This window comes from Gordonia sp. SGD-V-85, assembly GCF_001456905.1.
GTDB lineage: Bacteria > Actinomycetota > Actinomycetes > Mycobacteriales > Mycobacteriaceae > Gordonia > Gordonia hongkongensis.
The window spans coordinates 113,231-169,190 of the sequence record NZ_LNQO01000006.1 but is presented as its reverse complement, the minus strand read 5'-3'; the positions used below and the strand labels follow the sequence as shown (position 1 = coordinate 169,190).

Sequence of the window (55,960 nt, the reverse complement as noted above, 5' to 3'; positions counted from 1 at the left end):
GGTGTCGGCGTCGACGCGGACCGCGGTGATCGGCGGCGGGTCATCCGGATGGGGGGTCGCCGGCGGCTGCGGCGCTGTGGTCGCCGGAGCGGGGGCGGCCGGGACGGGGGTGGCGTCGGAGCGGGCGGGGGCGGACTGGCTTCCGGCCAGCACGGCGGTGACCTCGTACACCGGCGGCACCGGGTCGGGCCGACTGCCGTCGGAGAGTTCGGTCCCTGCGGTGCGGCCGAGCGTCCGGGTCGACCCGTCGAACCCGATGCGCACGACGCGGTAGGTCACCGACTCCGTCGCGGACGGATCCCAGGAGACGGTGATCGCACCACTCTCGGCGACGAACCGGACGTTGCGCGGCGGCTCCACGGTCAGCACCGTTGCCGCCGAGTTGAGGCCCTCGTGATCGGTGATCCGACGTCGCATCACGGCAGCGGCGGTGAGGCTCGCCGGGTTGCTCGCGGATGCCGACCGCGCGATCTCGCCCGCCTGGGCGACGATGTCTCGCGACGCCTCGAGGCGGGCCTGGAGCGACCCGCCCGAGTCGGGAAGACGGTCGATGTCCCGGGCTCGCCGGAACACGTCCTCCAGCAGTTCGAGCGCCGCGACGTGGCGCATCTCGTCCGCGAGGTCCCGAGCCCGGCGGGAGTCCGCCACCGCCTGCGCGATGACCCGTTCGACCTCGTCGGCGACCGCCGCGATCTGCCGGAGCGCAGCGGCATCGTCGCCGGCTCCGGCACGCGCATCGGCGATGGCCGCACGCGCCCGGACGGGCAGGCCGTCGCGCAGGGCAGCGCGGGCGGCGCGGAGATCGTTCTCCCACAGCCGCTTCGGCGGGGGGACCTCGACAGGCTCGGCCGGCGGCGTGGGTGGCTCGGCCGACGGCGGGGGTGACTCGGCCGACGGCGGGGGGCCGGCCGGTGGGCTCACGGCTGCTCCGAATTCGGCGGCGAGTCCGGCGATCACGGTGCGCGCATCGCGTGTGCCGAGTCCGCGGGTGCGGGCCTCGTCGAGCAGGAACTCATGGTCCTGCGCACCCAGTTCGTCCTCGACCAGGACCGCGGCCCGGACCCGTGGTCGGAGATGGTCGGTCACGGCGTCAACGACCGATTGCCGATACTCCTGCGCCAGCACGGGATCGGAGAGCAGGACGTCGTGGACGTGGACCAGCAGCTCGTCGAGGACCGCGCGGAAGCGGCCGGCGGCGAGCTCACGGGCTCGTTCGTTGAGCGCGACGGCCCGCGACTCGATGACGCCGCGATCGGCGGCGGCGTCGGTGTCGAGGTGTAGCAGGGTCAGGAGCGTCGGGGTGGGATCGCCGTCGCGGAGTCGGTCGAACTCGGCGAGCAGGTCGGCGATCTGACCGCGTTGCTGCGCCGACAAGGACACCCGCGGCGGCGCGGGTTCGGCCGACGCGGGCGGGGCGTCGTCGACGATGCGATGACGCCGCAGTCGGGTGTCGATCTCGGCCGGATCGAGGCCGCCCATGGCGCCGATCTCGTCGAGCCCGGCGCGCTTGGATCTCGGGATTCCGCCGTAGCGCTCGTTGAGCCGCGCGATCGCGTTGTCGAGGAGTTCGAATCGCTGCTGATCGCGCAGTTCGCGTCGGGTGCTCACCGCACGAGCCTCGGCGATCCGACCGGTCTTGTGCCGCAACGGCGCCGACCGCTCGTCGTGTTCGGCAACCAACCGGGCCACCAGGATGCGGTACTTCGGGTGGTCGCGTTGCTTCTGCCAGAAGGCCCACACCTCGTCGAGTCGGGCGGCCACCGCGGCGTCGTCGAGTCGCTCGGCCTCCTCGATCGGGAGGTCATACAGTTCGAACGAATCCGATTCGCTCGGGCCTCCGCGCTTCTCGACCGCGGCGAGCACACGTTTGCGATAGTCGTTGCCGACAAACGGTTCCATCAGGTCTCTCTCCTCCGGCGGAGGCCGTCAGTGGTCGCGGCGCCGGGAGCGGTGGACCTGATCGAGTTCGCGCTCGACCTCCGATTTCGACAGCGAGGCACCGGTTTTGGCCGACAATGTGAGCGGAATCTGCGCATCGACGTGGAAAGCGGTGACGTGCAGGACGCCGTCGAAGGCCATCTCGAAGGTCACCGACACCTCGCTGCCCTCGTCGTATCCGGGCGGGATGTCGGTGATCGCTCCTTCGATGAGGACCTTGGCGTCCTCCGGTCGCGGGGAGGCGGCCTGCCCCTGCTGTTCCAGCACGACCAGCTCGATGCGGGACTGGTCGCGTCGCATGGTCCCGAACGACCGTCGCACCCGGATCGGGAGCGTCGAATTCCGCTGGACCAGCCAGCTGGCCTCCAGTTCGCCGTTGTGGCCGTTGACCGCCAGCACCCCGAAACCGCGGGAGACCACTGTGTCCACGACGACCTCGAGCATGCGGCGGACACTGCTGACGGGCAGCGCGAACGCGTGGGCGACCCGGGTGCAGGACTCGTCGAGGTCGGCCGGTGCGACGCCGTCGAGACCGCGGTCCTCGCGCAGGCGTCCGCGGGTCGTGAGGTCGGCGCGGACGAGTCGTTCGATCTCCAGCTTCTCGCCGTAGATCGCTGCCCCGCGGGCGACAGCGAGGTCGGGGTCGTTCAGTTCCGGTGTCGTGCCCAGTGCGGCGGCGAGTTCCCGCGCGACCATCGGCATCCGCGACGAACCGCCGACCAGCAGGACACGGTCGACGGCTGACACGCCTCGGCGTTCGGCGGCGGCCAGGCATGACCGGGTGAGTTCGACGGTCCGGGCCAGCAGCGGACGGGTGAGTTCCTCGAGTTCGGCCCGGGTGAGCGTGATGACCGACCGGGCGCCGTCGTGGGCGACGATGACCGAGGTCGAATCCGACTCGGTCAGTTCGTGTTTGGCGCGCTCCGCGGCGAGGATGAGCGACTGCGAGCCGGCCGAGTCGTCGAGCGGGTCCTCGGCGTCGGGGTGTTCGGCGCAGAACGTGCGCGAGAGGTGCAGCGCCAACCGCTCGTCCCAGTCGGCACCGCCGAGCTGGTGATCGCCGTCGACGGCGAGCACGGTGATCCGGCGGTCGGCGAGTTCGATGACCGTCGCATCGAAGGTCCCGCCGCCGAGGTCGTAGACCAGGACCGTCTCGTCGGGTGTGCCCTTGGCCAGCGGGTCGGTCAGGCGGCTGAAGCCGTAGGACAGAGCGGCGGCGATCGGCTCGGACAGGACCCCCGCGACCTCGAGGCCGGCGTACGTGCCGGCCTGGATCGTCGCGCGCCGCTCCTCGTCGCCGAAATAGGCGGGCACCGTGATCACGGCGCGCTCGACCTGCTCGCCGGCGAACGCGGCGTCGGAGATCAGCGACTTGAGGATGAGTGCCGAGATCGCCGGCGCCGACCACGTCTGGCCGTGCGCGACGAAACGCCACTGGGCATCGCCCATCCGCCGCTTCACCAGGCTGCAGACGTTCTCCGGGTCGAGCCTGGCCTGCCGGCGGGCCCCCTCGCCGACGACGTGATCCGTCGGCGACGTCAGCAACACCGTCGACGGGGTGGTCGGTGCGCCGGTCAGTCCGACGATCACCTCCGGGCGGCCGTTGGCGTCGATCTTCGCCAGCGCCGAGTTGGTGGTTCCGAGGTCGATCCCGATTACGCCCACGACCGGGGATGCTAGCAGCGCAGACGGTCTCGCCGGTGCCGGACGATCGGCCGGTGGAGTTGATTACGCTGGCGGAATGACGTCTCCGGAGGGTGATGTGCCCGAGCGAATCGACGGGCTCGCGCAGTTGGGCGAGCAGGTGTCCGACCTCGCCCTCGTGGTTGCGCGGCAGACCAGGACGATCGAGCGGCTCGTCGACGCCGCCAGATCCCCGGCCGCCGCGGCCGGGGCGGACACCGCCCTGCTGGTCGACCTCTTCGCACTCCACACCGACGCGGCGACGTGTGCGGTCTCGGCGTCGGAGGCCGACCGGCCGGCGTTCGAGCTGCTGCGCGCCGGACTGGAACGCCTCATCGTCGGCCGCGGGGGAGCGGTCGTCGCACCGCCGGCCGGGACCGACTTCGATGCCCGCACCATGGAGGCGGTCGACGTCCATCCGACCGACGACACCTCCGCGGACCGCACCGTCGCCGAGCTGCTCCGTCCCGGGCTGGTCGTCGGCGAGCGCTCGGTCCGGCCGGCGGCAGTGGTGGTCTTCCGGAGCGGTCAGTCCTCGGGAGACAGTGTCCGCCAGAGGAACTCGTAGGCCAGGGCCGATTTGAACGCGGCCTGCTTGTTGTCCGCCGCGCCGCCGTGGCCGCCCTCGATGTTCTCGTAGTACTGCACGTCGTGACCGGTTTCCTCCAGGCGGGCAACGAGTTTGCGCGCGTGACCGGGGTGGACGCGATCGTCGCGGGTCGACGTCGTGACCAGGATGGGCGGGTATGTCGCGTCCGCGTCGACGTTCTGATAGGGCGAGAACGGCTTCATGAACTCCCACTGTTCGGGGTCGTCGGGGTCGCCGTACTCGGCCATCCACGACGCCCCGGCCAGCAGGAGGTGGTAGCGCTTCATGTCGATGAGCGGGACCTGGCAGACCAGAGCGCCGAACAGCTCGGGATAGCGCGTCAGCATCACTCCCATGAGCAACCCGCCGTTGGAACCGCCCTGGGCGCCCAGCTGTGACGCAGTGGTGAGTCCGGTGTCGACGAGGGCACGCGCGACGGCGGCGAAATCCTCGTACACCTTGTGCCGTCCCGCTTTCTGCGCCTGGGTGTGCCACGACGGGCCGTATTCGCCGCCGCCCCGGATGTTGGCGATGACGTAGATCCCGCCGCGCTCGATCCAGCTCTGCCCGGCGATCGCGAGATAGCTCGGGGTGAGGGCGTTCTCGAATCCGCCGTAGCCGTAGAGCAGCGTCGGTCCCTGGGACACGTCGCGCCGACGCACCACGAAGTACGGCACCTGCGTGCCGTCGTCGGACGTCGCGAAGTGCTGCTCGGCGGTCACCGCGTCGGAGTCGAAGAACGCGGGGCTGTGTTTGATGACCTCCGGAGCCCGGCCGCTCTGGCCGTGGAGCAGACTCGGCGGATCGGTGAACGACGTCGCCGACCAGAACACCTCGTCGCTCTCGTCGGGATCGGTGTCGAGGACCGAGACCGTGGCGAGGTCGGGCAGACCCGGCATGTCCACGGCCTGCCAGGTGCCGAGTTCGAGTACCTCGACCCGGGTGTGCACGTCATGCAGCTTCACGATGATGAGATGCGTACGCGTGTAGGCGTAGTCGACGAGGCTCGTGTGCGCATCGGGCGCGAAGAGCACGGCCGCGTCGCGGTCGCCCGCCCGGTAGGCCTCGTAGTCGAAGGCCAGCAGTGTGCCCGGTGCGTGCGCGGTGCCGTCGATCTCCCACTCCGATCGCGTGAGCACCAGCAGCCAGTTCATCCGGACCCCGGCGTGCGCGTCGGTGGGCACGTCGAGCAACTCGGGGCGGCCGTCGCGCAGTTCGTAGTCGAGTGAGTTGAAGAAGTCGGTGGCGCGACCGACGAAGTGGCGTTCGAATCCCGGTGTGCTGTCGTAGCTCGCCCGCACCGACACGTCCCCGGTCTCGCCCGCGAAGACCGTCACGGCATCCGACAGCGGGGTGCCGCGCGTCCAGCGCTTGACGATGCGGGGGTAGCCGGAGTCGGTCAGCGAGCTCAGCCCGTCCGGTTGCACGCCGAAATCCGTTCCGACGTAGACGGTGTCACGATCGATCCACCCGACGTCGGATTTGTTCTCCGCCAGCTCGAAGCCGTCGGCGACCCAGGTGCGCGACGGGATGTCGAACTCACGGACCACGGAGGCGTCGGCGCCGCCGCGCGAGAGGGAGATCAGCGCGCGCTCGTACTCGGGGCGCAGTACGGAGGCGCCGGCCCACACCCAGTTCTCGTCCTCGGCGCGTGCGAGTTCGTCGACGTCGATGAGGACATCCCAGTCGGGGGTGTCGGTCACGTAGGAGTCGTACGTCGTACGACGCCAGAGACCACGCGGGTTGGTCGCGTCGCGCCAGAAGTTGTACAGGTACTCCCCGCGGCGACGCGCGTAGGGGATGCGGTCGTCGGTGTCCAGGGCGGCAAGCGTTGCGGCCTCCAACTCGCGGAAGCGTTCCGACGACGTCAGCGCCGCCACCGTGGGCTCGTTGTGCGCGCGCACCCAGGACAGCGCGTCGTCGCCGGTGACGTCCTCCAGCCACAGGTACGGGTCGGTGTCGGACGTGGGGGCGTCGTAGCCGTGCTCGGTCATGGCGTCCAAACTACGCGGGCGGCCGTCGCGACCGTGCTCCGCGCAGGAGCGCTCACGGTGTCGGCCCCGGCAAAACGCCCACTACAGGTTGTCCGCGCGGGGTATCGTGACGCAGCGACGTCGAGGAGACCCCCATGGCCACTGCCCATTCCGTTCCCGCCCGCTGTCCCGGCCATGAACCCCCACGGACGTCGCGATGGGCCCGCCTCTCGATGGCCACCTGTTCCGTCGTCGCCGTGGTTGCGCTCGTCGCGGCTTGCGACAGCGGGTCGTCGGGCACCGGGGCGCCACCGTCTGCATCGGAGTCTCTGGAGAACCCGAATGCCGTCGCCGCCGAACCGCTGCCGGCCGATGCGGTCGACAAGGCGGTCGGGCAACTCGACGACCTGGTCAACTCGATGATGGAGTCGACCAAGATCCCGGGTGTGGCCGTGGCGGTCGTGTCCGGTGGGGAGACCAAGTACGCCAAGGGGTTCGGCGTCAAGGACATCACGACCGGTGAGGCCGTCGACCCGAACACCGTCTTCCAGCTGGCGTCGGTGTCGAAGTCGGTGGGATCGACGGTGGTCGCGGCCGCCGTCACCGACAAGACGGTGACGTGGGAGATGCCGATCGTGGAATCGCTGCCGTGGTTCGCGCTCGCCGAACCGTACGTCACGCGCACCGTGACCGTCGGCGACATGTACTCGCACCGATCCGGTCTGCCGGACCACGCGGGCGACAAACTGGAGGACATGGGGTACTCGCAGCAGGAGATCATGCAGCGCATGCGCTTCATGCCGCTCGACCCGTTCCGGATCAGCTACGCCTACACCAACTTCGGGGTGACGACCGGTGGCGAGGCGGTGGCGGTGAAGGCCGGGACGGACTGGGCGACGCTGTCGCAGGACCTCATCTACGGTCCGCTGGGCATGACCAGCACCAGCTCCCGCTACGTCGACTTCGAGCGCCGGGCCGACCGCGCGGTGGGGCACATCAAGGAAGACGACAAGTGGGTCAAGACCCCGATCCCGCGCGATCCCGATGCGCAGTCACCCGCCGGCGGTGTGAGCTCGAACGTCAACGACATGGCGACCTGGCTGAAGATGGTGCTGGCGCAGGGCAAGCACAACGGCCAGGAGGTCGTGGCCCCCGACGCGCTGCTCCCGGCCCTCTCACCGCAGATCGTGTCGAGCCCGCCCCAGACGCCGGACAATCGCGCCGGATCGTACGGCTACGGTTTCAACGTCGGGGTGACCGAGGACGCCCGGACGCAGTTCAACCATGCCGGCGCGTTCGCGTCGGGCGCCGGCACGGTGTTCTCGATCCTGCCGTCGGCCGACACCGCGATCGTCGTCCTGTCCAACGCCGCGCCCCTCGGTGCGGTGGACTCGATCGCCGCCGAGTTCATGGACCTCGTGCAGTTCGGCGAGATCCGCAACGACTGGCGCGACCTCTACGCCAAGGCGTATGCGCCCCTGAGCGTGCCGAGCGGCGAACTCGTCGGCAAGGAACCGCCGTCGAATCCCGCACCGTCGCAACCACTGCCGTCGTATGTGGGTACCTACGCCAACGCGGTGTACGGACCGGTGGAGGTCGTCGAACGCGACGGGAAGCTCGTCCTGGAGATGGGGCCGGGCGGCGTCCGTAAGCACGAACTCACTCACTGGGACGGCAACACCTTCACCTTCACCCTGCTCAACGAGAACGCCGAACCTGGCTCGATCTCGCAGGTCACGTTCGACGGCCCGCGTATGACGATCGAGTACTACGACGACGAGGAGAGCAACGGCGAGTTCATCCGGCGCTGACGGTCAGCGGCCCGTCCGGCCGTCGACGCCCTCGCGGATGATGTCGAGATGGCCGGCGTGACGGGCGGTCTCCTCGATCATGTGGGTCAACGCCCACCGCATCGACGGGGAGGAGCGACGTCCGCTCGCCCTGGGCGCCGCCTCGGCGAGATCGGTGTAGGCGTCGATGACCTCGCCCGCCTCGGACACCGCGCGGCGGTATGCCGCCTGCACCGATGCCACGGTCTCGTCGTCGGGGCAGGTGAACGTCGCCTGCCAGTCGTCCGCGTCCTCGCCCAGGAAGAAGAACCGTTCGACGAACGTCAGGTGGCGGACCACCCCCAACAGGCTGGTGCCCGACGGCACCGCGGCCGCACGGGCGTCGACCTCGGAGACGCCGTCGAGTTTGGCCACCGCGGAGGCGCGCAGATAGTCGAGGAAACCGACCAGCACCTCCTTCTCCGAACCGCCGGTCGCCGGTGGCGGGGTGTCCTTGCGACGGCGGGGAGGCATGGCCCCCACCCTAATGGTGGGCGGCCACCGGGTCGGGGACCTCGCCGGTCCGGACCGGGCATCGGGTGTGGGAGTAGATCGTCGGCATGCAGAGATTGCAGTGGACGCACTTCGACGTCGTCGACGGGTCGGCGGCGAGGCGCAGCGGTAGGTCGGGTTCACGCAGGAGCGCGCGCCCCATGGCCATGAAGTCGAAGCCCTCGGCGAGCGCGAGGTCCATCGAGGCGCGATCGGTGACGCCGCCCAGGAGGATGAGCGGCAGGTCGACGGCCTTGCGGAGTTCGCGCGCGAGAGGCAGCAGATAGGCGTCGTGATAGCGGTAGTGCTTGAGGAAGACCGGTGCGAAGGCCTTCAGTCCGTACTTCATGACACCGGAGAACGCATCGGCGAACTCTTTGCGGGGTGCCTCGCCGTGGAAGAGGTACATCGGGTTGAGCAGTGAACTTCCCGCGGTGGGTTCGATGGCGTCGAGGTGGCCGTCGGATTCCAGCAGCTGTGCCACCTGGCATGCCTCGTCGACGTTGAAGCCACTCAGCCTCGCCCGGCCCCGGGCGCGCGCCGCGGGGGAGCGCTCGAGGTCGACCCGGCCGACGCCGTCGAAGAGGTTGAGCTTCACCCAGATCGCAGTCTCGTCCCCGACCTCGTCGCGCACGCTCTCGACCACCTCACGGGCGAGGCGGGCGCGGTTGACGAGGCTCCCGCCGTAGGCGTCACGACGCCGGTTCAGCAGCGGGGACAGGAAGCTGGAGATGAGATAGTTGTGGCCGCAGTGGATCTCGAGTCCGTCGAAGCCGGAGTCCACCGCAAGCCGTGCGGCCCGGCGGAACGTGGTCCGCAGGTCGGCGATGTCGTCGACGCTGATCGCACGGGTCACCGACATCCCCATCGGCGCGGGTATCCGTGACGGTCCCAGGGAGGCGGCCCGGTTCGACGCCGAGTTCGCGACCGCGCCCGCGTGCCCCAGTTGGGCCGCCGCAAGTGCGCCCTCGGCGTGGATGGCGTCGGTGAGTCTCCGCAATCCGGGAACCGCCTCGGGGCGCATCCAGATCTGGTGGCGGTCGGTGCGGCCCTCAGGTGAGATCGCGCAGTAGGCGACCGTGCTCATGGCCACCCCGCCGGCGGCGACCTCGCGATGGAACTCGATGAGTTCGTCGGTCACCAGGGCGTCGGGCGTCATCCCCTCGAAGGTGGCGCATTTGATCAGGCGGTTCCGCAGGTGCAGCGGTCCCAGCCGGGCGGGGCTGAACGGTCCGGTGGTGGGGCTGTCCACAACGGTTCCTCTCACTCGTGTCTCACGTGGCGGGTGCGGTCAGTCCGGCGGTGACGAAGCCGGCCAGGGCCGTCACCGCGGCGGGGCTCGAGGTCTCGGTGCCCCCGAACCGCAGGAGGATCAACTGGAAGGCGAGTGCCCAGCGTCGGCGCGCCTCGCTCGCGGTCAGGCCGGGGACGGCCTCGGCGAGCATGTCGGCGAACGGATCGAGATCGAACCAGCGCGACGTCCAGCTCGCGGTGGGATGGGCGAACACAAACCGTGCGAGCAGCTGTAGGTGCAGATGTCCGGTCGGGTCGGACTGCAGGTCGACGAAGGGGGCCACCACAACGTCGACGACATGCGCGATCGGCGTACCGGCCGGGTCGAGGGAGGCCAGCGGGTCGGCCCACAGCGGACCCAGGCGAGACTCCAGGAGCGCGATGGTGAGGTCGTCCTTGGTGCCGAAGTGATAGTGCACCGCCGCCGGGTTCGCCTCGGCGGCCGCGCAGATCGCCCGGACGGACACCTTGTCGTATCCCTCGGCGAGAAAGAGACGTTCGGCGACGGCCAGCAGGGCGTCGCGGGTGGGCAGCGACGTCGAATCGCGGCGCTCACCGCGTCCGGCGCGCGTGGTCTGGGTCACACGTCGAGGAAAGCACAGTTCAGTCGATGTTTCAATCAATGATTGAATACGTAAGTTGCTACCGGCGAGTAGTGGGACACTCTGCGGCGACGGTCGGGCGCGACGTAGGCTGGCAGTCGTGGCTGAACACTTTCAAACAGTTGTATTGGGTGCAGGTCCAGGTGGGTACGTAGCCGCGATCCGGTCGGCTCAACTGGGCATGAAAACCGCCGTCATCGAGGAGAAGTACTGGGGCGGTGTGTGTCTGAACGTCGGATGTATCCCGTCCAAGGCTCTGCTGCGCAATGCGGAGCTCGCACACATCTTCAACCATCAGGCCAAGACCTTCGGCATGAGTGGGGACGTGTCCTTCGACTTCGGCGCGGCATTCGACCGCAGCCGCAAGGTCTCGGACGGCATCGTCAAGGGCGTCCACTACCTGATGAAGAAGAACAAGATCACCGAGATCGACGGTTACGGGGTGTTCACCGACGCCAAGACCATCAAGGTGGGCGATCGGGAGATCACGTTCGACAACGTCATCATCGACACCGGGTCGACCGTCAAGCTGCTCCCCGGCGTCGAACTGTCGGAGAACGTGGTCACCTACGAAGAGCAGATCCTGACCCGTGAGCTGCCCGAGTCCATCGTCATCGTCGGTGCGGGCGCCATCGGTATGGAGTTCGGTTACGTCATGGCCAACTACGGCGTCGACGTCACGATCGTCGAGTTCCTCGATCGCGTGCTCCCCAACGAGGACGCCGACTCCTCGAAGGCCCTCGCCAAGGAGTACAAGAAGCTCGGCATCAAGCTGCTGACCTCCACCCGGGTCCAGAAGGTGACCGACAACGGTGACAGCGTCACCGTCGCCTACACCGACGCCAAGGACAAAGAGGGTGAGCTCACCGTCGACAAGGTCCTGATGTCCGTCGGATTCGCCCCGCGCGTCGAGGGCTTCGGCCTCGACAAGACCGGTGTCCAGCTCACCGACCGCGGCGCCATCGCGATCGACGACTACATGCGCACCAACGTCGACGGCATCTACGCGATCGGCGACGTCACCGCCAAACTGCAGCTCGCGCACGTCGCCGAGGCACAGGGCGTGGTGGCCGCCGAGACCATCGCCGGCGTCGAGACCATGACCCTCGGTGACTACCGGTTCATGCCGCGCGCCACCTTCTGTCAGCCGCAGGTCGCATCGTTCGGCCTCACCGAGGCGCAGGCCAAGGACGAGGGTTACAACGTCAAGGCGACCACGTTCCCGTTCTCGGCCAACGGCAAGGCCCAGGGGCTCGGCGAGACCGCGGGCTTCGCCAAGCTCGTCACCAATGCCGACACCGACGAACTGCTCGGCGGACACCTGGTGGGCGACAACGTCTCCGAGATGCTCCCGGAGATGACGCTGGCCCACAAGTGGGATCTCACGGCCAAGGAGTTGGCGCGGAACGTGCACACGCACCCGACCATGTCGGAAGCACTGCAGGAGACGTTCCACGGCGCTCTCGGGCACATGATCAACCTGTAGACGTGTGAGTGCAGACGAGCGGGTCCGGGAGTGGACGCTCCCGTGGCCGCTCGATTTGCGGGCCACGGTCGGCCTGCACCGGCGCGGGGCGGGCGACCCGGCGTTCGTCTACGCCAGGGACGGTTCGGTCTGGCGGGCGGTGCACACCCCCGACGGACCGGGCACCCTGACGATCGCCGTGCGGTCCGGCGTCGTCGTCGGTCGCGCATGGGGTCCCGGCGCGGACTGGTTGCTCGACCAGATGCCGGATTTCCTCGGTGCGCGTGACGATCCCGACGCCCTCGTCCCCCGCGATCCCGTTGTGCGAGAACTGGTGCGCCGCGCCGAGGGCCTGCGACTCTCACGCACCGACCGGGTCTGGGAGGCGCTCGTCCCGGCGATCCTGGAACAGAAGGTCGTCGGCGCGGAGGCGTTCCGTGCCTGGCGATATCTGTTGCGCCGCTTCGGCTCTCCCGCGCCCGGACCGGTCCCGGAGACAATGCGTGTGCCGCCCGCCCGGCAGGATTGGGTGCGCATCCCGAGCTGGGAGTGGCACCGCAGCGGCATCGAACCGGTCCGCATGCGGACCATTCGCGGCGCCACCACCATCGACGTCGAACGTCATGCGCGGAAGCTCACCGTGCTCCGCGGTGTCGGCCAGTGGACCGAGGCCGAGACGCTGTCGCGGTCACTCGGCGACCCCGACGTGGTCAACGTCGGCGACTACCACATCCCGAAACTGGTGGGACTCACGTTGATCGGCGAGGCCGTCGACGACGCGGGCATGCTCGAACTACTCGAACCCTATGCGGGGCAACGGCAACGAATCATCAGGCTGGTCGCGCGGCGGGGCGTCCGGCCCGAACGGCGGGGGCCGCGGATGACGGTCCGCGACTACCGGGAGTTCTGAGGCGCCTCGGGCCGTCTACGACGCCGACTTGCGCGCCAGCACGAACTGCCCCTGGCCAGTGATCGTCTGCTCGACGTCGTCCAGGCCGGCGCGTCGGAGGCGTTCGACGATCTCGTGGTCGTCGAAGATCCGGTACCCGCTCGCCCCGGCGAGCGGCCGGACGCCCGGGAACGAGGTGAGCGGCGTCGTCACCGAGGTGAAGACCACGATCTCGCCACCTGGTGCGGTCACCCGCACCAGCTCGTCGACGACCGGTAGCGGGTCGGGGATCAGATAGAGCGCCGCCAGGCAGGTCACCACGTCGAAGGTGTTGTCGGCGAACGGCAATGCGTGGGCATCACCCCGCAGGAACGCGGCCCGCCCCACCGCGTTGGTCTGCGCGGCCCGCGCCAGCATCGGCGCGGAGAAGTCGATGCCGATGCAGCGACCGTCGCCGGTGAGTCCGTCGGCGATCTCGCGTGTGTAATTGCCGGGGCCGCAGGCGACATCGAGGACCAACCGGTCACCGGGGCGGGCGAGGTAGGCGCGTAGTGCGCGGTCGAAGTCGGCGGTGGAACGGCCACCGAGGCTGAAGAGCCGGGTGAAGGTCGGCCGCCACATGTGTTCGTAGATCTCGGCGAAGTACTCGTTGCGCATCAGTCGCTGCGCGATCGACTCCATCTCAGGACCGGGTGTCGCGCTGGACGCGCAGCGTGTGGATGGTGGTCGCGAGGCTGTCGTATTGACCGACGAGCAGGGTGAACCCGATGAGTTTGCGCTCGTCGAGGTGCCGGGACAGCGCCTGCCATGCGATGTCGGAGACGTCCTTGGTCTCGACGAGTTCGTCGACGGCCCGCAGGATCGCCCGTTCACGATCACCCCACCCGGCGTCGGGACCCGCCAGGATCCGGTCGAACTCGTCGGCGGTGATCCCGGCGCGTCGTCCGAGGCGCCGGTGATGGTCGAGTTCGTAGTCGCAATGTCGCAGGTGGGCCACCCGGATGATCACCATCTCGGAGTCCTTGCGCGACAACACGCCGAATGGCATGAGGCGACTGCTGAAGTGGAGCCAGCCGCGGAACAACCCCTTCGCGCGCCCGAGGGTGGAGAAGATGTGCGCGTCGTCGACACCCATGACGCGTGCAGCCCCCCGCGCGAAGACGAAATTGACCGGCCCGAGCTCCCGGAAACCACCCGGTGCAACGCGAGGTGTGCCCATGGGCCCACGGTAGACTACGCGGACTATGACGCACACCACACGGACGTTCACCAGTGTCGACGAACTGAAGGCCGCGATCGGCGAGGACCTCGGCTCGGGCGAGTGGCTCGAGATCACCCAGGAACGAGTCGACGCCTTCGCCGATGCGACCGGCGATCACCAGTGGATTCACGTCGACCCCGAGCGTGCGAAGTCCGGTCCGTTCGGGACGACCATCGCCCACGGGTACCTGACGGTGTCGCTGCTGCCGATGATCGCGGGGAAGATCTTCACCGTCGAGGGCCCCAAGCTGGTCCTGAACTACGGCATGAACAAGCTGCGCTTCCCGAATCCGGTGAAGGTCGGCGCCCGCATCCGCTCGAACGCGGTGATCACCTCGATCGAGGAGACCCCCAAGGGCGTGAACATGGTCGTCACCAACACCGTCGAGATCGAGGGCGAGGCGAAGCCCGCGTGCGTCGCCGAGAACCTTCGCGTCCTCGTCTTCTGACCAGGGCGGCTCCTCGACGCTCAGCGGCGGCACTCGTCGACGGCCGGTTCGCCGCGTAGCCGGCGGTCGAGCCAGTCGAGGGCGACGGGGAAGCCGAGCAGCGCCGCGCTGACGTGTTCACCGAAAACCTCGCGGTAGGCCATGACCGCACCGAGGGCGCACTGTTCGCGGTAGAGGGCGCGGGCGCCGGCCGCGGGTATCCACCACTCGTGGGTCCCGTGGTAGATCAGCAGCGGGATCACCGAGGCGCGGTCGGCCATCGCGGTCAGCCGATAGATCCGCTCGGCGGTCGGCGACCGGAACGGGTCGGGATCACTCGAGAGCAACTGCATCGGCAGGAAGGTGCCACCGGCCACCGCCTCGGGGATCACGCACACGTTCTTCAACGGCGACGACGCGAGCCAACGCGCGGGCCGGTTCGCGAGGGCCAGGATCTCCGGGCGCTCGCGCGCGATGCCGACGGTGGCCGCGTGGAACAGGCCGGTCGCGAGGTTCGCGTTCATGCTCCCGACCAGCATGCGGAAGTCGGCCGGGACGCCGCCGAGAGCCGCGCCGACGACACGGTCGGTGAGCTCGGGTGCGTACTCGCCCAGTAGTTTCGCCGCTCCGTGGGTGGCGATGGCACCGCCCGAGTATCCGGTCATGGCGATCCGACTGCGGCGCAACAACTCCGGGCGCGTGCGGAGGGCCGCGCGGACGGCGTCGAGGATCACGTGCCCGGCGAGTACCGGCTCCGCGTAGGCCATCCGGGGTCCCTGGTGGTCGGGCACGAGCACCGCATAGCCCTCTTGCAGCGCCAGCTGGGTCGTCGGCGGGATCAGGTCGGTGACGCCCGTCGCGATGGAAAACCCATGCGCGAGTGTGTGTCCCGGTGTGCAGGCGGCGCCGAGTGAGTCGATCGGCAGGTTGTTCACGAGCATCGGCGTCGGTGCTCTGGCCGTTCGACGCGGGACCAGCAGGGTCGCGGTGCCGAAGATCGGCGCCCCGACGGCATCGGTGCTGCGGAACTTGATCAGCGTCGCCGATCGGAGCGGTACCGTCACCACCGGCCCGGCGGCGGCGGTGACGTCGCGGGTGGCGATCACGTCTCCCGGCGGGCGTGAATCCAGGTCGGTCGGCCAGCGGTCGAACATCGGGTCACCCGTGGGGGACGGCAGAATCGCTTCGCGCAATTCGAGTGCGCGGTGGTCGAATCCGTCAGCCTGCGCACGAGGCGGGATCGTGCGAAGTCGAGGAATCGGCGGCGGCGGCACCGCGCGGTCGATGGCGCCTGCGACGGGCGGCGGCAGCGGCATCATGTTCGGCGGGTCCGCGGCCGATGGTCCGGCGGACAGCGAGCCGACGGCGGCCACCAGCAGCACGGCGACCACCAGCACGGTGGCCGCCCACACCGCCCGGCATCGAAGCGCGTGCCGGGTTCTCGTCATGGCGGTGCCTCCGCGTCGAAGAGCGCTTCGTCGGTGACCTTAGGACAGTCGACCCGGCGCGGACGCCCGTTGCGCATCGATGGTCGCCGCGCCGAGATGTAACCGTGATGTGCGGCGCGATAGGCGGTTTCGCGTGTCACCCGACCGGACTACATGGGTGCCGCCATGGATGGTCGCTCCCGCGTGGGCCGTCGTCACCGACTAGCATTGGCGGAGGTCATCGCGGTTCGAGTCGTCAGAGGTGCTGCCGGGGGCGGGCGACTCGACGATGGCCGAGGTGAGACGGGAGGTTGGCGATGCCGGCCAGGGGTGTTCTCCGACGATCGGTCCGACGCGCAGCGGTCGCGGTGACGGCGACGTGTGCCGCCGTGGCGCTCCTCGCGGTCCCGACCGGGACGAGTGGTTATGCCGACGCCGAGCCGCCCAATCTCACCGCGGTCCCGCCACAGTTGCCGGCGGACGTCGACGGCCTGATCCCGGCGCCGCCGGTCGAGAAGCTGTCGCGCATCCCGGAACGGTCCCGGATTCCCGGCGCCTCCCATGAACTGCAAGAACTGCGTGAGGCGATCATGCCGTCGCCCAGTGGCGACCGGTTCTTCGACCACTGGCCGGCCGGTCTGGCCGCGCGGACACCCGGTGAGGTCCTGACCACGCGGTCGGTGACCCGGGTGGCACAGCCCCTGGTCTTCGTCCCGCTGCGATCGGCGCGGCAGGTCAAGTTCCGGACGACCGACGCTAACGGTGCCCCGATGTTCGGCACGGCCACCCTGCTGGTGCCGGCCAAGGCCTGGACCGGGCGGGGAGACCGCCCCGTCCTGGTCAACAACTCGCCGATCGTCGCGCTGGGCACCAAGTGCACGACGGGCTTCACCTACGCGCACGGTTTCACCAACAACACGAACGAGACCGATCTCATCCCGCCGTTCACCCAGCTCGCGTTGGACCGGGGTTATGCGGTGCTCGTGCCCGACCACACCGGGCCCCGGATGGCCTACGCCGAGCCGTATGTCGCGGGCCACGTGATCCTCGACTCGTTGCGCGCGGCCGGCGCTCTCGACCCGGCGAACTTCGCCCGCGGACCGGTCGCCATGGTCGGCTACTCCGGCGGGGCGATCGCCACCCACGGCGCGGCCAAGCTGGCCGCGAAGTATGCGCCCGACATCGCCGGGCGGTTCGTGGGGGCGGCCATCGGCGGGGTGCCCGCCGACTACCGGACACTCGCCGGCGCCATGAACGCGAACCTCGCGTCCGGGGTCTTCCACGCCGCGATGCTCGGCGTCGCCCGAGAACGGCCCGAGGTCCTCCAGATGTCGAACCATCTGGCGAGATGGCTTGCGACGTCGGAGATCCGCAACATCTGCACCGATGACATGGGCAACCTCGGGATCGCTCACCTGCCGACGCAGCTCCTGTCGACCGACCCCGATCCGTTCCACTCCGCGATCGCCGAAGAGCTCTTCGAGGTCACGTCCATGTCGGATCTGAAGGCGTCGATGCCATTGCTGATCTACCACGGGCGCTACGAGTGGTGGGTTCCCGCAACCCAGGCACGGGCGCTCGCCGCCCAGCAGTGCGATCTCGGTGCGACGGTGACGTACCGGGAGTACGAGGCCGAACACGTGACGGCGGCTGCGGTCGGGTTCCCGGACACCGCGACCTGGCTCGACGAACGTCTGCGCGGAGTGCCCGCTCGGGACGAGTGTCGATGAGTTGTGCTGCGGCCCTTCGTGGCTCGTCGCTATCGCTCCTCGCACCTCAGGGAGCAGAGGGGGGTGGATCAGGGCGCGGCGGGGCGCGTTTCGGTGAGGCTCATGTACGGCGAGACGCTGCTGGTGTGTTCGTCGATGCGAAGTGACGCTCCGACCGCGGGGAACGCGCGCTGGGCGCAGTTGGTCCGCTCGCACACCCGGCAACCGGCGCCGATCGGGGTGACATGCGCCTGCGGTCCGATCTCCAGACCGTCGGAGTAGATCACCCGCGCGGCGTGGCGCAGTTCGCATCCCATGCCGATCGCGAAGGTCTTGCCGGGCTGTCCGTAGCGGGTGGCGCGGCGTTCGACGGTGCGCGCAACCCAGAAGTAGTTCCGGCCGTCGGGCATCTCGGCGATCTGGGTGATGATCTTGCCGGGGTAGGCGAATGTCTCGTAGACGTTCCACAGCGGACAGGTGCCGCCACTGGACGAGAAGTGGAAACCGGTGGCGGACTGACGTTTCGACATGTTCCCGGCTCGGTCCACGCGCACGAACGACCAGGGGATGCCCCGCAGGTTGGGCCGCTGCAGCGTCGAGAGGCGGTGGCAGATCGTCTCGTAGGAGACGGCGTAGAAGGCCGAGAGGCGTTCGATGTCGTACCGGAAATCCTCTGCGGCGCCGTGGAATTGGCTGTAGGGAAGGACGACTGCGGCGGCGAAGTAGTTCGCCAGACCGAGAAGTCCCAGCGCCCGGGCGTCCTCACCGCTGAAGTTCGCCTCGTCGACCAGTTTGTCCAGGAGGTCCTGGTACTCGAGATAGCAGAGCTCGCTGGCGAGTTTGAACGTCCGCTGACCTGCCGAGAGCGACGCGGAGAACTCCAGACGCCGGGCCTCGCGGTCGAACCGGTGCAGGGTGTAGTCCCCGAGGTCGACGCGGCGCACGATGCTGATGCCGTGGACGCTCTCGATGCGGTTCATGATCTCGCGCCGGATGTCGGCGGAGTGCATCCGCATCCGGGTCGTCATCTCCTCGGCGACGACATCGAGTTCGTGAATGTAGTTGCGGCGCTGGTAGAAATAGTCCCGCACCTCCTCGTGCGGCGCGCTGATGGTGCCCCGCATGCTGCGGTCGCCCCGCTCGTCGGTCGCCGCCGCGAGCTGATCGGTGGCGACCCGGTAGCGGCGGTGCAGGTTCACCATCGCCTGGGCCATCTCGGGATGCGACGCGACCATCGCGCTGAGCCCTTGGGCGTCGAGTGCGCCGGGGGAGGCCTCGAGGTCGTCGTCGAGCAGCGCCTCACGCAGCTCGGCGACCAGCCGGACATCGTCCTGGCTGTCGAAGAACCCGGCGTCGACGCCGAAGGCCTCGGTGATCTTGGACAGCACCGACGCGGTCAGCGGACGGGCATCGTGTTCGATCTGGTTCAGGTACGACGCCGAGATCGACAGGGTCTGCGCGAGGGCAACCTGCGACAGGCCGCGCTCGGAACGCAACTGGCGCAACCGCGAGCCCACGTAGGTCCTGCTCATCGTCCACCTCCCGGACAGGTGCTGCCGCGTCGCGCGTCGTTCCCAGGGTACGGTGACCGCGTGCTACCCCTCCTCGGCCGACGCCGCCCGCCGGTAGCGCTGGCCGCGTCGATCGTGGCAGTGGCGCTCGGCCTCGCGGGGTGCGCGGGCGACCCGGGGGAAACGACGGCTCCCCGCGGTCCCGCCGATCTCGTGCTGTCCGAAGCCCAGCTGCCGCCGGGGTACACCTCCGCCCCGCTGTCGGTGGTGGATCTCGTCGCCGGGAACCGGGCCGCCATCGACGCCTCCCGATCGGTGCGCGTCACGCCCGAGTACTGCCGGCCCACCTCCGACGCCGCGCTCAACGACCAGCTGACCGCCGACAACTCGGCGGTGCTGGCCGCCCGTGACGGAGCGACGGGCACCCTCGTCGAACTGGTCACCACCGCATCGCGCGACATCGACGCCGACCGGCTCACCACGACCGGCCGCTGCTCTCGGACCACGACGGAGATCACCACCGGCAACCTCGCGGGCAGTCGGGTGCTCACGGTGTACACCGAACTGCCCCAGCCGGAGATCGACGGCGGGTTGCTGCCAGGGGAGCAGATGCTGCTCACGCGATCCGACGTCACGACGACCCTGCCCGATGGCGGTGTCCGGCGGCAGATCGGGTTCGCCGGGTACGCCGTGCTCGACCGGCCGGCATCCGGGCCGGTGACGATGCAGCTGACGGTGTCGGGTGCGACCACCCGTGCGAGCGATCCGCCGGCCATCCCGGTGGAGCCGATCGAACCGTCGGTGTTCGCGGATCTCTTCGAGACCGCCGTCGAGCGCGTCACCACACCCTGACGGCCGCCGTCCGCTGTCCGCGGACCGTGCCGCACTGGTGTGATGGACATCACTTTCGGGTATCCGGCCGTCGAGGTCGGGGTCCGAGGGCCTCCGAGACCACGGATCGGCTCGACTACTCGTGAGTAGAAAATCCCAGTACGGACGTACTTTTTGGCGGAAGTAGACCCTGCGTTCACAGAACTATATTTGCAAACTTTGCAAACAGGTGGCGAAAAATAACCCATATTTACACGCTTCGAGGGTTGGACCTGCGGGTTTGTGTTGTGGCACCCTTGCTGCAGGCACCACCGATACCACGTCGACGGGTTCGCAAACCTCGGCCGAGACTGACGCCGATCGCGATCACACACCCCAGACGAGGACATCGGCTGTCTGTCAGCAGAGAGGTTCCGGCGGCGCGCCGGGCCGTCGCCCCGATCCGGTCCCCGGTCGGGACGAGCAGGACAACGAAAGCGAAGCAGCCAATGAGCAACGTCGGAAAGCCCCGTACCGCCGCGGAGATCCAGCAGGACTGGGACACCAACCCGCGCTGGAAGGGCATCAAGCGCGATTACACCGCCGAGCAGGTCGCCGAGCTCCAGGGCTCGGTCGTCGAGGAGCACACCCTCGCCCGCCGCGGCGCCGAGATCCTGTGGGACGGCGTGACCAAGGGTGACGGCAGCTACATCAACGCCCTGGGCGCTCTCACCGGTAACCAGGCCGTGCAGCAGGTCCGCGCCGGCCTGAAGGCCGTGTACCTCTCGGGTTGGCAGGTCGCCGGTGACGCGAACCTGTCCGGCCACACCTACCCCGACCAGTCGCTCTACCCGGCCAACTCGGTCCCGAGCGTCGTGCGTCGCATCAACAACGCGCTGCTGCGTGCCGACGAGATCGCCCGCGTCGAGGGTGACAACTCGGTCGACAACTGGGTCGTGCCGATCGTGGCCGACGGTGAGGCCGGCTTCGGCGGCGCCCTCAACGTCTACGAACTGCAGAAGGCCATGATCGCCGCGGGTGCCGCCGGTACCCACTGGGAAGATCAGCTCGCGTCGGAGAAGAAGTGCGGCCACCTCGGTGGCAAGGTGCTCATCCCCACCCAGCAGCACGTCCGCACCCTGAACTCGGCTCGTCTCGCCGCCGACGTCGCCGGTGTCCCCACCGTCGTGATCGCCCGCACCGATGCCGAGGCCGCGACGCTGATCACCTCCGACGTCGACGACCGCGACAAGCAGTTCGTCACCGGTGAGCGCACCGCCGAGGGCTACTACCACGTGAAGAACGGCATCGAGCCGTGTATTGAGCGTGCGAAGTCCTACGCGCCCTACGCCGACATGATCTGGATGGAGACCGGTACCCCGGATCTCGAGCTGGCCCGCAAGTTCGCCGAGGCCGTCAAGGCCGAGTACCCCGACCAGCTGCTGTCCTACAACTGCAGCCCGTCGTTCAACTGGAGCAAGCACCTCGACGACAGCACCATCGCGAAGTTCCAGAACGAGCTGGGCGCCATGGGCTTCACCTTCCAGTTCATCACGCTGGCCGGCTTCCACTCGCTGAACTACGGCATGTTCGACCTGGCCTACGGCTACGCCCGCGAGCAGATGTCGGCGTTCGTCGACCTGCAGAACCGCGAGTTCAAGGCTGCCGAGGAGCGCGGCTTCACCGCCGTCAAGCACCAGCGTGAGGTCGGCGCCGGCTACTTCGACAACATCGCCACCACCGTCGACCCCAACACCTCGACCGCTGCTCTCAAGGGCTCGACCGAGGAAGGCCAGTTCCACTAGGAACTCGCCACCGTCGTGATCTAGGCGAACCAGGCAGGCGGTCCGCGGCTTTCGCTGCGGGCCGCCTGTTGGCGTATCCCGGGCTCGGCGCGTGCCCGGAGGGTCACCCATGTTCTTGCGAAATCGGTTCTTGCCGAGGACGTTTCCACCCGAGGAGCCGACATGACAAACCAGAAGATCTCCCGCGTCGGCGTGGTGGGGGCAGGACAGATGGGCGCGGGGATCGCCGAGGTGTGCGCGCGGGCCCACGCCGACGTGCTCGTCTACGAGCACAGCCGAGAACTCGTCGTCGCCGGTCGCGCCCGGATTCTCCGGTCACTCGATCGCGGTGTGTCGAGCGGCAAACTGACCGAACGCGAACGCGACCAGGCGTCGATGCGACTCCGCTTCACCACTGACCTGGGCGACTTCGCCGATCGCCACCTCGTGTGCGAGGCCGTCGTCGAAGACGAGGCGGTCAAGACCGAGATCTTCGCCCAACTGGACAAGGTCGTGACCGACCCCGGGGCAGTCCTGGCGTCGAACACATCGTCCATCCCGATCATGAAGCTGGGCATGGCAACCCAGAACACCGCCCGCGTCATCGGCATGCACTTCTTCAACCCCGTACCGGTTCTCCCGCTGGTCGAACTCGTCACCACCCTGACGACCGCTCCGGAGATCGTCGAGCGCGCCGAGACCTTCGCCCACGACGTGTTGGGCAAGCAGGTGGTCCGGTCGGCCGATCGATCCGGATTCGTCGTGAACGCTTTGCTGATCCCGTATCTGCTCTCATCCATCAGGATGGTGGAGAGCGGTGTCGCGACCGTCGACGACATCGACAAGGCCATGGTCCTCGGGTGTGCGCACCCGATGGGTCCCCTCAAGCTGGCCGATCTGGTCGGACTCGACACGATCAAGGCCATCGCCGACCGGATGTACGAGGAGTTCAAGGAGCCGCTCTACGCACCGCCTCCGCTGCTCTTGCGCATGGTCGAGGCGGGGCGACTGGGCAAGAAGGCCGACCACGGCTTCTACCGGTACGCCTGATCGACGCCGGTCCGGCGGGCCCTCTGGGGTGACGTGTGTCACGAGTGTTAGCAAGATGCTTGCATTTGTTAGCACAGCGTGGATACTGGTTATCGGAAACACCAATACCGATGGCGCCGCGGTTCCCTTATCTCGCGCGGTGTGAGCCGAATCGAATTGGCTTGCAACACCGACCGTTTCGAGGCGGCAGGCGACGGATTGTTCCGACATGCGCCCGGCGAAGTCGCCGAGATCAACGAGACCGCATGTGCTGCAGCGCGATTGGTGACCCGACCGAAGGAGTCCACTGTGACCACCACCGAACGTAACTACGCCCCCCTCTATGCCGCCGTCGGCGCCGGCGACTACGCCTTCGCCCAGGTGACCGAGAAGCTGACCGAACTGCGTGAGCGCACCGAGGCTGCTGCCGAGACCGCCCAGTCGCGTCTCGAGGCCCGCTACGCCGAGACCAAGACCCTGATCACGGATCTGCCCGAGACCGCCCAGACGCGTTTCGACGAGGCCAAGACCCGCATCGGCTCGCTGTCCGAGGAGGTCCCGAGCGACCTCGACGAGCTGCGCGGCAAGCTGACCGCCGAGGAGCTCAAGCGCCTCGCCGACCCCTACGTCGAGAAGGCCTACGGCTTCTACACCTCGCTCGCCGAGCGCGGCGAGGCCACCCTCGAGCGCCTGCGCACCAAGCCGCTCGTCCAGGAGAACCTGTCGCGCGCCGAGAAGGTCTACAACGACGCCGTCGACCTGACCGAGGACGCCCTCGGCGTCGTGTCGACCCAGACCCGCCTCGTCGGTGATCGTGCGGCGAAGCTCGCCGGCCGTGCGAGCGAGCAGGTCGAGGACGTCGCCGTCGCGATCGAAGAGGCCGGCAGCAGCGTCAAGGAGCAGGCCGACGACGCGGCCAAGGAGATCGACGGCGCCGCAGGCACTGTCGAGGCCAAGGGCCGTGCCGCCAAGGCTTCGCCGGCCAAGAAGGTCGCCGAGGCCAAGGACACCCCGGTGCCGGCCGTGAAGAAGACCGCCGCCAAGAAGGCGCCGGCCAAGAAGGCCCCGGTCAAGAAGCCGACCACCGCGAAGTAACTCGCACACAGTCGCATTCGGCAACGCCCCCGCTTCCGGCGGGGGCGTTGTCGTGTGTGGGGGGCGCCTTCGACTCGGGACGAGGTCCCTGACCTGCGGTGGTGTTTCCGTCCCGCGGTGGTCTTTCCGTCCCGCTGATGAGATCTGATCAGCGGGAGGGAAATGGGACCGCGGGACTCAGCTCATCAACTCGAACTTCTCCAGCCATGGCCGGAGCAGGCCGATGAAGGACCCGTCCTCGAGCATCGACCAGGTCCAGCGCACGACGACGGGGCCCAGCGCGCGGATCTCGTCCTCGCGCAGCTTCTCCTGCAGCACGACGTCGGCCACCGTCATCCCTGATGGCCGAAGGCGGCCGTATTTGACCATGCCGTCGAACTCCCCGACGAGCTTCGCCCCCCAGTCGAAGTCGACACGGTAGACGCCGCTCCGCGCACAGTACTCGCGTTGCAGTCGTGGAGCAGGCAGGCCGGCCTCGATCATCTGCGCCCGACTCCACGATTCGCCGACGCTTTCGGCCGCCCCATCGGCCAGTGCCAGCGCACGCCGAGCCACTCGACCTCCGCGCCGACGACGAGAGGCGAGCATCCGGCCCATGAGCTCACGATCGGCGCCTGCTCGAAGTGCCTGGTCGAAGGCGGTGAGGGCCTGTGCGAAGTCGCCCCCGGCCGCTACATCGACAGCGGTTCGCTCGATTCTGGTGACGGGTATTCCGTCGACGACGGCGAGCTCGTCTGCCGTCAGGGCGGCGGCGTGAACGTGACGATGCGTCGCGATGAATCCGCCGGCCTTCTTGCCGTTGGTGACGTGAACGCGTTCGGTGGCGGGCTTCAGCAGCGGAATGCCGAGCACCGCGGCGGCCGAGACGTGACTCAGTGGCAACTGTGGTGCGCTCGCCGGCTGTGACGTGGCGATCGCGACAGACTTGAGGCGGTGCAACTCCTGGTCGCCTTCGTGCCCGGCGAAGTCGTCGGATGCCGGCACGTAGACGCCGGGGATGAGCCGGATCAGGTCCCCGGCGGATACCGCTGCAGCAAGCAGGTTGTCGGAGAAGGCCGCATCGAGTGCGGCGCCGCGACGGATCAGACCGTAGCGGTCCAGTGGGTAGCTGGTCATCTCTATTCGACGCAGCGGAGGGCGTCTCGGCTCCATCGGGTTTTCCCCAACCTTCCCGCGGTCCCGCTTCCGTCCCGCTGATGAGATCCGATCAGCGGGACGGAAACAGCACCGCTGGAGCGAGACTCCGCGACGGCGCCGGTCAGGGCGTCCGGATGGTGAGGACCGCGAGCGCGCCGTCGTCGCTGCGGTAGGTGTGCGCAACATCGGACAGCCAGTGCAGGGATTCGCCCGGCCCCGCCGCGCGTTCCTCGCCGGCGCGACCGGCCCGGAGATGGCCGCTGACGACATGTACGTGCTCGACGACGCCGGGCCCGTGCGCGGGCGACTCCCTGGTCCCGCCCGGGCTGACGCGCAACCAGAAGACCTCGGTGACCGAGCCGTCGTCGTGATGCTCGACGTGCAGCACCCGGGCGGCGAGGTGGGGGCCGGCGCCCTCGACTCCGGATTCCTCGCCCAGGAGGGCGGACAGCGGCACGCCGAGCGGACCGGCAATGGCGTACAGCGTGTCGAGGGTCGGATTTCGTTGTCCACCTTCGAGTTCGGACAACGAACCCTTGCCGATCCGCGCTTCCCGGGCGAGGCCTGACAAGCTCAGGCCCCGCTGCTTTCGGATGGCGGAGATCCGGGCCCCGACCGCGCGTCGTCGATCCTCGCCGGGTGTCATCGTCCTCGTCTCGTTCGCGTCGCTGCCGACATCCACTGTTCTGTTTACGGAACGATACCGCTATGCTCGCGACATGACCAGTCCCGCGCCGCGGGCTCGCAGTGAGCCGATCATCGCCGGAGTCGTCACTTCCCTGGTCGGTTTCACCTCGTCGTTCGTCGTGGTGGTCACCGGCTTGCGGGCCGTGGGCGCCAGTCCGGCACAAGCCGCGTCGGGTCTGCTCGTGCTGACGATTCTGTTCGGACTCGGATCGATTGCGCTGTCGCTGCGCACCCGCCGACCGGTGACACTGGCGTGGTCGACCCCGGGCGCGGCACTCCTCGTGTCGGCGGGTGCGTCCTACGACGCCGGGTGGGCGGCGGCGGTCGGGGCGTTCCTGGTGGTGGGGTTGCTGATCCTCGCGACCGGACTGGTCCCCGCACTCGGCGAACTCATCGGCCGGATTCCGACGCCGATCGCCCAGGCCATGCTGGCCGGCGTGCTGCTCACCCTCTGCCTCGCGCCGATGACGTCGCTGGCCGCACAACCGTGGTCGACACTTCCGATCCTCGTCGTGTGGCTCCTCGCAATGCGGTGGCTGCCCCGGTGGGCGCTGCCACTGGCCTTGGTCACCGCGCTGGTCGTGATCGGGGTGAACCTCGCCGTCGACGGATACGACGGCTGGGAGGGTGAGACGTGGTGGCCGCAGTTGGTCTGGACGACACCGACTTTCGACGCGACGGCGATCGTCGGACTGGCGGTCCCGCTCTACATCGTCACCATGGCCTCGCAGAACGTTCCCGGGGTGGCCGTGCTCAAGTCCTTCGGCTATGAGACGCCCTGGCGTCCGGCGATGTTCGTGACCGGCACGGGAACCGTACTCGGAGCGCCGCTTGGCGGACACGCCATCAACCTCGCGGCTCTGTCCGCGGCACTGGCCGCGGGTCCGGAGGCGGGCGCCGACCGATCACGGCGATGGATCGCCGGTGTGGCGACGGGGTCGACGAGCCTCGTACTAGCGGTGCTGTCGGGTGCGCTGGTCGTCGTCACGGCGATCGCGCCGGACGGACTGCTCGAAGCCGTTGCGGGACTTGCGCTCCTGGCCACGTTCGTGGCCGCGATCATGGGGGCGTTCGAGAAGCCGGAGTTCCGCATTCCCGCGGCACTGGCGTTCGTGACCGCGGCCGCGGGCGTCACCTTCGGGGGGATCGGTGGCGCGTTCTGGGCGCTTGTCGTCGGGCTGGCGGCGCACGGGGTGCTCAGTCGGCGCCCGGTTCCTGCTCCCTGATCCGAAAGAACCGCATAACCCCTGGTCCCTGAGGTGCGAGGAGCGCAAGCGACGAGCCACGAAGGGCCTGGCGAGGCGAGTTGCGAAGACCCTTCGTGGCTCGCTTCGCTCGCACCTCAGGGACCAATAAGTGTGTGGCTCTTTCGGATCAGGGACCACTTGGTGTGCGGCTCTTTCGGATTGGGGAGCGGAAATTCAGTCCGCGGCGGCGAGTCGTCTCTTCTCGGCCTCGACGTCGAAATCGGCGGCAGGCCAGTCGAGGTCGAGGCGAGTGAGCGCGTCGATGAGTAGTTCGCACACCGCGAGGCGCGCGAACCACTTGCGGTTCGACGGGATGACGAACCACGGCGCGGAGTCACGATCGGTCAGGTCGAAGATGGCCTGATACGCCTCGAGGTAGTCATCCCAGTGGCCGCGTTCGTCGACATCGCCCGGGTTGTACTTCCAGTACTTGTCCGGTCTTTCGAGGCGCGCGGCGAGGCGGCTCTTCTGCTCGTCCTTCGACACCACGAGGCAACACTTGACGACGGTGGTCCCGCCGGCGACGAGTTCGGACTCGAACTGGTTGATCAGGTCGTAGCGTTTCTCCCACACCGACTGCGGGACGAGGTTGTGCACCCGGACGGGGAGGACGTCCTCGTAGTGCGACCGGTCGAAGATCCCGATCCGGCCCGCGGGCGGCAGGGCGCGGTGGATACGCCACAGGAAGTCGTGCTGCAACTCCTCTTTGGTGGGTTTGCCGAACCCTTTGATCGACAGACCCTGAGGGTCCATCATCCCGCCCACGTGGCGCACGATGCCGCCCTTGCCGGCGGTGTCCATGCCCTGCAGCACGAGCAGAACCGAGCGGTGGTCACCGGCCCGCCCGTTGGCGTACAACAACTCCTGGAGATCGGCGAGAACCTCGCCGCGCTGCGCGAGCAACTCCGTGCCGGAGGCCTTGTCGCCGTCGAAGCCCGGCGTCGTCTCCGGGTCGAACGACGCGATCGGCCCGATGGCCCCGACGCGCAGGGCATCGGCGGCGGGAGTGGTCCAACCAGCGGTCATGGGGTCCTCTCGGGGTCGGATGCGGGCGCCGGATCGGCCGGGGGTGGGAACAGCGGCCCGCCACCGAACGCCGTGCGGTGTGAATCCGGCGGCGTGCCATCGTTGTTCACGATCCCATAGGCGGAACCGAGTTCGGCGGTGACGAGCGTGCGGCCGCTGAGGTCGGACAGCCCGGGATCGCCCGCCAGCCGGGAGATGACCCGGCCGACGAACTCGGGGTCCTCCGCGCGGGCGAGCGAGAAACCGGCGAATTCGTCGACGCCCAGCGACAGCAACAGCTCGGTGCGGATCAGGCCGAGCCACAACGAGATCGAGCTGACGCCGGTGCCCCGCAGCTCCACCGCCATGTCCGCGGCCATCTTGTCCAGGGCGGTCTTGCTCATCCCGTACAGGACCGAGTGCAGATGACCGCGCGAGCCGAACGACGAGATGTTGACGATGAGACCGCGGCCGGCGTCGGTCATGAGCCGGGCCGCGTGCACCGAGGCCACGTAATGCGCTCGCAGTCCGACGCCGATCAGGGTGTCCCAGTCGTCGACCGGTCGCTTCCAGAACGGGTCGGAGAACCCGCCGAAACCCTTCGGCGCGGCCCACGCGTTGTTGACGAGAAGATCCAGACCGCCTGCGCCGGTGGCGATCTCGTCGAACACCGCGGCCACCGCGGCGTCGTCGGTGTGATCGCAGGGCAACGCGCGAGCGCCGTCGGGGCCGGTTCCCTGTCGCGACGTGACATACGTCGTCCACCCGTCGTCGATGAGCGCACGAGCGATGCCGTACCCGACGCCGCGACTGCCGCCGGTGACGAGAGCGACGCGCGTCATCAGGCGCCGGGGGTCCCGGAGGCGGGATCGGCGGGCAAGGGGTCGGCGGGTGGGGGATCGAAGAGCGCAGGCGGCGCCGCCAGGAACTTCTCCCGGGACCCGTTGACCTGCCAGACACCCACGACCGCGCTCCAGACCATCATGGTCAGATAATCCACGACTTCGTCGGCGCTGAGGGTGCGTTTGGTCATCCACCAGTCCACGACGTGCTGGATACCGCCCACGAGCGCGTGCGACCAGAGCTCGGCGCCGGTGGTGTCCGCGCCGCGTTCGGCCATCCGCAGCTGGATGTTCCCCATCACCAACTGGGTGACAAGTCGCACCGAATCGGCGGGCGCCGGGGACGAGGTGGGTGAACTGGCCAGGGCGAACCGGTACAGCTGCGGTTCGTCGTCGACGGCGTGCACGTACACCCCGATGATGGTGTGGGTGAGCGTGTACTCGTCGAGATCGTCGGCGATCGCCTCGGTCAGCCGCGGATAGATCGTCGTCTCGAAGAACCGCACCGTCGTCGCGACGCCGAGGTCGCTCTTGTCGGCGAAGTAGCGGTACAGGACGGTCTTGGAGACGCCGATGTGGGCGGCGATCTCGTCCATGCCGACGTCGGCGCCCAGTTCACGGACCGCGGCGATGACACCGTCGGTGAGTTCGGTGCGTCGGGCGAGCTTGTGCTTCTCCCACCGCTGTTTGCGACCGTCGGGTTTGGCGCCGGTCTCGGCGACCGACTCGGTGACCGTCGTCAGGACCTGTTCCAGCCCGCGCGTCACGTTGGCCGCGGCCGCCACTGCGGCGCGCGCGGCCGCGGCGGGATTCGGGCGGTTGGCCATCACGCAGCCAGCGTAGTCGCTCGATGGGTGACACTGGTTCCATGGCATCGACAGTCATCCCAGGAGTCGCCGGTCAGCACGACGGTCCGCCGGCCACGGCGTCCGCGCCCGGATTCGGCGGGAACAGCGCCGGCGACGAGGGCAGACGCAGGGACCTTCGCAAGATGAAAGCGGTGGCCACCGGCTTCCTGGTCTTCGCCGCGATCGTGTATCTGTTCACCCGCTACCTCGAGCATCGCGACGGCGCCGACGTCGCGGCCTGGGTCGGCTACGTCCGCGCGGCCTCCGAAGCCGGGATGGTCGGCGCGCTGGCCGACTGGTTCGCGGTGACCGCCCTGTTCCGCCACCCGCTGGGCATCCCGATCCCGCACACGGCCCTGATCCGCAAGAAGAAGGACGACATCGGCGAACAACTCGGCGGCTTCATCGAAGAGAACTTCATGACGCCCGATGTGGTGGTGTACCGAGCCGAGCAGCTGGATCTGCCCCGACGGTTGTCGACGTGGGTCGCCGACCCGCGCAACGCGCCGCGGGTGAGTGGCGAAGCAGCCCGCGCGATCAAGCTCGCCGCGGAGATGCTGCGCGACGAGGACGTCGAACAACTCATCCAGGCCGCTCTGAAGTGGGCGGCCGAACCCCAGTGGGCGCCGCCCACCGGCCGCATCCTCGAACAGCTGATCGCCGAGGATCGTCTCGAGCCGGTGTTCCAGCTGCTGTGTGACCGGGCTCATGAATGGGCGGTCGGCAGCCAGGATCTGATCGATCGGGTCGTGGACCGGGACGGACCCCAGTGGACGCCTAAGTTCGTCAACAGTCTGGTGGGGGACCGGATCTATCGCGAGCTCGTCGACTTCACCTACAAGGTGCGAGTGGATCCCGATCACGAATTGCGGCGTGCCATGCACGAATTCGTGGAGAAGTTCGCCGATGATCTGCAGCACGACCCCGAGATGATCGCCAAGTTCGAGGCTCTCAAGCTCGAACTGGTCGGGCGCGACGAGGTGACCGGTGCCGCGTCGACGGCGTGGCAGACCGGCAAGGCCGTCATCGAGGAGATGCTGTCGGACCCGAACAGCACGCTGCGGAACACGTTGTCGGACTCCATCATCCAACTCGCGGAACGTGTCCGCGACGACCGGCCGCTGCAGGAGAAGATGAACGGCTGGGTGGCGCGGGTCGCGCACCACGTCGCCGCGAACTACTCACAGGAGATCATCTCGGTCATCACCGAGACCGTGCGCGGCTGGGATGCCGATGACACGAGTCGCAAGATCGAACTACAGGTCGGCCGCGACCTGCAGTTCATCCGGATCAACGGCACCGTCGTCGGCGCACTCGCCGGGCTCGTCATCTACTCCACCTCGGTGCTGATCTTCTCCTGACGCATCGTCCGCGGCGTCGAACCGGGAGTTTGCTGTGTGCTTGCACGGGCTAGCACTGGTGTTGATACTGGGAGAACGGGCCGAAAGTCGGACACATCGCCGAACGTCGGGCCCCACCATGAGAACGGAGCGCTGATGCAGTCCGAGAAGGATGAAGCGTCCCAGGACGCGGACCACGCCTCGGTCGCCGACTGCGCCGCACCGGGTGAAAGCTCTACTGCTGACCGCGTTTCCGGCGTCGAGGTGGCCGGTGACGACCCGGATTCGACGACCCCCATCGCGGTGGAGGCGGTCGAGGCCGTCGCCAACGCGGCTCAGGACATCGGTGCGTTCATCCGGTCCCAGCGGGTCGCGGGCAAGGTCTCGCTGCGCCAGCTCGCCGAGCGGGCGGGCGTGAGCAACCCCTACCTGAGCCAGATCGAACGCGGCCTGCGGAAACCGTCGGCGGAAGTGCTCGCCCAGATCGCCAAGGGTCTCCGCGTGTCGGCCGAGGTCCTGTACGTGCGGGCGGGGATACTCGAAGAACGGCCCGCGAGCCCGGTCCGTGATGCTCTCATCGCAGATGACTCCATCAACGAACGTCAGAAGCAGATGTTGCTGGAGATCTACGAGTCGTTCCGGAAAGAGAACACGATCGAGTCGACCGGCAAGGAGTAGTTGATGAGCGAGAACCCGTTGACCACAGCCGTGGGGCAGGTGGCTGCCTTGCTCGCAGACGTGCGTGAGCGCGGCGAGGCCGCGAGCGAGCAAGCCCAATCGAAGCTCGTCGAGACCGTCGGGTCGACCCAGGCGAAGGTCGCCGACGCGCAATCCAAGATCGCCGAGACCGTCGAGAACACCCAGTCGAAGCTGGTCGAGACGGTCGGTTCGACACAGTCCAGGCTCGAGGCGCGGATCACCGGTTCGCGGGACGACGCCCAGGCCCGGATCGACGAGGCGCTCGCCACGGCACTGGCCATCTTCGAGGAGGCGAGGACCAAACTGTCGGCGCTGCCGGTCGAATTGCCCGCCGAGATCGAGGATCTGAAGGCGCGGTTCTCCCCGGAGGAACTGCGCAAGGTGGCCGAGGCGTACCTCGCGGTGGCCGCGGGACTGCTGACCGCGCTGGCGGAACGACGCGACGAGGCGGTGGAGAAGCTCAAGTCACAACCGCTCGTCGGCGAGAACCTGCCGAAGCTCGAGAAGGTGTACAACGACGCCGTCGGTCTCACCGAAGACGCGCTCGGAACGATCTCCGAGCAGACGCGGGCGGTCGGCGAACGTGCGCTGAAGCTGGCGAACCGGGCCGACGATGCGCCCCGCGACGAGAAGCCACGCATCGAGCCGCCGGTGAAGTCGGAAGGCGACATCGTTCCGCCGGCGAAGGCCGCGACGAAGGCGGCACCGGCGAAGAAGGCGGCACCCGCCGAGAAAGCCGCGGTCACGACGGCGCCGGCCAAGGAAGCGGCGAAGAAGGCATCGCCGGCGAAAGAAGTGGCGAAGAAGGCCCCGGCGACAAAGACTTCGGCGACCAAGGTCCCGGCCAAGAGTGCGCCGGCCAAGAAGACGCAGGCCAAGAGCGCTCCGGCGAAGAAGTCGGCGACGAAGAAGGCGGCGCCGGCCAAGGCGCCCGCCAAGAAGGCCGCCGCCGTCAAGGGCCCGGCCGAGCGGGCTGCCGCGAAGACCGCCGCCAAGAAGGCACCGGCCAAGAAGACCCCGGCGAAGAAGGCTCCGGCGAAGAAGGCTGCGACCACACAGACCGCGGCCAAGAAGACCCCGGCGAAAAAGGCCGCCGCGAAGCAGACCCCGGCCAAGAAGGCTGCTGCCGAGAAGGCCCCGGCGAAGAAGGCGTCACCCGGCGCCGAATGATCGTCGACGGGCCGGGTGACCGCACCGCGTCGTAGGGTGTCGCAGCAAACGGCACTCGCGCGACTACAGTGTTCGACGTGGACTTCTTCAGCGTAATGGCCTACGGCCAGAGTCTGATCATGCTGACGCTCACGGTGGTCGCGGGCATCGCCTCGACCGTCGCGCTCATCCACGCCGCCATCCAGCGGCCCGACGCCTTCCCGGCGGTGGATCGGCAGAGCAAGGTCATCTGGGTCTCGATCCTCGCCGCCGCGACCCTGTTCATCTGGTTCTTCGGTGCGGTGAACTTCCTGGGCATCATCGGAGTGGTCGCGATGCTCGTCTACCTCGTCGACGTACGCAAACGGGTCGACGACATCCAGGGCAAGTCCTGGTTCAGCAAAAGGGCCTGACGCATCGTGGCGGAGTATCGGATCAACGACCTGGCGGAGGCATCCGGGGTCAGCGTTCGCAACATCCGGGTCTATCAGGACCGCGGACTGTTGCCGCCGCCCACCATTCGCGGACGCGCCGGTTGGTATTCCGACCAGCACCTCGTCCGGCTGAACCTGATCTCGCGCATGCTCGAGCGCGGTTACACCTTCGCCACCATCAGTGAGCTGCTGCACGCGGCGCATCACGGCATGCGGGTGGAGCAGATCCTGCGCGGCACACCGAAGGGCGGCCGGTTCCGCAACTTCAAGCGCGCGGCGACGATCACCATCACCGAGTTGCGCAAGACGCTGAACGCCAGCGACCGGTCGATCGCGCTCAGCCAGAAGCTCGGACTGCTGGCGAAGGACGGCGCGCACTACGCGATTCGCAACCCGGAATTGCTCGAGGGGGCCGAGATCCTGGTCAAGAGCGGGGTCGACATCGATGTCCTGCTCGACCGGTGGGTCCGCGTCCAGGAAGACCTCGAAGATGTCGCCACCAGCTTCGTCTCGATCATCACCGACAAGTACTTCGACGAGAACCTCCCCGACCTGGGCGAGGCCGGCGTCAGCGAGATGGCCGACCTCATCCAGACGGTTCGGCCCATCGCCCACGAGATCGTCGAGACGACGTTCCGCAAGGCGCTCGACGAGCAGATCTCCAAGGCGATCGGGGAGGCGGCGACCTACTTCGACGCCGAGGTGCCCCCGCCGGTCCTGCCCGCCGGCGAGGAGTCGGAGCCGGCACAGGCGGACTATGAGACAACGGACGTTGGTACATTGAACCCCGAGACGGGGCGCTGAGCCGGATTCGGTGCCTTGCAGAGGACCAGTGAGGTCCTCGACAGGTGAGGAGTGCCGGATGAACACGAAGTCAGTGGCCAGTGCGGGCAGCGTTGCCACCGCGATCGGGGCGGGCGTGGTCGCGCTGGGAATCGGAACCGTCTTCGCGCGACTCGCGCGCGAGGCACTGCAGGCCGAATTCGCCGTCGACGACGGCCCGGACGATCTCCTCACCCGCCCGGACAACGCCCCGCAACGTCTCGAGGTCCCGACCGCGGACGGGGCCCGGCTCAATGTCGAGGTCTACGGTGACCCCGACGACCCCGGCGCCGACGACCCCGGCGACGTCATCGTGATGGTCCACGGCTGGACCTGCAACACCGCCTACTGGTACCCGCAGATCAACCACCTGGCCGCCTCCGAGGGCGGCTCCCGCCGGGTCGTCACCTACGACCAGCGCGGCCACGGTGGCAGTGAGCGCGGCAACCGCCGACCGACCGTCGCCATGCTCGGTGAGGACCTCGACGCGGTGCTCGAGGCGGCAGTGCCGGCCGGGCGCCGCGCGATCCTGGTGGGACACAGCATGGGCGGCATGACCATCATGTCGTGGGCGGCCCAATACCCCGACAAGGTCGGGTCGCTGGTGTCGTCGGTGGTGCTGGTCTCGACCGCCGCCAAGGCGGTCATGGACAACCACCTGCTGATCCCGGTCGATCTGCCGGCGTACGCCAAACCGTTCGCGCCGGCCGCCGCGAAGATGATCACCTCGGTCCCGGTTCCGATCCCGAAGACGTCCTACGGCGTCCGCTTCTCGCACTACATCGCCCTCGGGCCGCACGCCCGCCGGGCGCACGTCGAGTTCGTCGACGAGATGATCGGCTCGTGCCCGCCGCGCGCTCGGGCCGGATGGGGTTCGGCGATGGGGAAGCTCGATGTGACCGCCGGACTCGAGGCGTTGACGGTGCCGACCACCGTGGTCGTCGGCACCGAGGACCGGCTCACCCCGCAGGTACACGCCGAGCAGATCGCCGAGGTGTTGCGCCGCAACGGTTCGCTGCGAGAGATGGTCGTCTACGACGGCGTCGGACACATGTCGAGCATCGAGGCCGCCGAACGCTTCAACGCCCTGCTCGACGACGTCGTCGCCGAGAGTTCCCGGGAGACAGCGGATCTGAAGGACACCCAGGCGGTCTGACCGGTCTTTCCCGTCACAGACTGCAGTTGACCAGGACCGGCTCGGGCCGCAATGTCACCCCGAACGCCTCGTCGACGCCGTCGCGGACCTCGCGAGCCAGATCGAGGAGCTGGGCGGTGGTCGCGGCGCCCCGATTGGTCAGCGCCAGAGTGTGTTTCGTCGAGAGTCGGACCGCCGCGTCCGGGCCCGGGTGTCCACGGCGGAAGCCCGCCCGTTCGATCAGCCACCCGGCCGACAGTTTGATCGCCGCGTCGGTGTCATCGGTGCCCGCGCGATAGGTGGGGATCGCGACGTCGTCGCCGACGCGCGCCGCGATCCGGTCGAGCACCGCCGGGGCGTCATCGCCCGGCACGATCGGGTTGGTGAAGAACGAGCCGGCGCTCCAGGTGTCGAAGTCCGTCGCGTCGAGCACCATGCCCTTGCCCGCGCGCAGGTCGAGCACGGCTGCGCGCACCGTGGCGGCGTCGACCCGATCGTCCGGTTCGACCCCCACGCGGGTCGCGAGTTCGCGGTAGCGGATCGGCTGGCTCACGCGATCGTCGTTGAGCCAGAACGAGACCGCGACGACCACGAAGTCGTGCCGGTGCTTGAGATTGCTGGTCCGGTAGCCGAGACCGAGCTCGGTGGGGGAGACCCACCGCAGGTTGCCGGAGCGTCGATCGAGGACCTGAACCGATCGGAGGATGTCGGCCACCTCGACGCCGTAGGCCCCGACGTTCTGCACCGGGGTCGCCCCGGCCGCGCCGGGGATCCCGGAGAGGCACTCGAGTCCGCCGAAACCGGCGTCGACCGTCGCGGCGACCAGCTCGTCCCAGCCCACGCCAGCGTCGGCGACCACGTGCGGCCGTCCCGACTCACGGCCCGATCCGAACTCGAGGCGTCGGCTGCCGAGTACGACCGCCGTCCCGTCGAACCCGGCGTCGCCGATGACGAGGTTCGAACCGCCGCCGACGACGAGGACCGGCTCGGACCGTGCATCGAGGTCGAGGATGGTCTCCACGATGGTGCGGGTGTCTTCGCAGCGGATGATCTCGCGCGCGGGCCCACCCAGACGCAGGGTGGTCAGCTCGGCGAGGGGCGCGCTCAGCGGCGCCTGCGTGTCGGTCACGTCCTCAACGTTAACCGGCGGGCGGTAGCGTTCTCATCATGGCGAGCAAGCTGCAGCACACGGTGTCCTATCCCTTCTCCACCGCGCGTCTGTGGGCGATCTACACCACCGAGAAGTACTGGCACGACCTCGTCGAGCGCATGAACTCCGGGCACGGGCATGTCGAGAAGGTGACGATCACCGGCGACACGGTCACCGTCGAGATCCAGCAGGGCATTCCCGCCGACAAGCTGCCGTCCGCGGTCACCAAGGTCATGCCGGGCGACCTCCGAATCCCGCGCAAGAACACATACCGCCTGGTCGGCGACCGGATCGAGGGGGAGACACATGCCACGGTCGAGGGGGCGCCGGTGCCGGTCGACGTCACCGGCACCACCGTGACGTCGGGTGACCCGGCGACCACCGACAACCGCGCCGAGGTGTCGGTGAATCTCCCGCTGTTCGGCGGGAAGATAGAGAAGTCGGTGGTCAGCGAGCTGTCGGCGCTGCTCGACGCCGAGCGCGGACACACCGTCGAGTGGGAGACCGAGAATCCGCTGACGTAGCCTGGTCTGCATGGCACGACGGCTCAGCTACTCCGCTCGGTACACGCAGTCCGCGGAGAAGCTCTACCAGGCCCAGAGCATCAAGCAGTACTGGGACGACATGATGGCGGGCTTCCAGATGATCTCCCCGCATTGCGAGGTCGATTCCTTCGTCTCCGACGAGACGGGTATCCGGGTGGTCCTCAAGCAGACGATCGGGCGTGACCAGCTGCCCGCGCTCGCGCAGACGGTGATGAAGAAGGACATGGTCATCACCCGCGAGGAGACCCTGGGCCCGTTCGACCCGGACAACACGAAGGGCACCTACAACGCCTCGATCCCGGCGGGACCGGGCAGCCTCAACGGTTGGCAGGAACTCTTCCCCACCGAGAACGGTGGCTGCACGATCCGCCGGACCAGTGAGGCGAAGGTCTTCGTCCCGTTCGTCAACGGCAAGCTCGAGCAGATGATCCTGATCAACCTCGTCGACCTGTTCCGCGCCGAGGCCGAGTACGCCAAGGACTGGGTCGACAAGAACTTGTGATCCGAGCCGGCCGCCCGTCCGTCAGGTCCGAGCGCATCGAGCACAGACCGCAGGGCCGGGTCACCCGGGGCACGACGAACATCAACCGGCTCCGGCGGGTGGACAGGTGGATGGTCCACTCCCCGCGGGTGCATGCCGCCCTGGACGTGCCCCGGCCGCTGGTCGTCGACCTCGGCTACGGTGCGCGTCCGGACACGACCGTCGAGATGGCCGAACGGCTCCGCGCGGTCGCCCCGGATCTGGAGATGGTCGGTCTCGAGATCGACCCCGCCCGCGTGGTCGAGCCCCGCGCCGGCGTGCGGTTCGGGCTCGGCGGCTTCGAGCTGGGCGGCCTGCGACCCCGGGTGGTGCGCGCGTTCAACGTGCTGCGTCAGTACGACGAGAACGAGGTCGACGACGCGTGGGCCCGGATCCGTGGTGCACTCTCGCCGGGCGGAGTGATCGTCGAGGGGACGTGCGACGAGATCGGCCGACGGTGCAGCTGGGTGCTGCTAGACGTCGACGGGCCGGTGAGCATGACCCTCAGCTGGGCGCCGGAGCACTCGGACCGTCCGTCGGACCTGGCCGAGCGTCTGCCCAAGGCGCTGATCCATCGCAACGTGCCGGGCGAGCGGATCCACACCCTGCTGACCCTGGCCGATCAGTGCTGGGACATCGCCGCGCCGTTGGCGCCGTACGGCCCGCGCGCCCGATGGGTGCATGCACTGGGTCTGCTGCGCGACCGTGGGGTCGACTGCGAGATGCCGCGGCGCCGCCTGTCCGACAACGTGCTCACGGTTCCGTGGGAGACCGTCGCACCGGCTGGATAGTGTGGCCGTCATGCGTGTCGCGATGGCCCAGATCAGTTCGACCGACGACCCCACCGCCAACCTCGAGACGGTGCGTGCGGTCACCGCGGACGCGGCGTCGCGCGGCGCCGAGCTCGTCGTCTTCCCGGAGGCCACGATGTGCCGGTTCGGGGTGCCGCTGAAGCCGGTCGCCGAGGATCTCGACGGTCCGTGGGCGCGCGGGGTGTCCGAGGTCGCCGCGGCGTCAGGGGTCACGGTGGTGGCCGGGATGTTCACGCCTGCCGGCGACGGCCGGGTCCGCAACACCGTCGTCGTCGCACACCCGGACGGGACACGCCGCGGGTACCACAAGATCCATCTCTACGACGCCTTCGGATTCACCGAGTCGAAGAACGTGGCCGCGGGAGCGGAGCCGCTGACCTTCGCGGTCGGCGACGTCACCGTCGGCGTGGCCACCTGCTACGACATCCGATTCCCCGCATTGTTCACCCACCTCGCACGGAAGGGCGCCCAGGTGATCGTGGTACCCACGTCGTGGGGTTCCGGACCGGGCAAACTCCGTCAGTGGGAGGTGCTGGCCTCGGCCCGAGCGCTGGACTCGACGACCTTCGTCGTGGCCGTCGACCAGGCGTTTCCCACCGACGACGCGGCCGCGTCGTCGAGCGCGCCGACCGGAATCGGACACAGCCAAATCACAGACCCATTCGGTACGTTGGTCGCCGCGTATCCGGATAGCATCCGGGTGGACGTGCACGACCTCGACCTAGCACTGGTCGAGAAAGCCCGTACGCAACTGGCAGTCCTCGCCAACGAGCGCCCACTGCCGGTCGGCGGCGAGACGGACAACGACGTGACGCCGGCCCACACGCGGCTCCGCGAGTCAGACGACCCAGGACGGAACCCATGAGCGACAGCAACACGCCCCGCCCCGATTCCTCATCCGGGGACCCCGCCGACGCAACCGGCAAGCACGATCCGAACACGAACAACCCCGGCGACCCCGATCCCGCGACCGGTGAGCCGACCTCGACGGGCCAGGGCGGCGAATGGCGTCCGGTGTCCGGCACCGAACAGGGCGAGCCGCCCGCGACCGAGCAGTTCGCGACCGAACCGATCGTCCCGGGAGCGCAGGCCTACTCGGCCATCCCGCCGTCCGATGCCGACACCGGTGCCATCGGCGGCGCCAAGCCCCCCACCTCGCAGTTCGCGCCCGGCGAAGACCCGTACGGGCCCGGGACGACCGCCTCGGGACCGATTCCGCCGGGATCGCCCGACGGCACCGGCAGCGGGCCGGTCCTCACCTCCCCGCGCAAGAAGCGGAGCACCCGCAAGATCGTCGCCTTCAGCGTCGTCGGTGTGCTGCTCCTCGCGGTCATCGCCGCGGTCGGCAGCGAGCTGTACCTGCGCAACAAGGTCACCAACTGTCTCGAGGAATCCTTCAGCGGGCTGACCGGCGTGCCGACCGAGGTGTCGCTCAGCCGTAAGCCGATCCTCCTGCAGGGCAGCGGCGACATCCCGTTCGTACAGGTCGACACCGATGACAGCGCCGGGGGCGTCCGTCTGCACATGCGTGCCGACGGCATCTCGGGCACCGAGAACTCCACCGACATCCAGAGTCTCGACGGCACGGGTTTCATCCCCTACGAGCGGATCGTCGAACTCAGCAAGGAGCAGGCCGGGGCGTCCGGTCAGAGCACCGGCACTCCGACCGGGGGCGTCGGCGCGGTCGAGCAGATCACCGGCAATGCGGCCGATGGCACCTTCGAGGTGCAGGCAGCGTTCCCGGTCATGGTCTTCCAGGTGCCGGTGTCGGCGACCATCAAACCGGTGCTGAACGACGGGCGGGTCGACTTCGAGGTCGTGAAGGCCAGCGCCCTGGTCTTCGGCATCCCGCCGGATTTCGCGCAGCAGATCGTCGACCAGATCACGACGTCGTCGCTCGGCCCGTTCTTCGACGAGGTGCAGGTCGACTCGCTCGAGGTGACCGACAGCGGGCTCGAGTTCGCCATCAGCGGTTCGGACGTGCAGCTGACCAGTGAGATGACCGGCACGTCGTCGCAGAGCCAGTCGGGCGGTTGCTCGGTCTGACCGGGACTGGGACTCAGACCGCCGGCGGCGGGTCGACGGTCAGGAACCAGACCGTCGGTCCGTCGGTCAGCGTGAACTCTCCGTAGACCCGGCCGCCCCACTTCCGTGCGTACACGTCGACCATGTGGGCGTCGGCCGTGCTGGCGGTGACCGGCGACCCCGCGCCGAGGGCCTCCTGCAGGACGGGTTCGAGCATCGCCGCGAGAGTGCCGTTCCTTCGATGGGCCGGGTGGACGAGCGCGAACACGATGCTGTGCGCGGAATCGATCGCGAGCGCACGCGATTTCTCCTGGAGTTCACGGAATCGTGGAATCAAACCATCCAGGGCGGTCACGAAATGGCGTGTACGGTTCGCCAGTTCGTCGTCGACCGGTTGGGTCCGATGATCGGGGCCCGCCACCGCGATCAGTCCGGTCAATTCCCCGGTGGTGGCGAACAGGCCCCGCAGGCCCGGTAGGAGATCGGTGAAGAGGACGTCGCCATACCACCGGAACACTTCGGGCGGGGAGTTCTCGCCCAGGAGCCATCGATAGACCGGGACCTCCTGCATTCCCGCCGCGAGAAGGTCGAGCGCGGGCGGGCGGTCGGCGGCCGTCAACGACCGTGATCGAGTCCCGGTCGCGTGAATGCTGACCATTGTTCCATGCCACCATGAAATCCCCGCGAATGTTTCCGGTCGGGTGTATTCCGCGGTCGATGGCACGAGATTCATGTGTTGTTTAGAACGGCATTTGAGAACCCAAACCAAGAATTATTCATATCGCAGGACGATTCCGTGATCGGTCTGTAACGTCGCCCCCGAGTCGTGTGACCAGGTGAGACGCGCGACCGACACTCAGGCATCTCACCATCATCAGAGGAGACGGATATGGCAGGCATAGTCGAGGGCGGTCTCGCGGGTGCGATCGGAGGCGCGGTCGAGGCGATCATCGGCGGGCTCGGTGACGCGGGTTCGATCGGCGGCGGTTCGCTCGGTGGCAGCGATTCGGAGACCTGAATCGACCCGACTCACCACCGGTTCAGCAGTTGATGGCCCCGACGGCATCAATTGCTGAACTGTTTCTGGGCCGAGTCAGTATTTGACGCAGGCGTCCGGACGTTGCATTTTCGATGCATTACACGGGTGATCACATTCGATTTCCGATGATTTCAATTCGGGCAACGTTGCGCTTTCAGCAGGGAAAACGCTGTTTCCGTGGGTCCGATTGTTGCGATATGCGAAAGCTGGTTTCGCTGATAGGGGAGACATTCCCGAAATGAATATGTAACGTCGGCGTCGAGCCGACGCACGGGTGAGAGCGGACGGTGATCGACGAACAATCTCACCGATGACGAAGGGAGCAGATATGTCTGACGCAATCGAGGGTGGCATCTCCGGCGCTATCGAGGAGATCATCGGCAACCTGGTCACCGGTTCGCTCGGTGGCGAGGAAGAGACCCCCGCCGGCTGAGTGCCCAGACTTTGCAACCGCCCCGCGACGGAAGTCGCGGGGCGGTTCGCTGTGTGGGGCCCTCAGTTGAAGACGACGGTCTTACGTCCGTGGACGAGCACCCGGTCCTCGAGGTGCCACCGCAGGCCTCGGCTGAGCACCAGGGCCTCGATGTCGCGGCCCTGTCGGACCATGTCGGCGACCGAGTCGCTGTGGTCGACGCGGATGACGTCCTGTTCGATGATCGGACCGGCGTCGAGGTCGGCGGTGACGTAGTGGCAGGTGGCGCCGATCAGTTTCACACCGCGCGCGAAGGCCTGATGATAGGGCCGGGCGCCGATGAAGCTGGGCAGGAAGCTGTGGTGGATGTTGATGGCCCGCCCGGCCCACGCATCGCACAGCTGCGGCGGCAGGATCTGCATGAAGCGCGCGAGCACCACGGCGTCGGGGTCATAACCCTCGACGATCCGCCCCAGCTCGCCGAAGGCCTCGGCCTTGCGCTCGCTCGCGAACGGAACATGGTGGAACGGGATACCGAACCGAGTGGCCAGGTCTTCCAGTTCGCGGTGGTTGCCGACGACCGCCCGGATGGCCGCCGGCAGTTCTCCACGATGTGCACGTCCGAGCAGGTCGATGAGGCAGTGGGTCTCCTTGCTCACCAGGAGGACCACGGACTTCGTCTCTCGCGAATCGGTGAGGCGCCAATCCGTTTCGGGTCCGAGTTTGGCGGCCACCTCCGACGCGAAGCGCGCGCGCAGTTCGTCCGCGGTCGACGACACCGAATCCGCGCGGATGGCCTGGCGGGTGAAGAACCACCCGGTCTCCTCGTCGGAGTGATAGGCCGCCTCGGTGATCCAGCCCCCGACATCGGTGAGGAAGGTCGAGATCCGCGCCACGATGCCGGTGCGGTCGGGGCAGCCGAGCGTCAGCACGTAGCGGCGCTCGGTCTGGTCTGTCGGGATCGTCTGTGCGGGGGCCACGACAGTCAGTGTGCCAAGCTCGTCGGTGTGACGAACAAGGACCTGCGACGCGGCGACGTCGCCGCCATCATCGACCACACCTTGCTCAAACCCGAGGCGACCCGGGCCGACGCGGAGGCCACGGTCGCCGAGGCCGCACGACTCGGGGTGCTCGCCGTCTGCCTCTCGCCGTCGATGTTGCCGATCGACACCGGGGAACTGCGGACCTGTGTCGTGGCCGGGTTCCCGTCAGGGAAACACCACTCGCTGGTCAAGGCGGCCGAGGCGCGTCTGGCCGTCGACTCCGGGGCCGACGAGATCGACATGGTGATCGATGTGGGTGCGGCCGTCGACGGCCGGTTCGACGAGGTGTTCGCCGACGTCCTGACCGTCCGGGAGGCCGTCGGCGACGACACCCTCCTGAAGGTGATCATCGAATCGGCCGCGCTGCTGCAGTTCGCCGGGCCTGACACCGTCACCGAGGTGTGCCGCCGCGCCGAGCGGGCCGGTGCGTCGATGGTGAAGACGTCGACCGGGTTCCATCCGGCGGGCGGCGCGAGCGTCGAGGCGGTGCAACTGATGCGCGCCGCGGTGAGCGACCGGGTGGGAGTCAAGGCGAGCGGTGGCATTCGGACCGCCGAGGCGGCCGCTGAGCTCATCGCCGCGGGGGCGACCCGGCTCGGGCTGTCCGCGTCGGCCGCCGTGCTCGACGGATTCCCCGTGTAGGCGGCCGGCCGCGGATCTGCGGACCGGCATCGGTCACGCCAGGGCGGAGACCTTGGCGTCGAGGTCGGCCATGACCAGGCTGGCGTTGACCGCGGCACCGGCGGACACGCCCTCGCCCATGGCGACGGTCACCATCGCATGCACGGTGGTGGTGTTGCCCACCGCCCATACGCCCGGCAACGCGGTCTCGCCCATCGGGCCGGTCCCGACCAACCCGTCCATCGGGCCGTCGTCGAGGGTGCCGCCGAGTCGCTCGTAGAGGTCGCCGCGGACGATGAATCGCGGCGAGACGACCACCGCGTCGGCCTCGACCACGGTGCCGTCGGTCAGGAGCACGCCGTCGAGGTGGGCAGAACCGTTCTCCGCGCGCGTCCGGACGCGCTCGACGCGGGCGTCGACGATGTCGATGCCGACCGCGGCGAAGTGCGACCGGTCGTCGTCCGACAGGGCGTCGGGATCGTGCGCGACCACGGTCACCCGGTCGCTGAGCTGGCGGAACATCAGTGCCTGATGCGCCGACATCGGGCTCGTCGCGATCTGCACGATGCGTGTTCCGCGGACCTCGTAGCCGTGGCAGTACGGGCAGTGCAGCACATCGTGTCCCCACAACTCCGCGACGCCGGGGAGGTCGGGGAGTTCGTCGACCAGGCCGGTCGCCAGGATGAGGCGACGGGCCGCGACGACCTCGCCGGAGGACAGCCGCAGGGTGAAGTCGTCGACGGTGCCGGCCGCGTCGACGACTGTGCCGGAACGGATCTCGGCGCCGTATCCCGTCGCCTCCGCCCGGCCGCGGGCGAGTAGCTCCAGGGGTGCGATCCCGTCCTGCCCCAGCACATTGTGGGCGCCGGCCGCCGGTGCGTTGCGCGGTTGCCCCGCGTCGATGACCACGACCTTGCGCAGTGATCGCGCGAGGACGGTCGCGGCGCTGAGTCCGGCAGCTCCGCCGCCGACGATGGCCACGTCGTATTCGGTTGTGGGGAAATCTTTTCGGGCGGATGAGGAGTTGGTCATCGTTGCTCGCTCTCGGGGGTGGGAATGGGGGAGGTGCGCGGCCGGGCGATCCAGAGGAGTCGTCCGGCGGCGAGGGCCAGGTCATCGAGACGATTCCGCGCGTCTGCCTCGGTCAAGTCGTCGAGCAGGGCGAGGTCGGCGGGTTCGAGGGTGTCGGCCAAACGGTGCCGGAACTGGGCGAACCAGTGCCGGGCGTACCGCGCGACCGAAGGGCTCGGGTCGCTGCGCCGGACGTGGACGGTCTCGGCGCGGAGTACCTCGTAGTCGACGTCGTCAAACGCGTCGGTCCAGTCCACGAGCGCTTCCCACCCGGCCCCGGCGGCCGCGGTCTGACAGCGGTCCTGCAGCCCGAGCAGTTCGGCGTCCTCGTGGGCGGGGACGAAACGCGGGACGCCCGCCATCTCGGTGATCACGACGATGCCGTCCGGTCCGAGCGAGGTCGCGGCCTCCCGCAACAGGCGCTGCGGATCGGCGACGTGATGTAGCGACATCGCCGCCCACACGACGTCGGGCATTCCGAGCGGCGGCAGTCCGTCGTCGAGATCGGCGACGACGGCGGTCACTCGATCGTCGAAACCGCCCTCCCGTGCGCGTCGTTCGACGAGCGCGACCATGTCGGACGACCCGTCGACCGCCAGGATCGAGGCCTGTGGGAAGCGGCGAGCGAGCGCCTCGGTGCCGGTGCCGGTCCCCGCCCCGAGGTCGGCAATGCGCGCGGGTACGCGCCCCAGGGTCTCCGCGACGAGACGGGCGGCGTCGCCGAGGTAGTCGGCCATGAGCTCGGCGTCGAGGTCGAGGACCGCGGCGAGCCGGGCGTGGTTGTGGTGGTCGGCGTGGTTCGCGTGCTCGTGATGTGCGCCGGTCGGATAGGGATGGTGCGTGCTGGTCATGACCTCACGGTAGCGCCGGCATGCCCGGATGGCATAGAATCTTGCCAATGACGCAAGAACTCGACGCGGTGGTCCGCCAGCGCATCCGCGGCCTCCGCATCGCCAGGGGCTGGACGCTCGACGCGCTCGCCGCCCGGTGCTATCTGTCGCCGTCCACACTGAGTCGGATCGAGACCGGGCATCGGCGGGTGGCGCTCGACCAGCTCGTGCCGATCGCCCGCGCGCTGGGCACGACCCTGGATCAGCTGGTCGAACCGGCGGACGACACCGACGTCGTGATCCGGCCCCAGCCGCACGAGGTGGAGGGCATGACGATGTGGCTGCTCTCGCGGGAGAACGCCCCACAGGGTGTCACCGTGGCGAAGATGCGGTTCGACCGCGAGCAACCCGTCGGTGACCTGCGCGTCCATCCGGGCTACGAATGGTTCACGGTGCTGTCGGGAACCGTGAGGCTGTGGCTGGGCGACCGCACGATCCTCGTGCCCGAGGGTGACGCCGCGGAATTCTCGACGATGATCCCGCACGCCATCTGCGCCTATCAGGGCCCGGCGGAGGTGCTGTCGATGATGGACCACGCCGGCGAGCGCGCGCACCTGCCGTCCGTGCGAACCGGACGCGCGGCCCGCGACGACGACGCCCCGGACGCCTGACCACCTGCCCCGCAGCCTCACACCACCGATGCGAGGCGGCGCATCGGTACTGTTGTTGCGGTGATGACTCCCCAGACCTCGGTGAACCGACGCTCCGTGCTCGCCGCGGCCGGGGTCGGAGCGCTCGGGGTCGCGGTGGCGGCCTGCTCCGGCTCCGGCCTCGGCCCCGGAGACGACACACCGGCCGACCCGCCGGTCACCCTGACTTTCACCCCGGCCCTCGATGCCGAGCCGGCCACCCCGACCGCCGAGTTCTCGGTCAAGGCGACCGACGGTTCTCTCAACCCCGACGTGAAGCTGACCAACCCGCGCGGCGTCGTGGTGAAGGGTCAGTTGTCAGAGGACCGGACGACCTACACGATCGGAGAGCCCCTCGGTTACGGCACCGAATACACCTGGAGCGGAACGGCGGTGGGTCTCGATCGCAAGGTCGTGCCGGTCGCCGGGACGTTCACCACGCTGCAGCCGTCGAGTCAGGTGAACGTCGTCGTGAACATCGGCGACGGTCAGGAGGTCGGCATCGCGGCGCCGATCATCCTGAAGTTCAACGGGACGGTCGAGGACAAGGAGGCCGTGGAGCGGGCGCTGACCGTCACCACCACACCACCCACCGAGGGGTCGTGGGCGTGGCTCGGCGAGGACAACGGCTCCCGCGTGCACTGGCGCCCCCGCGAGTACTACGCACCCGGCACGAAGGTCGGCATGGCAGCCAAGCTGTACGGCCTCGACCACGGCGGCGGCGCGTACGGAGCGGCCGACGTGACCAGCGACTTCACCATCGGGCGGGCCCAGGTGGTGAAGGCCGAGGAGTCCTCGCACCGGATCGTGGTGCTCCGCGACGGTGTCGAACTCATGGCGCTGCCGTGCAGCTACGGCGGCGGCGACCTCGACCGGAACGTCACGCGCTCGGGCATCCACGTGGTCACCGAGAAGTACGAAGAGTTCTTCATGAGCAACCCGGCCGCGGGTTACTTCAACATCCGGGAACGCTGGGCCGTGCGGATCTCCAACAACGGCGAGTTCATCCACGCGAACCCGGCGACCGTGAACGTGCAGGGATCGGCGAACGTCACCAACGGATGCATCAACCTGTCGGAGGCCGACGCCGAACGCTACTTCCGGGTCGCGGTCTACGGCGACCCGGTGGAGGTGACCGGGACGCGGATCGCGTTGTCGGAGGCCGACGGCGACATCTACGACTGGATCTACGACTGGGAGACCTGGCAGGGCATGTCGGCCATCAAGGGCGAGGTCCGCGAGACCTCGGTCCCGGCCACGCCCAGCGGGGCGCCCACCTCGAACGCCCCGGCCCCGCGCTAGCCGTTAGCCGGTCTTGATGTTCCGCCGGGCCGAGGCCTGATCGCGCGGCTTGAGGATGATCTGGTCCAGGTTGACGTGCGGCGGCCGGGACGCGACGAACCCGATGACCTCGGCAACGTCCTCGGCGACGAGCGGTGTCAGGCCCTCGTAGACCTTGTCGGCGCGTTCCTGGTCGCCCTCGAAGCGGACGAGGGAGAAGTCGGTCTCGACCATGCCCGGCGCGATCTCGGTGAGCCGGACCGGCTTCCCGAGGAGTTCATAGCGCAGGGTCCGGTGGGTGACACCCTGCGCGTGCTTCGCCGAGGTGTACCCGGCGCCATTGTCGTAGGCCTCGAACGCCGCGATCGAGGTGACGGTGACGATCAGGCCGTCACCCGACGCGATGAGTGCGGGGAGCAACGCCTTGGTGACCCGCAGGCTCCCCAGCACGTTGGTCTCCCACATCCAGCGCCAGTCGTCGAGGTCGGCGGTCGACACCGGGTCGAGTCCCTTGGCGCCACCGGCGTTGTTCACCAGCACGTGCACCGTGTCGAGGCCGTCGACAAAGGCGGCCACGGACTGCTCGTCGGTGACGTCGAGTTGTCTTCCGGTGCCGCCGATCTCGTCGGCCAGCGCGGTCACCCGATCGACCCGGCGCGCCCCCAGCACCACGTGGAAGCCCTGCGAGGCGAGCTGTCGCGCGGTGGCCGCGCCGATCCCCGAACTGGCGCCGGTGACCACGGCGATCGGTCGGTTGTCCGTCGACTGGGAGGCGTTGTCGGTGCTCATGGGCTCAACCTTACGGACCGCGCTGCTACATTCGTCGCATGCGTGGGGGAGTGATCCCGGCGGCGCTGCAACTGACCTCCACTCCGGCGGCGGCGGTACTGCACGCGATCCGGGTCGGCGGACCGGTGACGCGGGATCAGCTCGCCGCGACGACGGGTCTGTCGCCGGCCACCATCAACCGTCAGGTGCACGCGCTGGCCGCTCACGGTCTGGTCGTCGAACGCCCCGATCTCGCCGGGCCGAAAGCGATTGGCCGGCCCAAGAATCCGCTGACCATCGACCGCGACTCGCTGTGCGTCGCGGGTATGCACATCGGTGCCCGTCGGACCGTGCTCGTCATCGCCGACCTCGGCGGCCGCACACTGCACAGTCACGCCGTGCTGACGCCGACCGGCGATCAGGAGGACGCGCTCGCGCACCTCAGCGGACTGCTCGCCGAACTCGCCGCCCGGTTCAGCGGGCGGCGGGTGCTGTGGGGAGGTGTCGCGGTCGGTGGCGCGGTCGATGCCGAGACCGGGGTGGTGAACCACCGGGTCCTGGGCTGGCATCAACTCGCCGTGGGCGCAACACTTGCCGGGAGCCTCGACACGCCGGTGTCGGTCTGTGAGCACGTCGAGGCGATGGCGGCCGCCGAGTTGCTCCTGTCGCATCCGCGCGACGACGGGGGTTCTGGGCTGTTCTTCTACGCCCGCGAAACGGCCGGGATGGCAATGACTCTCGACGGCCGCGTGCACGTACCGGAGCGTGGCGCGGGCACCATCGCGCACTTGCCGGTCACGGCTCCGGTGCTCGCCCCCGGGCTCACCCGGGTCCGGTTGCAGAACGTCATCGGCAACGACGCCGCGGAGGTCGCGGCGCGTCGGCTGGGGATCAGCCCGACCTCGGCCCGGATCGCCGACGAGCGGGCCCGGGTGCTGGGAGAGTCGGTCGCGCTCATCCGGGATGTGATCAACCCCGATGCCATCGTCGTGGCCGGCGACGCGTTCGCCGCACACCCGCACGGGCTCGCGCCGGTGCAGGCGGCCTTCGACGAGGCGACCACGCTGACCTGGCCGCTGGAGATCGCGCCGTCGAGATTCGGTGTGCGCGTGCAGGAGAGCGCGGCGGTCGTGGTGGCGCTCAGCGTCATCTACGCGGATCCGATCGCGGCGATGGCGACGCTGTAGACAGGCCGTCGGCCCGCCTGCCTCTGCCGTCGTCGCACGCATCCCCTACGGTGTGTCCATGACGCTGCCCCGCGATGTATCCGCACGGCTCGAGGTGCGGGTCGACGACCCCACCGAACTGGAGATGCAGATCACCGTCGCCCGATTGCCCGGCCTCCAGTTGGAAGAAGAACTCGAGGTCGAATTCGACGGACAGTCGGTGACGCCCGAGGAGATCATCGGGCCGCACGGTTCCCGGATCCATCGGCTGCAGCTCGAGCGGGGTCTGCTGACCATCGACTACCGGGCGTCGGTCCTCACGCCCGCCGATCCGCTGCCCGTCGACATCACCGACCGCTCGACGTACCTGCGGCCCAGCAGATATGCCGAGTGCGACAAGTTCTTCGGCTTCGCCGCGGGTCAGTTCGACGCATCGTTGCCCGACGGGGAGATCCTGACCCAGGTCGCCGCATACGTCTCGGACCGCCTCAGCTACATCCCCGGGACTTCCGACCCCATCGACGGCGCCGCCGACACCCTGCTCGCCGGTGCCGGGGTCTGCCGCGACTACGCGCATCTCGTCGTCGCGCTGCTGCGGGCCCTGAACATCCCGGCCCGCCTCGTCGCGGTGTACGCCCCAGGGTGTTCGCCGATGGATTTCCACGCCGTCGCCGAGGCGATCGTCGACGGTGAGTGGGTGGTGGTCGACGCGACCGGGCTTGCCCCACGTCAGAGCCTCGTGCGGATCTCGACCGGCCGCGATGCCGCCGACACCGCGTTCCTCGACAACCATCGCGGGTCGATCAACCTCAACTCCTACGAAGTGACGGCGACGGTGCGCGGCGAGCTGCCGATCGACGACGGGAATGGGCGCGTCCGGATAGGGTGAGCGCGTGCATGCGCTCACCTGTCCGGTCTGCAATGCGTTGTCGGGCTTCGATCGTCAGACCTGCCCGAACTGTGCGACGACCATGGGCGTGCACCTGCCGTCGCGGTCGCTGTACGCGGTCGGGCCGGAGGGGGTCGAGATCGACGGCGCCCGGTGGGTGTGGTGTGCGAATCGTGATCGGACGCAATGCAACTGGTTGACCCTCGCCGAGGTCACCGAGGACAGCATCGGCCTGCGGGGTCGGTGTTTCCCCGAGTCGCTGATCCGGCGTCAGCCCGACGCCGAGGACACGCTCGCGCTCGAGAAGCTCGCGCCGGCATCGTTCGACCTGCGGCTGCTGGTGTACCAACTCGTCGATCTGGGTCTGCCGGTGGAGCCGTTCTGGCGCACCGAGGGCGGCCTGGCCTTCGACCTGTTGTCGAGTCAGACCCTCGGCCGGCCGGTGATGATCGGGCACGCGGGCGGGGTGGTGACCATCGACCTCGCCGAGACCCAGGACGCCTATCGGGAGCGCCTCCGGGTCGACCTCGGCGAGCAGTACCGCACCATGCTGGGTCATTTCCGCCACGAGACCGGGCACTACTACGAACACGTCCTCGTCGAGACCGGCCCGGGCGCGGAACGCTACCTCGACCGGTGTCGGGACCTGTTCGGCGACGAACGCGCGAGCTACGCCGACGCGATCAACCGCCACTATCGGTTCGGGTCACCGGAGAACTGGCGCGAGTCGTACATCTCCGAGTACGCCACGATGCATCCGTGGGAGGACTTCGCGGAGTGCTTCGCGCACTACCTCCACATCACCGGGACCATCGACACCGCCCGGGAATCCGGGCTGAATCTCGACGCGCAGCAGGTCCGGTTCACCATGGACCGTGACATCGTGCCGCTCCGGTCGTACGCCGACGAGCCGATCGAACGGCTGCTGTACGACTGGAAGTGGTTGTCGCTCATGCTGAACCGGGTGAACGTGGCCATGGGACGCCGCCCGCTCTATCCGTTCACCATCCCCGAACCCGTCGTGCGCAAACTCGGCTTCGTGCACGAGGTGATTCGGGAGAGCGCCCGGCGGGCGGTGACGACGGACCCGCTCGTCGCGGCCCCGGCGCAGCTGGCCTAACCGGCCGAGGCCGTCCGCGCCCGCTGCTCGGCCACGAACGCGAGAACCGTTGCCACATCGTCGGTGTCGGCGATGCGATAGTCGGCGGCGGTGTCACCTTCGCCGACCTTGATGCCGATGTCACCGGTCTGGGGACGCAGGTGCGCGAAGGCCTTCTCGTCGGTCACGTCGTCGCCGAGATAGATGACCGCGTCGGCGCCGACGGCCGCGCGCAGGGTGTCGAGGGCGTGGCCCTTGCTGGTCTCGATCACCGCGAGTTCGAGGACGGCCTTGCCCTCGGTGGTGTGCACCCCCGGCCAGGAGGCCGGACCGGTGCGGGCGCGATCGAGCGCGGCGACGGCGTCGGACGCCGACGCGTTGCGCACGTGCAACACCGTGCTCGCCGGTTTGACCTCGACGGTGCTGCCCGGGAATTCCGCGGCGATGGCGCGCAACTCGTCGATCAGGCGGGTCAACAGCGCGCGCGCTTCGTCGGTGACCTCGACCGCGAACCCGGACTCGAACTCACTGCCGTGACTACCTACCAGCACGACCGGGGCAGTGAGGCCGGACAGTTCCGCGAGCACGGCCCGTTCGCGGCCGGACACCACGGCGACGACGGTGTCGGGAAGTGCCGCGGCGGCGACGAGCGCGTCGATCGACGCGGGTTCGGGGACGGCGTCCTCGGGACGCGCGACGATTGGCGAGACACATCCGTCGTAATCGCTGGCCACGAGCAGCACCCCCACGCCGGCGGCCCGGACCAGCGCGTCGGTGAGTTCGGCGGGAATCCCGGTGTGGTTCACTCGGGCTCGTCCACCAGATGAACACCCCGGTTGGGCGACAGTTCGGTGTCGGAGTCGGCGCCGAGGGTGCCGAGGAAGCTTTCCGCCCACTTCGCGACGTCGTGGGCGAGGACCTGCCTGCGCAGCGCGCGCATGCGCCGCCTGCCCTCGTGTTCGCTCTGTTCGACCGCGGCCTCGATCGCGTCCTTGACGCCGTCGAGGTCGTACGGGTTGGCCTGGTACGCCGAGCGCAGTTCGGCTGCCGCGCCGGTGAACTCGCTGAGGACGAGTGCGCCGCCCAGGTCGCCCCGGCAGGCCACGTACTCCTTGGCGACGAGGTTCATGCCGTCGCGCAGGGGCGTGACCAGCATGACGTCGGCCGCGACGAAGAAGGCGACGAGTTCCTCACGCGGCACCGGTCGGTGCAGGTACTGCACCACCGGCTGGCCCACGGTCGCGTGGGTGCCGTTGATGTTCCCGACGAGTTGCTCGATACCGGCGCGCATCTGCTTGTAGCTCTCGACGCGCTCGCGGCTCGGCGTCGCGAGTTGCAGCATCACCGTGTCGGCGGGATCGAGTCGCTTCTCGGCCAGCAACTCGGAGATGGCCTTGAGCCGGACGTCGATGCCCTTGGTGTAGTCGAGCCGGTCGACGCCGAGCATGATCGTCTTCGGATTGCCCAGCTCGCGGCGGATCTCGGCGGCGCGCTCCCGGATCTTGCGGGTCTTGGACAGTGCGTCGAGCTCCCCGGAGTCGATCGAGATGGGGAACGCGCCGACGCGCACGGTGCGGAATCCGACCTGCACCACGCCGAAGCGCGACCGCACCCCAACGGTGCCCTTGCTGGTGGCCTGCCCGGCGAGGCGTCGGGCGAGGAAGAGGAAGTTCTGTGCCCCACCCGGCAGGTGGAAGCCGATGAGATCGGCGCCGAGCAGGCCTTCGACGATCTCGGTCCGCCACGGCATCTGCATGAACAGCTCGACCGGCGGGAACGGGATGTGCAGGAAGAAGCCGATCTTGACGTCGGGCCGCAGCATGCGCAGCATCTTCGGCACCAGTTGGAGCTGGTAGTCCTGCACCCAGACGACGGCCCCCTCGCCCGCGGCTCGCGAGGCCGCCTCGGCGAAGCGCCGGTTCACCTCGACGTAGGTGTTCCACCATTCGCGGTGGTACTCGGGCTTGACGATGACGTCGTGGTAGAGCGGCCACAGGGTGGCGTTGGAGAAGCCCTCGTAGTATTCGGCGATCTCTTGCGCCGACAGCGGGACCGCGTGGATGTCGATGCCCTCGATGTCGGGGTTGTCATCGGAGTCGGGGATGCCCGACCAGCCGACCCAGGCCCCGGTGTTGGCGCGCAGGATCGGCTCGAGCGCGGTCACGAGTCCGCCGGGGCTCTGCTTCCAGTTGACGGTGCCGTCGGGAAGGACCTCTTTGTCGACGGGCAGGCGGTTCGCGACGACCACGAACTCGGCCCCGTCATGGGTGGACCGGTCGGTGCCGGTCACTCCGCCGGTGTCGGGGTTGGTTTCTCCTGCTCGCGGAGCCACCTGCTCAGGCGTTCTCGCCCGGCGCGATCCCCAGCATGGCGAACAGCATCCGGCACTCGTCGGCGTCGGTGGCGTACGCGGCGACGACTCGGCGCGCCGAGTTGGCGGTCTCGTCGGCCACCGGCTCCAGTTCGTCGTCGGTGATGTCGGTCGCGTCGGTGGTCTTCGCGGGCATGTGAGTCCCCTCGTTGTGCGGCATGGTGTGCGGTTCGGTGCGCGGTGACGAGGCGCAGCCGTGCGGTGTCTCGGTCCGTTGCTGACTGGAGCGGCCGTCCGATGACACGCCCGACTCCGCATTCTACCCGGACATCGGTGGTGCTCACGGCCACCCGTCCGGCGTCAGCGTCGTGGCGGTGGCGGCCGCCACCGGTTCGCTCGGACCCGGCGTGCGGCCGCGTCGGCCTGCCGCGCCTCACGGGCTTCGCGCAGGGCGATCCGGCGGCGGAGACGCCAGTCCGGACGGGGTGGCAGCTGAGGGCGACGCAGCGACCGGGCGACGAACTCGCCCAGCGTGACCCCCGCAGCGAGGGCGCAGCCGATGGCCAGCGCGTTCGCGATCCAGGTGAATCCGTCGAGCGTCTGGTCGCCGAGGATGCCGTAGAGGCCGCGATACACCGCGAGACCGGGCAGCAGCGGGGTGATGCCGGCCACCGCGACGACCAGCGGCGGGGTCAACGCGCGGCGTGCCAGCAGGCCGCCGATCAGTCCGACGAACGCCGCCGCGAGACCGTTGGCGATGACGTCGCCGATGTCGGTGAACGTCGAGGCCGCCGCGACCGCGGTGCCGATGAAACCGCCGAGGAACGCCACGCCGAGGGCGCGCGTCTCGGCGTAGCTGGCCAGCGCGTAGGCGCAGGCGGCGACCGCGCCGGCGACCACCCGGATCGGCAGTTCGACGACCTCGAAGCTGGTGGTCGTGGTGATCGTGGGCAGGAAGATGCCGCCCGCCTCCAGGATTCGGATCGCGACGCCGACACCGGCGATGATGCCGCCGGTCATCAGCAGCAACTCGAAGAACCGGGCGACACCGGTGATCGGTGCGCCGGTGATCGCGTCCTGGACCGAGCCGACGAGGGACAACCCCGAGAGCAACACGACGATGCCGGCCGCGATGACCTGCGACGGCGCGATCTGCACACCGAGTCGTTCGGCCGCGGCGAAGACCAGGGCGGCCGGGACCACCGCGATGAAACCGCCGGTCAGCTGCTGGAAGAAGACCGGTGTCCCGATGCGGTTGAGCCAGCGGTTGACGGTGACCGTCACCACGGTCGTCAGGAAGGCGAGCGCGGCGACGAGGTATTCGCCGCCGAGGAGCACCGCGATGCCCGACGCCATGATCCCCCAGGCGGTCGTGGCCAGCCAGTGCGGATAGGGGTGCGGCGCGGTGATGATCTCGTCGACCATCTGGTGGGCGGTGGACGGGCTGATGAACGAATCGCGGATGCGGCGGACGAGCCGGTCGACCTGCGCGAGCCGGGTGAAGTCCATCGACCGGTAGTAGACCTGCTCCATGGTCGTGATCGGCGGGAGCGTCGCGCCGCGCCGCGCGCTGACGACGATCGTGTTGTAGGTGACATCGACGTCGACGTCCTCGAGGCCGTACACGCCGGCGACGAACTTGATCTGCGTCTGGGTGTCGATGGCCCCGGTGCCCGAGTCGAGCAGCACCGCCCCGATCTTCGTGGCGAGATCGAGGACCTCGGTGATCGCCGCGACGTCGAACGGTTCGATCGGCTTACGTGGCGACACCATGATGCTGCCCGGTTCGATGGTGTCGATCGTCGCCTGCCGGCTGCCGCTGAGCCGACGCAGGACACGGCCGATCTGTTCGCGCACGCAGGCCTCCTCGGGTCGATGGTGGAGTGCTCGCGGGGTAACCGACACCCGGCCGGTGCAACCCTGACAGGAGACTGGATACACCTCGTCCGTCCGGACGACTCCGGCAGGGTCGGCGGAGGAGCCGGGAGCGGCGGTGAGCGCCGGTGACCGGGGTGACGACGGCGACCACTCGTCTACGATCGCGGCATGTCCTCGGTGCAGATCAACGGTCCGCGAGACGGCCACACCCGCAGTGCCACGGTGAGTCCCGGGAGTCTCGTCTTCACCGCCGGTGCGGCCCCCATCGACGACGACGGCGCCACCGTCGCACCCGGGAACGTTCGCGAACAGGCCGTGCAGTGCATGAGAAACCTCGAGGCCGCGCTGATCGAGTCCGGCGCGACGCTGCGCGACGTCGCGAAGGTCACCGTCTTCGTCGCCGAACACCTGCAGGCCGATCTGGTGGTCGCGTGGGACGCGGTGACCGAGGCCTTCGGCGATCACAAGCCGGCCGGCAGCCTGCTGGGCGTCTCGGTCCTCGCCTACGACGATCAGCTGGTGGAGATCGAAGCGGTCGCGGCCATCCGGGGCTGATCGCGGCCCGGCCGGTCCGCCGGGTGCGGATGAAGCGGAAGAGGTCCGGCGGATATACTCGCTCGCGCGCCTCCTTAGCTCAGTGGTAGAGCACTCGCCTTGTAA

At 68.7% G+C, this 55,960-nt stretch carries 55 protein-coding genes and 1 tRNA gene (2 of these 56 cut by a window edge); 31 read left to right on the top strand and 25 right to left on the bottom strand.

Annotation, left to right across the window (positions count from 1 at the left end):
* Together AS181_RS09270 and AS181_RS09265 are read right to left on the bottom strand one after the other, a co-directional pair.
* Positions 1-1,899, bottom strand: the 5' portion of a protein-coding gene (locus tag AS181_RS09270; protein WP_058251294.1) for a hypothetical protein. It extends 279 nt beyond the left edge of the window; the window shows 1,899 of its 2,178 coding nt (coding positions 1-1,899); it begins with the start codon at positions 1,897-1,899; the stop codon falls past the left edge of the window.
* Between the two features lie 27 nt (positions 1,900-1,926).
* A complete protein-coding gene (locus AS181_RS09265; protein ID WP_058251293.1) occupies positions 1,927-3,603 on the bottom strand; it encodes an Hsp70 family protein in 1,677 nt (558 codons plus the stop codon).
* A 76-nt stretch (positions 3,604-3,679) separates the two neighbouring features.
* On the opposite strand from AS181_RS09265, the gene grpE reads away from it, so the two are divergent.
* Complete coding sequence (grpE, locus tag AS181_RS09260; RefSeq protein ID WP_058251292.1) at positions 3,680-4,189, top strand: nucleotide exchange factor GrpE; 510 nt, start codon at positions 3,680-3,682, stop codon at positions 4,187-4,189.
* Here the strand turns inward: grpE and AS181_RS09255 are convergent.
* Entirely contained in the window at positions 4,150-6,204 is a 2,055-nt protein-coding gene (locus tag AS181_RS09255; RefSeq protein ID WP_058251291.1) for a prolyl oligopeptidase family serine peptidase, read from the bottom strand. The two genes, grpE and AS181_RS09255, sit on opposite strands and share 40 nt — an antisense overlap.
* A gap of 212 nt (positions 6,205-6,416) precedes the next feature.
* Between AS181_RS09255 and AS181_RS09250 the strand changes: the two genes are divergently transcribed.
* Entirely contained in the window at positions 6,417-7,994 is a 1,578-nt protein-coding gene (locus tag AS181_RS09250; protein WP_058251290.1) for a serine hydrolase, read from the top strand.
* Between the two features lie 3 nt (positions 7,995-7,997).
* Here AS181_RS09250 and AS181_RS09245 read toward each other — a convergent pair whose 3' ends face one another.
* Genes AS181_RS09245 through AS181_RS09235 form a run of 3 tightly spaced genes read right to left on the bottom strand, consistent with a single transcriptional unit; the run spans position 7,998 to position 10,381 of the window.
* Positions 7,998-8,486 carry a DinB family protein gene (locus AS181_RS09245; RefSeq protein WP_058251289.1) on the bottom strand — a complete coding sequence of 163 codons (489 nt, stop codon included), beginning with the start codon at positions 8,484-8,486 and terminating at the stop codon, positions 7,998-8,000.
* A gap of 10 nt (positions 8,487-8,496) precedes the next feature.
* Positions 8,497-9,756: an oxidoreductase gene (locus AS181_RS09240; RefSeq protein ID WP_058251288.1), complete on the bottom strand. Its 1,260-nt coding sequence runs from the start codon at positions 9,754-9,756 to the stop codon at positions 8,497-8,499.
* Positions 9,757-9,778: 22 nt separating this feature from the next.
* Positions 9,779-10,381: a TetR/AcrR family transcriptional regulator gene (locus AS181_RS09235; protein ID WP_058251287.1), complete on the bottom strand. Its 603-nt coding sequence runs from the start codon at positions 10,379-10,381 to the stop codon at positions 9,779-9,781.
* 118 nt (positions 10,382-10,499) lie between these two features.
* Between AS181_RS09235 and lpdA the strand changes: the two genes are divergently transcribed.
* Together lpdA and AS181_RS09225 are read left to right on the top strand one after the other, a co-directional pair.
* Positions 10,500-11,885, top strand: coding sequence for a dihydrolipoyl dehydrogenase (gene lpdA / locus AS181_RS09230; protein ID WP_058251286.1), 1,386 nt, complete (start codon positions 10,500-10,502; stop codon positions 11,883-11,885).
* Positions 11,886-11,889: 4 nt separating this feature from the next.
* A complete protein-coding gene (locus AS181_RS09225) occupies positions 11,890-12,774 on the top strand; it encodes a DNA-3-methyladenine glycosylase family protein (protein ID WP_058251285.1) in 885 nt (294 codons plus the stop codon).
* Positions 12,775-12,789: 15 nt separating this feature from the next.
* On the opposite strand, the gene AS181_RS09220 is transcribed toward AS181_RS09225, so the two are convergent.
* Both AS181_RS09220 and AS181_RS09215 read right to left on the bottom strand, forming a co-directional pair.
* A complete protein-coding gene (locus AS181_RS09220; RefSeq protein WP_058251284.1) occupies positions 12,790-13,434 on the bottom strand; it encodes a class I SAM-dependent methyltransferase in 645 nt (214 codons plus the stop codon).
* A gap of 1 nt (position 13,435) precedes the next feature.
* Positions 13,436-13,972 carry a carboxymuconolactone decarboxylase family protein gene (locus AS181_RS09215; RefSeq protein ID WP_058251283.1) on the bottom strand — a complete coding sequence of 179 codons (537 nt, stop codon included), beginning with the start codon at positions 13,970-13,972 and terminating at the stop codon, positions 13,436-13,438.
* A 25-nt stretch (positions 13,973-13,997) separates the two neighbouring features.
* Here AS181_RS09215 and AS181_RS09210 point away from each other — a divergent pair, with 25 nt between their 5' ends.
* On the top strand, positions 13,998-14,462 hold the full coding sequence (locus AS181_RS09210) for a MaoC family dehydratase (RefSeq protein WP_058251282.1): 465 nt from the start codon (positions 13,998-14,000) through the stop codon (positions 14,460-14,462).
* A 20-nt stretch (positions 14,463-14,482) separates the two neighbouring features.
* On the opposite strand, the gene AS181_RS09205 is transcribed toward AS181_RS09210, so the two are convergent.
* Positions 14,483-15,889, bottom strand: a complete 1,407-nt coding sequence (locus AS181_RS09205; RefSeq protein ID WP_078111702.1) for a lipase family protein — start codon at positions 15,887-15,889, stop codon at positions 14,483-14,485.
* 296 nt (positions 15,890-16,185) lie between these two features.
* On the opposite strand from AS181_RS09205, the gene AS181_RS09200 reads away from it, so the two are divergent.
* Positions 16,186-17,598 (top strand): lipase family protein, encoded by a 1,413-nt coding sequence (locus AS181_RS09200; RefSeq protein WP_078111701.1) that lies wholly within the window; start codon positions 16,186-16,188, stop codon positions 17,596-17,598.
* Positions 17,599-17,666: 68 nt separating this feature from the next.
* Here AS181_RS09200 and ramB read toward each other — a convergent pair whose 3' ends face one another.
* The gene (gene ramB / locus AS181_RS09195) at positions 17,667-19,109 is read right to left on the bottom strand and encodes an acetate metabolism transcriptional regulator RamB (protein ID WP_058251281.1); all 1,443 of its coding nucleotides are present in this window, start codon (positions 19,107-19,109) and stop codon (positions 17,667-17,669) included.
* A 60-nt stretch (positions 19,110-19,169) separates the two neighbouring features.
* Here ramB and AS181_RS09190 point away from each other — a divergent pair, with 60 nt between their 5' ends.
* The 4 genes from AS181_RS09190 to AS181_RS09175 all read left to right on the top strand — a co-directional run bounded on the left by AS181_RS09190 (position 19,170) and on the right by AS181_RS09175 (position 23,806).
* Complete coding sequence (locus AS181_RS09190) at positions 19,170-19,940, top strand: hypothetical protein (RefSeq protein ID WP_058251420.1); 771 nt, start codon at positions 19,170-19,172, stop codon at positions 19,938-19,940.
* Between the two features lie 467 nt (positions 19,941-20,407).
* Entirely contained in the window at positions 20,408-21,703 is a 1,296-nt protein-coding gene (aceA, locus tag AS181_RS09185; RefSeq protein ID WP_058251280.1) for an isocitrate lyase, read from the top strand.
* 162 nt (positions 21,704-21,865) lie between these two features.
* The gene (locus tag AS181_RS09180) at positions 21,866-22,732 is read left to right on the top strand and encodes a 3-hydroxybutyryl-CoA dehydrogenase (RefSeq protein ID WP_058251279.1); all 867 of its coding nucleotides are present in this window, start codon (positions 21,866-21,868) and stop codon (positions 22,730-22,732) included.
* Between the two features lie 288 nt (positions 22,733-23,020).
* A complete protein-coding gene (locus AS181_RS09175; protein ID WP_058251419.1) occupies positions 23,021-23,806 on the top strand; it encodes a hypothetical protein in 786 nt (261 codons plus the stop codon).
* A gap of 177 nt (positions 23,807-23,983) precedes the next feature.
* Here the strand turns inward: AS181_RS09175 and AS181_RS09170 are convergent, their stop codons facing one another.
* Together AS181_RS09170 and AS181_RS09165 are read right to left on the bottom strand one after the other, a co-directional pair.
* Positions 23,984-24,922: a hypothetical protein gene (locus AS181_RS09170; protein WP_058251278.1), complete on the bottom strand. Its 939-nt coding sequence runs from the start codon at positions 24,920-24,922 to the stop codon at positions 23,984-23,986.
* Positions 24,923-25,064: 142 nt separating this feature from the next.
* Entirely contained in the window at positions 25,065-25,589 is a 525-nt protein-coding gene (locus tag AS181_RS09165; protein ID WP_058251418.1) for a helix-turn-helix domain-containing protein, read from the bottom strand.
* 73 nt (positions 25,590-25,662) lie between these two features.
* Here AS181_RS09165 and AS181_RS09160 point away from each other — a divergent pair, with 73 nt between their 5' ends.
* On the top strand, positions 25,663-26,856 hold the full coding sequence (locus AS181_RS09160) for a benzoate/H(+) symporter BenE family transporter (protein ID WP_058251277.1): 1,194 nt from the start codon (positions 25,663-25,665) through the stop codon (positions 26,854-26,856).
* A 195-nt stretch (positions 26,857-27,051) separates the two neighbouring features.
* Here AS181_RS09160 and AS181_RS09155 read toward each other — a convergent pair whose 3' ends face one another.
* From AS181_RS09155 to AS181_RS09145, 3 genes are read right to left on the bottom strand one after another with little or no spacing between them, the layout of a single operon-like run.
* Positions 27,052-27,903: a PPK2 family polyphosphate kinase gene (locus AS181_RS09155; RefSeq protein WP_058251276.1), complete on the bottom strand. Its 852-nt coding sequence runs from the start codon at positions 27,901-27,903 to the stop codon at positions 27,052-27,054.
* Complete coding sequence (locus AS181_RS09150; RefSeq protein ID WP_058251275.1) at positions 27,900-28,724, bottom strand: SDR family NAD(P)-dependent oxidoreductase; 825 nt, start codon at positions 28,722-28,724, stop codon at positions 27,900-27,902. The genes AS181_RS09155 and AS181_RS09150 overlap by 4 nt, the downstream gene beginning before the upstream one ends.
* A complete protein-coding gene (locus AS181_RS09145; protein ID WP_175401099.1) occupies positions 28,724-29,551 on the bottom strand; it encodes a TetR/AcrR family transcriptional regulator in 828 nt (275 codons plus the stop codon). The genes AS181_RS09150 and AS181_RS09145 overlap by 1 nt, the downstream gene beginning before the upstream one ends.
* A gap of 41 nt (positions 29,552-29,592) precedes the next feature.
* Between AS181_RS09145 and AS181_RS09140 the strand changes: the two genes are divergently transcribed.
* From AS181_RS09140 to AS181_RS09115, 6 genes are all read left to right on the top strand, one after another.
* Positions 29,593-30,933: a DUF445 domain-containing protein gene (locus AS181_RS09140; protein ID WP_058251273.1), complete on the top strand. Its 1,341-nt coding sequence runs from the start codon at positions 29,593-29,595 to the stop codon at positions 30,931-30,933.
* A gap of 135 nt (positions 30,934-31,068) precedes the next feature.
* Positions 31,069-31,590 carry a helix-turn-helix domain-containing protein gene (locus AS181_RS09135; protein ID WP_058251272.1) on the top strand — a complete coding sequence of 174 codons (522 nt, stop codon included), beginning with the start codon at positions 31,069-31,071 and terminating at the stop codon, positions 31,588-31,590.
* 3 nt (positions 31,591-31,593) lie between these two features.
* Positions 31,594-32,781, top strand: coding sequence for a hypothetical protein (locus AS181_RS09130; RefSeq protein ID WP_058251271.1), 1,188 nt, complete (start codon positions 31,594-31,596; stop codon positions 32,779-32,781).
* 68 nt (positions 32,782-32,849) lie between these two features.
* Positions 32,850-33,173: a DUF2516 family protein gene (locus AS181_RS09125; protein WP_058251270.1), complete on the top strand. Its 324-nt coding sequence runs from the start codon at positions 32,850-32,852 to the stop codon at positions 33,171-33,173.
* 6 nt (positions 33,174-33,179) lie between these two features.
* Entirely contained in the window at positions 33,180-33,998 is an 819-nt protein-coding gene (locus tag AS181_RS09120) for a MerR family transcriptional regulator (protein ID WP_058251269.1), read from the top strand.
* A gap of 58 nt (positions 33,999-34,056) precedes the next feature.
* Complete coding sequence (locus AS181_RS09115; protein ID WP_058251268.1) at positions 34,057-35,172, top strand: alpha/beta fold hydrolase; 1,116 nt, start codon at positions 34,057-34,059, stop codon at positions 35,170-35,172.
* Between the two features lie 13 nt (positions 35,173-35,185).
* Here the strand turns inward: AS181_RS09115 and AS181_RS09110 are convergent, their stop codons facing one another.
* Positions 35,186-36,280 carry a UDP-N-acetylmuramate dehydrogenase gene (locus AS181_RS09110; protein ID WP_058251267.1) on the bottom strand — a complete coding sequence of 365 codons (1,095 nt, stop codon included), beginning with the start codon at positions 36,278-36,280 and terminating at the stop codon, positions 35,186-35,188.
* A gap of 38 nt (positions 36,281-36,318) precedes the next feature.
* Here AS181_RS09110 and AS181_RS09105 point away from each other — a divergent pair, with 38 nt between their 5' ends.
* From AS181_RS09105 to AS181_RS09085, 5 genes are all read left to right on the top strand, one after another.
* Entirely contained in the window at positions 36,319-36,825 is a 507-nt protein-coding gene (locus tag AS181_RS09105) for a DUF2505 domain-containing protein (protein WP_058251266.1), read from the top strand.
* 10 nt (positions 36,826-36,835) lie between these two features.
* Positions 36,836-37,348 carry a DUF2505 domain-containing protein gene (locus AS181_RS09100; protein WP_058251265.1) on the top strand — a complete coding sequence of 171 codons (513 nt, stop codon included), beginning with the start codon at positions 36,836-36,838 and terminating at the stop codon, positions 37,346-37,348.
* Between the two features lie 110 nt (positions 37,349-37,458).
* A complete protein-coding gene (locus AS181_RS09095; protein WP_058251417.1) occupies positions 37,459-38,157 on the top strand; it encodes a hypothetical protein in 699 nt (232 codons plus the stop codon).
* Positions 38,158-38,167: 10 nt separating this feature from the next.
* Positions 38,168-39,043, top strand: a complete 876-nt coding sequence (locus AS181_RS09090) for a carbon-nitrogen hydrolase family protein (RefSeq protein ID WP_058251416.1) — start codon at positions 38,168-38,170, stop codon at positions 39,041-39,043.
* Positions 39,040-40,224, top strand: coding sequence for a DUF2993 domain-containing protein (locus AS181_RS09085; protein WP_058251264.1), 1,185 nt, complete (start codon positions 39,040-39,042; stop codon positions 40,222-40,224). The genes AS181_RS09090 and AS181_RS09085 overlap by 4 nt, the downstream gene beginning before the upstream one ends.
* Before the next feature lie 13 nt (positions 40,225-40,237).
* Here the strand turns inward: AS181_RS09085 and AS181_RS09080 are convergent, their stop codons facing one another.
* Positions 40,238-40,861, bottom strand: a complete 624-nt coding sequence (locus AS181_RS09080) for a hypothetical protein (protein ID WP_058251263.1) — start codon at positions 40,859-40,861, stop codon at positions 40,238-40,240.
* A gap of 231 nt (positions 40,862-41,092) precedes the next feature.
* On the opposite strand from AS181_RS09080, the gene AS181_RS25615 reads away from it, so the two are divergent.
* Positions 41,093-41,221, top strand: a complete 129-nt coding sequence (locus AS181_RS25615) for a hypothetical protein (protein WP_264186680.1) — start codon at positions 41,093-41,095, stop codon at positions 41,219-41,221.
* Between the two features lie 516 nt (positions 41,222-41,737).
* Here the strand turns inward: AS181_RS25615 and purU are convergent.
* Positions 41,738-42,634, bottom strand: coding sequence for a formyltetrahydrofolate deformylase (gene purU / locus AS181_RS09075; RefSeq protein WP_058251262.1), 897 nt, complete (start codon positions 42,632-42,634; stop codon positions 41,738-41,740).
* A gap of 27 nt (positions 42,635-42,661) precedes the next feature.
* Between purU and deoC the strand changes: the two genes are divergently transcribed.
* On the top strand, positions 42,662-43,339 hold the full coding sequence (deoC, locus tag AS181_RS09070; protein WP_175404302.1) for a deoxyribose-phosphate aldolase: 678 nt from the start codon (positions 42,662-42,664) through the stop codon (positions 43,337-43,339).
* A 33-nt stretch (positions 43,340-43,372) separates the two neighbouring features.
* Here deoC and AS181_RS09065 read toward each other — a convergent pair whose 3' ends face one another.
* The gene (locus AS181_RS09065; protein WP_058251261.1) at positions 43,373-44,350 is read right to left on the bottom strand and encodes an NAD(P)/FAD-dependent oxidoreductase; all 978 of its coding nucleotides are present in this window, start codon (positions 44,348-44,350) and stop codon (positions 43,373-43,375) included.
* The gene (locus AS181_RS09060) at positions 44,347-45,240 is read right to left on the bottom strand and encodes a class I SAM-dependent methyltransferase (protein ID WP_058251260.1); all 894 of its coding nucleotides are present in this window, start codon (positions 45,238-45,240) and stop codon (positions 44,347-44,349) included. Before AS181_RS09060 ends, AS181_RS09065 begins: the two co-directional genes overlap by 4 nt.
* Positions 45,241-45,287: 47 nt before the next feature.
* Between AS181_RS09060 and AS181_RS09055 the strand changes: the two genes are divergently transcribed.
* Both AS181_RS09055 and AS181_RS09050 read left to right on the top strand, forming a co-directional pair.
* Positions 45,288-45,890: a helix-turn-helix domain-containing protein gene (locus AS181_RS09055; RefSeq protein WP_058251259.1), complete on the top strand. Its 603-nt coding sequence runs from the start codon at positions 45,288-45,290 to the stop codon at positions 45,888-45,890.
* Positions 45,891-45,953: 63 nt separating this feature from the next.
* On the top strand, positions 45,954-47,210 hold the full coding sequence (locus tag AS181_RS09050; RefSeq protein ID WP_058251258.1) for a L,D-transpeptidase: 1,257 nt from the start codon (positions 45,954-45,956) through the stop codon (positions 47,208-47,210).
* A gap of 3 nt (positions 47,211-47,213) precedes the next feature.
* Here AS181_RS09050 and AS181_RS09045 read toward each other — a convergent pair whose 3' ends face one another.
* On the bottom strand, positions 47,214-47,978 hold the full coding sequence (locus AS181_RS09045; RefSeq protein WP_058251257.1) for an SDR family NAD(P)-dependent oxidoreductase: 765 nt from the start codon (positions 47,976-47,978) through the stop codon (positions 47,214-47,216).
* Between the two features lie 38 nt (positions 47,979-48,016).
* On the opposite strand from AS181_RS09045, the gene AS181_RS09040 reads away from it, so the two are divergent.
* From AS181_RS09040 to AS181_RS09030, 3 genes are read left to right on the top strand one after another with little or no spacing between them, the layout of a single operon-like run.
* Complete coding sequence (locus tag AS181_RS09040) at positions 48,017-49,144, top strand: ROK family transcriptional regulator (RefSeq protein WP_058251256.1); 1,128 nt, start codon at positions 48,017-48,019, stop codon at positions 49,142-49,144.
* A 58-nt stretch (positions 49,145-49,202) separates the two neighbouring features.
* Positions 49,203-50,012, top strand: coding sequence for a transglutaminase-like domain-containing protein (locus AS181_RS09035; protein ID WP_058251255.1), 810 nt, complete (start codon positions 49,203-49,205; stop codon positions 50,010-50,012).
* Positions 50,013-50,016: 4 nt separating this feature from the next.
* Positions 50,017-51,132, top strand: a complete 1,116-nt coding sequence (locus AS181_RS09030; RefSeq protein WP_058251254.1) for a zinc-binding metallopeptidase family protein — start codon at positions 50,017-50,019, stop codon at positions 51,130-51,132.
* On the opposite strand, the gene otsB is transcribed toward AS181_RS09030, so the two are convergent.
* The 4 genes from otsB to AS181_RS09010 form a co-directional block, all read right to left on the bottom strand.
* Positions 51,129-51,917 carry a trehalose-phosphatase gene (gene otsB, locus AS181_RS09025; protein WP_058251253.1) on the bottom strand — a complete coding sequence of 263 codons (789 nt, stop codon included), beginning with the start codon at positions 51,915-51,917 and terminating at the stop codon, positions 51,129-51,131. The two genes, AS181_RS09030 and otsB, sit on opposite strands and share 4 nt — an antisense overlap.
* Positions 51,914-53,401 (bottom strand): alpha,alpha-trehalose-phosphate synthase (UDP-forming), encoded by a 1,488-nt coding sequence (locus AS181_RS09020; protein ID WP_058251252.1) that lies wholly within the window; start codon positions 53,399-53,401, stop codon positions 51,914-51,916. The genes otsB and AS181_RS09020 overlap by 4 nt, the downstream gene beginning before the upstream one ends.
* A 46-nt stretch (positions 53,402-53,447) precedes the next feature.
* Positions 53,448-53,618, bottom strand: coding sequence for a hypothetical protein (locus tag AS181_RS25130; RefSeq protein ID WP_165630609.1), 171 nt, complete (start codon positions 53,616-53,618; stop codon positions 53,448-53,450).
* Between the two features lie 164 nt (positions 53,619-53,782).
* Positions 53,783-55,279 carry a threonine/serine ThrE exporter family protein gene (locus AS181_RS09010; protein WP_058251250.1) on the bottom strand — a complete coding sequence of 499 codons (1,497 nt, stop codon included), beginning with the start codon at positions 55,277-55,279 and terminating at the stop codon, positions 53,783-53,785.
* 189 nt (positions 55,280-55,468) lie between these two features.
* Between AS181_RS09010 and AS181_RS09005 the strand changes: the two genes are divergently transcribed.
* Positions 55,469-55,855 (top strand): RidA family protein, encoded by a 387-nt coding sequence (locus AS181_RS09005; protein WP_058251249.1) that lies wholly within the window; start codon positions 55,469-55,471, stop codon positions 55,853-55,855.
* Between the two features lie 68 nt (positions 55,856-55,923).
* Positions 55,924-55,960 (top strand) — tRNA-Thr (locus AS181_RS09000) (it continues 38 nt past the right edge of the window).

Excerpts from the sequence above, each read along its gene's own strand:
- grpE (WP_058251292.1), top strand. The coding sequence starts at position 3,680 with ATGACGTCTCCGGAGGGTGATGTGCCCGAGCGAATCGACGGGCTCGCG.
- AS181_RS09255 (WP_058251291.1), bottom strand. The coding sequence starts at position 6,204 with ATGACCGAGCACGGCTACGACGCCCCCACGTCCGACACCGACCCGTAC.
- AS181_RS09250 (WP_058251290.1), top strand. The coding sequence starts at position 6,417 with ATGGCCACCTGTTCCGTCGTCGCCGTGGTTGCGCTCGTCGCGGCTTGC.
- AS181_RS09245 (WP_058251289.1), bottom strand. The coding sequence starts at position 8,486 with ATGCCTCCCCGCCGTCGCAAGGACACCCCGCCACCGGCGACCGGCGGT.
- AS181_RS09220 (WP_058251284.1), bottom strand. The coding sequence starts at position 13,434 with ATGGAGTCGATCGCGCAGCGACTGATGCGCAACGAGTACTTCGCCGAG.
- AS181_RS09215 (WP_058251283.1), bottom strand. The coding sequence starts at position 13,972 with ATGGGCACACCTCGCGTTGCACCGGGTGGTTTCCGGGAGCTCGGGCCG.
- AS181_RS09210 (WP_058251282.1), top strand. The coding sequence starts at position 13,998 with ATGACGCACACCACACGGACGTTCACCAGTGTCGACGAACTGAAGGCC.
- AS181_RS09205 (WP_078111702.1), bottom strand. The coding sequence starts at position 15,889 with ATGACGAGAACCCGGCACGCGCTTCGATGCCGGGCGGTGTGGGCGGCC.
- AS181_RS09200 (WP_078111701.1), top strand. The coding sequence starts at position 16,186 with ATGCCGGCCAGGGGTGTTCTCCGACGATCGGTCCGACGCGCAGCGGTC.
- ramB (WP_058251281.1), bottom strand. The coding sequence starts at position 19,109 with ATGAGCAGGACCTACGTGGGCTCGCGGTTGCGCCAGTTGCGTTCCGAG.
- aceA (WP_058251280.1), top strand. The coding sequence starts at position 20,408 with ATGAGCAACGTCGGAAAGCCCCGTACCGCCGCGGAGATCCAGCAGGAC.
- AS181_RS09180 (WP_058251279.1), top strand. The coding sequence starts at position 21,866 with ATGACAAACCAGAAGATCTCCCGCGTCGGCGTGGTGGGGGCAGGACAG.
- AS181_RS09170 (WP_058251278.1), bottom strand. The coding sequence starts at position 24,922 with ATGACCAGCTACCCACTGGACCGCTACGGTCTGATCCGTCGCGGCGCC.
- AS181_RS09165 (WP_058251418.1), bottom strand. The coding sequence starts at position 25,589 with ATGACACCCGGCGAGGATCGACGACGCGCGGTCGGGGCCCGGATCTCC.
- AS181_RS09160 (WP_058251277.1), top strand. The coding sequence starts at position 25,663 with ATGACCAGTCCCGCGCCGCGGGCTCGCAGTGAGCCGATCATCGCCGGA.
- AS181_RS09155 (WP_058251276.1), bottom strand. The coding sequence starts at position 27,903 with ATGACCGCTGGTTGGACCACTCCCGCCGCCGATGCCCTGCGCGTCGGG.
- AS181_RS09150 (WP_058251275.1), bottom strand. The coding sequence starts at position 28,724 with ATGACGCGCGTCGCTCTCGTCACCGGCGGCAGTCGCGGCGTCGGGTAC.
- AS181_RS09145 (WP_175401099.1), bottom strand. The coding sequence starts at position 29,551 with ATGGCCAACCGCCCGAATCCCGCCGCGGCCGCGCGCGCCGCAGTGGCG.
- AS181_RS09140 (WP_058251273.1), top strand. The coding sequence starts at position 29,593 with ATGGCATCGACAGTCATCCCAGGAGTCGCCGGTCAGCACGACGGTCCG.
- AS181_RS09135 (WP_058251272.1), top strand. The coding sequence starts at position 31,069 with ATGCAGTCCGAGAAGGATGAAGCGTCCCAGGACGCGGACCACGCCTCG.
- AS181_RS09130 (WP_058251271.1), top strand. The coding sequence starts at position 31,594 with ATGAGCGAGAACCCGTTGACCACAGCCGTGGGGCAGGTGGCTGCCTTG.
- AS181_RS09115 (WP_058251268.1), top strand. The coding sequence starts at position 34,057 with ATGAACACGAAGTCAGTGGCCAGTGCGGGCAGCGTTGCCACCGCGATC.
- AS181_RS09105 (WP_058251266.1), top strand. The coding sequence starts at position 36,319 with ATGGCGAGCAAGCTGCAGCACACGGTGTCCTATCCCTTCTCCACCGCG.
- AS181_RS09100 (WP_058251265.1), top strand. The coding sequence starts at position 36,836 with ATGGCACGACGGCTCAGCTACTCCGCTCGGTACACGCAGTCCGCGGAG.
- AS181_RS09095 (WP_058251417.1), top strand. The coding sequence starts at position 37,459 with ATGGTCCACTCCCCGCGGGTGCATGCCGCCCTGGACGTGCCCCGGCCG.
- AS181_RS09090 (WP_058251416.1), top strand. The coding sequence starts at position 38,168 with ATGCGTGTCGCGATGGCCCAGATCAGTTCGACCGACGACCCCACCGCC.
- AS181_RS09085 (WP_058251264.1), top strand. The coding sequence starts at position 39,040 with ATGAGCGACAGCAACACGCCCCGCCCCGATTCCTCATCCGGGGACCCC.
- AS181_RS09080 (WP_058251263.1), bottom strand. The coding sequence starts at position 40,861 with ATGGTCAGCATTCACGCGACCGGGACTCGATCACGGTCGTTGACGGCC.
- AS181_RS25615 (WP_264186680.1), top strand. The coding sequence starts at position 41,093 with ATGGCAGGCATAGTCGAGGGCGGTCTCGCGGGTGCGATCGGAGGCGCG.
- AS181_RS09065 (WP_058251261.1), bottom strand. The coding sequence starts at position 44,350 with ATGACCAACTCCTCATCCGCCCGAAAAGATTTCCCCACAACCGAATAC.
- AS181_RS09060 (WP_058251260.1), bottom strand. The coding sequence starts at position 45,240 with ATGACCAGCACGCACCATCCCTATCCGACCGGCGCACATCACGAGCAC.
- AS181_RS09055 (WP_058251259.1), top strand. The coding sequence starts at position 45,288 with ATGACGCAAGAACTCGACGCGGTGGTCCGCCAGCGCATCCGCGGCCTC.
- AS181_RS09050 (WP_058251258.1), top strand. The coding sequence starts at position 45,954 with ATGACTCCCCAGACCTCGGTGAACCGACGCTCCGTGCTCGCCGCGGCC.
- AS181_RS09045 (WP_058251257.1), bottom strand. The coding sequence starts at position 47,978 with ATGAGCACCGACAACGCCTCCCAGTCGACGGACAACCGACCGATCGCC.
- AS181_RS09040 (WP_058251256.1), top strand. The coding sequence starts at position 48,017 with ATGCGTGGGGGAGTGATCCCGGCGGCGCTGCAACTGACCTCCACTCCG.
- AS181_RS09035 (WP_058251255.1), top strand. The coding sequence starts at position 49,203 with ATGACGCTGCCCCGCGATGTATCCGCACGGCTCGAGGTGCGGGTCGAC.
- AS181_RS25130 (WP_165630609.1), bottom strand. The coding sequence starts at position 53,618 with ATGCCCGCGAAGACCACCGACGCGACCGACATCACCGACGACGAACTG.
- AS181_RS09005 (WP_058251249.1), top strand. The coding sequence starts at position 55,469 with ATGTCCTCGGTGCAGATCAACGGTCCGCGAGACGGCCACACCCGCAGT.